At 64.2% G+C, this 49,443-nt stretch carries 47 protein-coding genes (1 of these 47 running past the window's edge); 32 read left to right on the forward strand and 15 right to left on the reverse strand.

Going from position 1 to position 49,443, the window contains the following annotated elements:
- The 4 genes in view from P3H15_RS24535 to P3H15_RS24550 are tightly spaced (at most 27 nt apart) and all read left to right on the forward strand, a layout consistent with a single transcriptional unit that may run on beyond the window.
- Positions 1-373: the 3' end of an ABC transporter permease gene (locus P3H15_RS24535; RefSeq protein ID WP_276139599.1), read on the forward strand. Its footprint begins 749 nt before the window's first position; the window shows 373 of its 1,122 coding nt (coding positions 750-1,122); the start codon falls outside the window, past its left edge; the stop codon is at positions 371-373.
- Positions 360-1,304, forward strand: coding sequence for an ABC transporter permease (locus P3H15_RS24540; RefSeq protein ID WP_276139600.1), 945 nt, complete (start codon positions 360-362; stop codon positions 1,302-1,304). Before P3H15_RS24535 ends, P3H15_RS24540 begins: the two co-directional genes overlap by 14 nt.
- Before the next feature lie 27 nt (positions 1,305-1,331).
- On the forward strand, positions 1,332-2,339 hold the full coding sequence (locus P3H15_RS24545) for an ABC transporter ATP-binding protein (RefSeq protein WP_276139601.1): 1,008 nt from the start codon (positions 1,332-1,334) through the stop codon (positions 2,337-2,339).
- Entirely contained in the window at positions 2,336-3,313 is a 978-nt protein-coding gene (locus P3H15_RS24550) for an ABC transporter ATP-binding protein (RefSeq protein ID WP_276139602.1), read from the forward strand. Before P3H15_RS24545 ends, P3H15_RS24550 begins: the two co-directional genes overlap by 4 nt.
- Before the next feature lie 26 nt (positions 3,314-3,339).
- On the opposite strand, the gene P3H15_RS24555 is transcribed toward P3H15_RS24550, so the two are convergent.
- The 6 genes from P3H15_RS24555 to P3H15_RS24580 all read right to left on the reverse strand — a co-directional run bounded on the left by P3H15_RS24555 (position 3,340) and on the right by P3H15_RS24580 (position 8,838).
- Positions 3,340-4,230 (reverse strand): LLM class F420-dependent oxidoreductase, encoded by an 891-nt coding sequence (locus tag P3H15_RS24555; protein ID WP_276139603.1) that lies wholly within the window; start codon positions 4,228-4,230, stop codon positions 3,340-3,342.
- Positions 4,215-4,742 carry a nuclear transport factor 2 family protein gene (locus tag P3H15_RS24560; protein WP_276139604.1) on the reverse strand — a complete coding sequence of 176 codons (528 nt, stop codon included), beginning with the start codon at positions 4,740-4,742 and terminating at the stop codon, positions 4,215-4,217. Before P3H15_RS24560 ends, P3H15_RS24555 begins: the two co-directional genes overlap by 16 nt.
- Positions 4,739-6,364: an AMP-binding protein gene (locus P3H15_RS24565; RefSeq protein ID WP_346348801.1), complete on the reverse strand. Its 1,626-nt coding sequence runs from the start codon at positions 6,362-6,364 to the stop codon at positions 4,739-4,741. Before P3H15_RS24565 ends, P3H15_RS24560 begins: the two co-directional genes overlap by 4 nt.
- 175 nt (positions 6,365-6,539) lie before the next feature.
- Positions 6,540-7,244 carry a TetR/AcrR family transcriptional regulator gene (locus P3H15_RS24570; protein WP_276139605.1) on the reverse strand — a complete coding sequence of 235 codons (705 nt, stop codon included), beginning with the start codon at positions 7,242-7,244 and terminating at the stop codon, positions 6,540-6,542.
- Positions 7,245-7,264: 20 nt separating this feature from the next.
- Positions 7,265-7,690: a Zn-ribbon domain-containing OB-fold protein gene (locus P3H15_RS24575; protein WP_276139606.1), complete on the reverse strand. Its 426-nt coding sequence runs from the start codon at positions 7,688-7,690 to the stop codon at positions 7,265-7,267.
- A complete protein-coding gene (locus P3H15_RS24580; protein WP_276139607.1) occupies positions 7,687-8,838 on the reverse strand; it encodes an acetyl-CoA acetyltransferase in 1,152 nt (383 codons plus the stop codon). Before P3H15_RS24580 ends, P3H15_RS24575 begins: the two co-directional genes overlap by 4 nt.
- Before the next feature lie 198 nt (positions 8,839-9,036).
- Between P3H15_RS24580 and P3H15_RS24585 the strand changes: the two genes are divergently transcribed.
- From P3H15_RS24585 to P3H15_RS24645, 13 genes are all read left to right on the forward strand, one after another.
- Positions 9,037-9,801: a hypothetical protein gene (locus P3H15_RS24585; RefSeq protein ID WP_276139608.1), complete on the forward strand. Its 765-nt coding sequence runs from the start codon at positions 9,037-9,039 to the stop codon at positions 9,799-9,801.
- A 43-nt stretch (positions 9,802-9,844) separates the two neighbouring features.
- Complete coding sequence (locus P3H15_RS24590) at positions 9,845-10,759, forward strand: LLM class F420-dependent oxidoreductase (protein WP_276139609.1); 915 nt, start codon at positions 9,845-9,847, stop codon at positions 10,757-10,759.
- 88 nt (positions 10,760-10,847) lie between these two features.
- Entirely contained in the window at positions 10,848-11,933 is a 1,086-nt protein-coding gene (locus tag P3H15_RS24595; protein WP_276139610.1) for an LLM class flavin-dependent oxidoreductase, read from the forward strand.
- Positions 11,934-12,000: 67 nt separating this feature from the next.
- A complete protein-coding gene (locus P3H15_RS24600) occupies positions 12,001-13,530 on the forward strand; it encodes an AMP-binding protein (RefSeq protein ID WP_276139648.1) in 1,530 nt (509 codons plus the stop codon).
- Between the two features lie 5 nt (positions 13,531-13,535).
- Positions 13,536-15,116, forward strand: a complete 1,581-nt coding sequence (locus P3H15_RS24605) for a class I adenylate-forming enzyme family protein (protein WP_276139611.1) — start codon at positions 13,536-13,538, stop codon at positions 15,114-15,116.
- A gap of 2 nt (positions 15,117-15,118) precedes the next feature.
- Complete coding sequence (locus tag P3H15_RS24610; protein WP_276139612.1) at positions 15,119-15,955, forward strand: SDR family NAD(P)-dependent oxidoreductase; 837 nt, start codon at positions 15,119-15,121, stop codon at positions 15,953-15,955.
- A 43-nt stretch (positions 15,956-15,998) separates the two neighbouring features.
- Positions 15,999-17,474 (forward strand): aldehyde dehydrogenase family protein, encoded by a 1,476-nt coding sequence (locus P3H15_RS24615; protein ID WP_276139613.1) that lies wholly within the window; start codon positions 15,999-16,001, stop codon positions 17,472-17,474.
- Positions 17,475-17,583: 109 nt separating this feature from the next.
- Positions 17,584-18,195: a TetR/AcrR family transcriptional regulator gene (locus tag P3H15_RS24620; protein ID WP_276139614.1), complete on the forward strand. Its 612-nt coding sequence runs from the start codon at positions 17,584-17,586 to the stop codon at positions 18,193-18,195.
- Positions 18,196-18,271: 76 nt separating this feature from the next.
- Complete coding sequence (locus P3H15_RS24625) at positions 18,272-18,913, forward strand: hypothetical protein (RefSeq protein ID WP_276139615.1); 642 nt, start codon at positions 18,272-18,274, stop codon at positions 18,911-18,913.
- Positions 18,914-18,998: 85 nt separating this feature from the next.
- Entirely contained in the window at positions 18,999-20,180 is a 1,182-nt protein-coding gene (locus P3H15_RS24630) for an LLM class flavin-dependent oxidoreductase (protein WP_276139616.1), read from the forward strand.
- Positions 20,177-20,926 (forward strand): SDR family NAD(P)-dependent oxidoreductase, encoded by a 750-nt coding sequence (locus P3H15_RS24635; protein ID WP_276139617.1) that lies wholly within the window; start codon positions 20,177-20,179, stop codon positions 20,924-20,926. Before P3H15_RS24630 ends, P3H15_RS24635 begins: the two co-directional genes overlap by 4 nt.
- A 41-nt stretch (positions 20,927-20,967) precedes the next feature.
- Complete coding sequence (locus P3H15_RS24640) at positions 20,968-21,948, forward strand: alpha/beta hydrolase (RefSeq protein WP_276139618.1); 981 nt, start codon at positions 20,968-20,970, stop codon at positions 21,946-21,948.
- Between the two features lie 6 nt (positions 21,949-21,954).
- On the forward strand, positions 21,955-22,884 hold the full coding sequence (locus tag P3H15_RS24645) for a TIGR03621 family F420-dependent LLM class oxidoreductase (protein WP_276139619.1): 930 nt from the start codon (positions 21,955-21,957) through the stop codon (positions 22,882-22,884).
- A 63-nt stretch (positions 22,885-22,947) separates the two neighbouring features.
- Here the strand turns inward: P3H15_RS24645 and P3H15_RS24650 are convergent, their stop codons facing one another.
- Positions 22,948-23,718 (reverse strand): SDR family NAD(P)-dependent oxidoreductase, encoded by a 771-nt coding sequence (locus tag P3H15_RS24650; RefSeq protein ID WP_276139620.1) that lies wholly within the window; start codon positions 23,716-23,718, stop codon positions 22,948-22,950.
- A gap of 97 nt (positions 23,719-23,815) precedes the next feature.
- Here P3H15_RS24650 and P3H15_RS24655 point away from each other — a divergent pair, with 97 nt between their 5' ends.
- The 3 genes from P3H15_RS24655 to P3H15_RS24665 all read left to right on the forward strand — a co-directional run bounded on the left by P3H15_RS24655 (position 23,816) and on the right by P3H15_RS24665 (position 27,320).
- Positions 23,816-24,628, forward strand: coding sequence for an SDR family NAD(P)-dependent oxidoreductase (locus P3H15_RS24655; RefSeq protein ID WP_276139621.1), 813 nt, complete (start codon positions 23,816-23,818; stop codon positions 24,626-24,628).
- Positions 24,629-24,692: 64 nt separating this feature from the next.
- On the forward strand, positions 24,693-25,682 hold the full coding sequence (locus P3H15_RS24660; protein WP_276139622.1) for a phosphotriesterase: 990 nt from the start codon (positions 24,693-24,695) through the stop codon (positions 25,680-25,682).
- A 138-nt stretch (positions 25,683-25,820) separates the two neighbouring features.
- On the forward strand, positions 25,821-27,320 hold the full coding sequence (locus tag P3H15_RS24665) for an MFS transporter (protein ID WP_276139623.1): 1,500 nt from the start codon (positions 25,821-25,823) through the stop codon (positions 27,318-27,320).
- 196 nt (positions 27,321-27,516) lie between these two features.
- Here P3H15_RS24665 and P3H15_RS24670 read toward each other — a convergent pair whose 3' ends face one another.
- Complete coding sequence (locus tag P3H15_RS24670; protein ID WP_276139624.1) at positions 27,517-29,715, reverse strand: acetate--CoA ligase family protein; 2,199 nt, start codon at positions 29,713-29,715, stop codon at positions 27,517-27,519.
- Positions 29,716-30,050: 335 nt separating this feature from the next.
- On the opposite strand from P3H15_RS24670, the gene P3H15_RS24675 reads away from it, so the two are divergent.
- Entirely contained in the window at positions 30,051-30,761 is a 711-nt protein-coding gene (locus P3H15_RS24675) for a cyclase family protein (protein WP_276139625.1), read from the forward strand.
- Between the two features lie 99 nt (positions 30,762-30,860).
- On the opposite strand, the gene P3H15_RS24680 is transcribed toward P3H15_RS24675, so the two are convergent.
- Positions 30,861-31,604 (reverse strand): SDR family NAD(P)-dependent oxidoreductase, encoded by a 744-nt coding sequence (locus P3H15_RS24680; protein ID WP_276139626.1) that lies wholly within the window; start codon positions 31,602-31,604, stop codon positions 30,861-30,863.
- Between the two features lie 74 nt (positions 31,605-31,678).
- On the opposite strand from P3H15_RS24680, the gene P3H15_RS24685 reads away from it, so the two are divergent.
- From P3H15_RS24685 to P3H15_RS24715, 7 genes are read left to right on the forward strand one after another with little or no spacing between them, the layout of a single operon-like run.
- Positions 31,679-32,131 carry an NUDIX domain-containing protein gene (locus P3H15_RS24685; protein WP_276139627.1) on the forward strand — a complete coding sequence of 151 codons (453 nt, stop codon included), beginning with the start codon at positions 31,679-31,681 and terminating at the stop codon, positions 32,129-32,131.
- A gap of 33 nt (positions 32,132-32,164) precedes the next feature.
- The gene (locus tag P3H15_RS24690) at positions 32,165-34,297 is read left to right on the forward strand and encodes a hydantoinase/oxoprolinase family protein (protein WP_276139628.1); all 2,133 of its coding nucleotides are present in this window, start codon (positions 32,165-32,167) and stop codon (positions 34,295-34,297) included.
- Positions 34,297-36,072, forward strand: coding sequence for a hydantoinase B/oxoprolinase family protein (locus P3H15_RS24695; protein ID WP_276139629.1), 1,776 nt, complete (start codon positions 34,297-34,299; stop codon positions 36,070-36,072). Before P3H15_RS24690 ends, P3H15_RS24695 begins: the two co-directional genes overlap by 1 nt.
- Positions 36,073-36,123: 51 nt before the next feature.
- Entirely contained in the window at positions 36,124-37,317 is a 1,194-nt protein-coding gene (locus P3H15_RS24700; RefSeq protein ID WP_276139630.1) for an LLM class flavin-dependent oxidoreductase, read from the forward strand.
- 46 nt (positions 37,318-37,363) lie between these two features.
- Positions 37,364-37,720 (forward strand): VOC family protein, encoded by a 357-nt coding sequence (locus P3H15_RS24705; protein ID WP_276139631.1) that lies wholly within the window; start codon positions 37,364-37,366, stop codon positions 37,718-37,720.
- 8 nt (positions 37,721-37,728) lie between these two features.
- Complete coding sequence (locus P3H15_RS24710) at positions 37,729-38,508, forward strand: SDR family NAD(P)-dependent oxidoreductase (RefSeq protein ID WP_276139632.1); 780 nt, start codon at positions 37,729-37,731, stop codon at positions 38,506-38,508.
- Positions 38,505-39,419 (forward strand): SDR family NAD(P)-dependent oxidoreductase, encoded by a 915-nt coding sequence (locus P3H15_RS24715; protein WP_276139633.1) that lies wholly within the window; start codon positions 38,505-38,507, stop codon positions 39,417-39,419. Before P3H15_RS24710 ends, P3H15_RS24715 begins: the two co-directional genes overlap by 4 nt.
- A 54-nt stretch (positions 39,420-39,473) precedes the next feature.
- On the opposite strand, the gene ribB is transcribed toward P3H15_RS24715, so the two are convergent.
- The 4 genes from ribB to P3H15_RS24735 all read right to left on the reverse strand — a co-directional run bounded on the left by ribB (position 39,474) and on the right by P3H15_RS24735 (position 43,587).
- Complete coding sequence (ribB, locus tag P3H15_RS24720) at positions 39,474-40,775, reverse strand: 3,4-dihydroxy-2-butanone-4-phosphate synthase (protein ID WP_276139634.1); 1,302 nt, start codon at positions 40,773-40,775, stop codon at positions 39,474-39,476.
- A 123-nt stretch (positions 40,776-40,898) separates the two neighbouring features.
- On the reverse strand, positions 40,899-41,426 hold the full coding sequence (locus P3H15_RS24725; RefSeq protein WP_276139635.1) for a flavin reductase family protein: 528 nt from the start codon (positions 41,424-41,426) through the stop codon (positions 40,899-40,901).
- 23 nt (positions 41,427-41,449) lie between these two features.
- Positions 41,450-42,517, reverse strand: coding sequence for a hypothetical protein (locus tag P3H15_RS24730; protein ID WP_276139636.1), 1,068 nt, complete (start codon positions 42,515-42,517; stop codon positions 41,450-41,452).
- On the reverse strand, positions 42,514-43,587 hold the full coding sequence (locus tag P3H15_RS24735) for an LLM class flavin-dependent oxidoreductase (RefSeq protein ID WP_276139637.1): 1,074 nt from the start codon (positions 43,585-43,587) through the stop codon (positions 42,514-42,516). The genes P3H15_RS24730 and P3H15_RS24735 overlap by 4 nt, the downstream gene beginning before the upstream one ends.
- A gap of 107 nt (positions 43,588-43,694) precedes the next feature.
- Here P3H15_RS24735 and P3H15_RS24740 point away from each other — a divergent pair, with 107 nt between their 5' ends.
- Positions 43,695-44,519, forward strand: coding sequence for a MaoC/PaaZ C-terminal domain-containing protein (locus tag P3H15_RS24740; RefSeq protein ID WP_276139638.1), 825 nt, complete (start codon positions 43,695-43,697; stop codon positions 44,517-44,519).
- A gap of 40 nt (positions 44,520-44,559) precedes the next feature.
- Here the strand turns inward: P3H15_RS24740 and P3H15_RS24745 are convergent, their stop codons facing one another.
- Entirely contained in the window at positions 44,560-45,714 is a 1,155-nt protein-coding gene (locus P3H15_RS24745) for an acetyl-CoA acetyltransferase (RefSeq protein WP_276139639.1), read from the reverse strand.
- 56 nt (positions 45,715-45,770) lie between these two features.
- Here P3H15_RS24745 and P3H15_RS24750 point away from each other — a divergent pair, with 56 nt between their 5' ends.
- The 3 genes from P3H15_RS24750 (at position 45,771) to pgi (ending at position 48,908) form a co-directional block, all read left to right on the forward strand.
- Complete coding sequence (locus P3H15_RS24750; RefSeq protein ID WP_276139640.1) at positions 45,771-46,169, forward strand: Zn-ribbon domain-containing OB-fold protein; 399 nt, start codon at positions 45,771-45,773, stop codon at positions 46,167-46,169.
- A gap of 157 nt (positions 46,170-46,326) precedes the next feature.
- Positions 46,327-47,214: a phosphogluconate dehydrogenase (NAD(+)-dependent, decarboxylating) gene (gene gnd / locus P3H15_RS24755; protein ID WP_276139641.1), complete on the forward strand. Its 888-nt coding sequence runs from the start codon at positions 46,327-46,329 to the stop codon at positions 47,212-47,214.
- A 59-nt stretch (positions 47,215-47,273) separates the two neighbouring features.
- Positions 47,274-48,908 carry a glucose-6-phosphate isomerase gene (gene pgi, locus P3H15_RS24760; protein WP_276139642.1) on the forward strand — a complete coding sequence of 545 codons (1,635 nt, stop codon included), beginning with the start codon at positions 47,274-47,276 and terminating at the stop codon, positions 48,906-48,908.
- 14 nt (positions 48,909-48,922) lie between these two features.
- Here pgi and P3H15_RS24765 read toward each other — a convergent pair whose 3' ends face one another.
- Entirely contained in the window at positions 48,923-49,246 is a 324-nt protein-coding gene (locus P3H15_RS24765; RefSeq protein WP_346348802.1) for a WhiB family transcriptional regulator, read from the reverse strand.
- Positions 49,247-49,443: the final 197 nt, after the last annotated feature.

Below are 49,443 nucleotides of genomic sequence, written 5' to 3' on the forward strand. Positions count from 1 at the left end.
CGCCCAGCTCACACGCGTTCTCCGCAGCGACATGGTGACCACACTGAACGACGATTTCGTACTCGCCGCCCGAGCCCAGGGGATGCCGCGACGCCACATCCTCATCAAGGAAGCCCTACGCCCGTCAACGTTCTCACTGGTGACTGTCGCCGGCATCAGCTTCGGCAGGCTGCTCGGCGGCACAGTGATCGTGGAGACGATCTTCCGGCTTCCGGGTATGGGAACGCTCATCGTCGAGAGTGTGTCGAGAAAGGAATTCATGGTGCTGCAGGCCGCAGTCTTGACGGTCGCGGCGCTGTACGTCCTCGTCAACGCCCTCGTCGATATCTCGTACCTCTACCTGGACCCGAGGACCCGCGATGACCGTCCATGAGCGAATCGAAGAACCCGTTCACGGCGCACCGAGCGCTGACACCGAAACAAGCGCCGACCCCGCGCCGCTACCCGGGCGCCGCACATCACGCCCCGGCACGAGGCGGGGCCGGCGAATCGGACTCTGGCTGAGTGCGGGCTGGCTCGCCATCGAGTTAGTGGCTGCCGCCACCGCCGATCTCCTGCCGCTCGCCGAGGGCCGCGACCCGTCGTCGACCCTCGACGCGCCCATCCTCATGCCGCCGAACCCGCTTTCGGCACATCCACTCGGCACCGATCGCCAAGGCCTCGACATACTCAGCGGCGTGATATTCGGGGCGCGGACCTCGCTGACCGTTGGCTTTGGCGCCGTCCTGATGGGCATCACGATCGGCGGCATCCTGGGGTTGCTCGCCGGGTACTACCGGGGGAAAACCGACACGATTCTGAACTTCCTCAACGATTCGCTGTTGGCCTTTCCGCCGTTGATCCTTCTCCTCGCGTTGTCCTCGGTTGTACAACCCAACGTCCGGAATGTCACCGTCGCACTCGGTGTGCTGGCCGTTCCAACCTTCTTCCGGCTTGCGCGCGCCAACACGATGACCTACTCCCAAAGGAATTTCGTGCTGGCGGCCAAGGCGCTCGGCGCTACGAGCCCTCGGATCCTCGGTCGCGAAATCGTTCCCAATGTGCTGGCCTCGACGATCGCCTACGCATTCGTCGTCGTCGCCGTGCTGATCGTCGCGGAGTCGTCCCTCAGCTTCCTCGGCCTCAGTATCCAACGCCCCGAACCAACCTGGGGAAACATGATCGCGGCCGGTCAAACGGATCTGGCGAAGCACCCACACCTCGTCTTCGTGCCGGGCGTGATCCTGTTTCTGACCGTGCTGTCGTTGAACCAGATCGGTGACTGGGCACAGCGGAAGTGGGATCCGCGCGCACGCAAGATTTAGCTTCCCCTGGACCTGTGGAGGATGACCATGCAGCGAAAACCATTGCTGGAAGTACGCGACCTGACGACGATCTTCGACACGCCGAAGGGCCCCCTGCGCGCGGTGGACGGCGTCTCATTCACTGTCGAGCGCGGCAAATCGCACGGAATCGTCGGCGAGTCGGGATCGGGCAAATCGGTTCTCGTCCGAACCATCATGAACTTGCTCCCCGGTAGCGCGTCGGTGACGCCCGAGTCGACGGTGTCCTTCGGCGGGCGAGACATCGACACCATGAGCGCTGAAGAGAAGCAACACCTCTGGGGTCCCCAGATCAGCATGATCTTCCAGGATCCGATGACGGCATTGAACCCAGTTCGGAAGATCGGGGCGCAGATCGCAGACCCCCAGCGCTTTCACCTCGGCCGAAGCAAGCGAGAGGCATGGGAGAACGCGGCGGACCTGCTCACCCGGGTCGGCATCTCCGACCCCCGCCGGCGACTCGACCAGTATCCGCACGAGCTCTCGGGAGGGATGCGCCAACGGGTCATGATTGCAATCGCCATCGGATGTGAGCCGGATCTTCTGATCGCGGACGAGCCGACAACTGCCCTCGACGTCACGGTGCAACGGCAGATCCTCGATCTGCTCAGCGTGCTACAACGCGACCGTGACATGGGGATGATCCTCATTACCCACGACCTGGGCGTGGTCGCCAGGCACACCGATGACGTCTCCGTGATGTACGCGGGCCAATTCGTCGAGTCCGCCCCGACGCGGGTCCTGTTCCGCCGCATGCGGCACCGCTATACCTCGGCGCTGTTCCGCTCGACACCTCGCATCGATGCAACACCACACTCACGGCTGTTCACGATTGCCGGACGACCACCGGATCTCCTGCATCCCCCCTCCGGGTGTCGGTTCGCGGCCCGGTGCAACCACGTTCTGGCGGACTGTGCGCGAACGCCGAAATACGAGCTGATCGAAGGCACCCACCGGCTGGCGTGCCACAACCCCAACGCAGGCACCCTCACCATCCAGGACGAAGGAAGACCATGACCGCGACTGTAGGTGCGCACCAACACCGGACCGATATCGTGCTGTCGGTCGAGGACCTCGAAGTGGAATTCCCCAGCGGACGATCCGGCTCGACGAGAGCCGTCGCCGGCATCAGCTTCGATGTCCGGCGCGGAGAGACACTGGGCATCGTCGGCGAATCGGGATGCGGCAAATCGACTACGGCGCGGGCAATACTCCAGCTGACACGTCCGTCGAAGGGCGTCATCCGGTTCGAAGGCCGGGACTTGACGATGCTGTCGCACCGTGAGATGAGGACCGTCCGGCGGAAACTGCAGGTCGTGCTCCAGGATCCGATCTCATCGTTGAACCCACGGCGGAAAGTTCGCGACATCGTGCGCGAGGGCCTGTCGATCTGGGACGTTCCGGACGCCGAAATGCGCGTTCGTCGGGCGATGGAGGCGGTCGGCCTCGATGTGGACTCGGTGGGGGATCGGCTGCCGAGCGAGTTTTCCGGTGGTCAGTGTCAGCGCATCAGCATCGCACGTGCCTTGGCGCTGGAACCGGAGATGGTGATCTGCGATGAGCCGGTGTCGGCGCTCGACGTCTCGGTCCAGGCGCAGATCGTCAATCTGCTCGAGGATCTGAAGGCGCAGTACGGCCTGACGCTGCTCTTCGTGTCGCACGACTTGAGCGTCATACGGGTGATCAGCGACCGGGTGATGGTCATGTATCTGGGAAAGATCTGCGAGATCGGGCCGGTCACGGAGCTGTTCGACAATCCAGGCCACCCATACACGAGGACGTTGCTCGACGCGCTCCCCGTCCCGGATCCCGACGTGGAGTGGCAGTCCGCGCCTCCGGTGGGGGAGGTTCCGTCTGTCCTCGCACCGCCGTCGGGGTGCCGATTCCGAACCCGGTGCCCTCGCGCGAGGGCGGTGTGCGAGGCGGAGGAGCCGAGGCTGACCGAGACGGCCGCGGGCCACTTGGTGTCTTGTCATTTCCCGCTGGAATGAACTCGCACCGGCGCCGCCGGCGTCTGCTACTGCACGAGTCGGGCGAGCGCTTCCATCGCTTCGAGTGTCGGCCCGTATTCGGCTGTTCGAAGCCAGAATACGACCCGGTCGATACCGATGTCGCGGTATCGGTCGAGTGCCGCCCGGTGGGGGCAGCCGTTGAACAAGGTCACCGGAAGTGGGCCACGTCCGGCCTCTGCGGCGAGGTTACGCAGCTCGCGGATTCTCTGCGCGAGGGCACCTTCGAAGTCTTCTACCCGGCCGGAGAGGTTGTCGCCCACCTGGTCGGTCCCGTCCCGGAACGGCATCCAGCCGTCTCCGAAGGTGACGACCCGACGTAGGACCGTCGGGCCACCGCCCCCGACAAGCACGGGCGGCCGGGGGCGTTGCACGGGCTTCGGCCACGACCACATCGGATCGAAGTCGACGAGCTTGCCGTGATAGGACGCCTCCTCCTGCATCCAGATGGCGGTCATCGCTTCGACTCGCTCACGGAGTAGGCGGAACCTGCCGGTGGGGTCTGCGCCGTGATTGCGCATCTCCTCGTCGTTCCACCCTGCACCCACTCCGAGTAGCACCCGGCCGGACGACAGGTGATCAATTGTGGCGACCTGTTTCGCCAAGATGATCGGATCGCGCTGCGTCACCAGACAGACCGCGGTGCCGACCTTGATGGTGCTCGTGGCTTGGGCGGCGCACGACATCGCCACGACAGGATCGAACACCGTCCGGTAATACGTCGGTACGTCGTGCCCGGAGTAGCCGGACCTCCCGTCCCCCAGGGGAACGTGGGTGTGGTCCGGGAAGAAAAGCGATTCGAAACCGTGCTGTTCCGCGACCGCCGCCAGGTCCGCCGGCGAGATGGAGTCGGCAGATGTGAACATCTGCAGCCCGGCGAGCATCAGGTGGCGTCCCATCTTTGCGGCCGGGCGTCGGGGTCGACTGCCATGCGCTCGAGTAGATGGTGGGACATGTCCCCGAAGAGGTCGTTCCCGACGTGGCGTTCACTGAAGTGCCAGGTATCGCCGTCCTTGACGAAACGGTCCAGGTAGTCGCCGGCGGTAATCGGCGCGAGCGGCACATCGGGTGGATTCTGTACGACGAGGATGTACGAATGCGTACGGATCGCACCGGGACCATCCGCTTCAATCGTCAGATTCGTCGCGATGTGATGCGTCCGCGGTGTGCCGTTCGGATAGATGCGCACATACTTCGACCAGAGTTCGGACACTGCCCGGGCGTCACTACGTACGACCAGGTCGCCCGCGATGTAAATGTCGGCTCGCGCGAAGAGTTGACCCATCTCGTCGAATTGTCCGGCGTCGAGCAGATACGGGTACCGGAAGATCAGGTTCTGGATCTGAAGATAGTCGGCGAGGGTCACTTCCTCTGGACGGTGAGTGGGCCTGGCGACGGGCACAGGAGTCATCCGACAGAGGCTCCCAGCTCGTCGGCTCGCTGCCGCAGTAGCGCCTTGGCGACCTTACCGTTCGCGGTGACCGGAAGCGCATCGAGGATGAAAACGCGACGCGGCGCCTTGTAATTGGACATGTTTTGCCTTGCCCACGTGATGATCTCGCTCTCGGTCGGTTCTTCGCCCGTCTGAGGAACCACGAAAGCCCAGACGACTTCGCCGAGCACTTCGTCGTGAACGCCGACCACGGCCACTTGAGAAAGTGAATGATTGTGCAGCAAAAGACTTTCGATCTCCGCTGGATATGCGTTGAAACCGCCGACGATCAACATCTCTTTCGTTCGCCCGACGATGCGAAGATTGCCGCGATCGTCGAACGCGCCGACGTCACCGGTGCGCAGCCATCCCCCCGGCGCGAAAGCATCCTCGGTGAGTTGGGGAGCCTCCCAGTACCCTGTCATCACGCCGTACCCGCGAATTTGGATCTCACCGCGCTCGCCGACGGGAACGGGAACTTCGTCGCTGTCGACCAACCGAACTTCCATGCCGGGCACGACACGTCCTGCGGAGCCGGCCACGACGGCCGGCGGGTCACCGGCACGAGTCATTGTCACGACCGATCCTTCGATCAACCCGTACGCGTTGGTGACTCGTTCGAAACCGAGTCGGTTTTGCATGGCAACGACGAGTTCGTCCGGCACGCTCGCGGCGCCGACGATCGCCCATCGCAAGGACGAGGTATCGCGCTGATCGAGTGTTGGGTCGGTGAGAATCCTGCCGAAGAGGTTGGGTGGCCCGGCGAGGGTGGTGAGGCGAAGTTCTTCGACCATGTCGAGTGCCCTGTCCGGGTCGAAGACCGCGATCGGAACGATGGTGGCGAGCCGTTCGACACAGGCGATGATGCCGGCATTGATACCGAAACCATGCGCGAACGGGCTGACCACGGGAAGCCGATCGCCTGCCCCGAGACCGCAGATCTCGGCCCAGTCCCAGTATGCGCGAAGAATCTGGCCACCGCACAGTGTCACGCCCTTGGGTTGTCCCGTAGTACCGGACGTCATGAGGATCTCGAAGACGTCTTCGGGTTTGACCTCCAGCGCACGTATTTCTGCCGTTTCGAGGTCGATGGAGGTGTGCATGTCGAGGAACGCGTCCCAGGTGAAAGTGCTGGGGAGTGTGGTGTCGCCCTGCAGCACGACGACGGTACCGAGGTCGGGAAGACCGCCGAATGGTACGTCCTGTCGCGCTGCGCCGGCAGCGGAGGCCAGTTGCTCGAGATAGTGGGTTCCCAGGAATGTATCGACCGTGATGAGTGCACGACATCCGGTGCGGTGGAGCACTTCTGCTGTTTCGATCCCCTTGCCGCGCGTGCTGAGTGGCACGATGACTGCTCCGCAGTCCCAGATACCGAACGCGGTGACCACCCACTGCCAGCAATTCGGCGCCCAGACGCCGACCCGGTCACCCTGCCCGATGCCGCGGGCGATCAGTGAGCGGGCGATCTTCGATGCGTGAGTGCGAAGGTCGGCGAGAGTGAGGGTTTGGTCGCCGTCGATGACGGCGACGGACTCTGGATGGTGATGCGCGCGTTGGCGAAGCATCTGCGGGATGGTTCCCCACTCGGGGATTTCGTTCATGTGACGGCATTCCCTTCATAAACAAGCAATCGCTTGGTTATGAAGCTAGTCGGTCACACCGCGAACCTCAAGGGTTGTGCAAGTGGATACGTGCCGATGGTGTGCGGCCACATACAGAACCGCCGCGCAGTCCGGTGTGGACTGCGCGGCGTCGATGTTCCGGTATCGGAAACCGTCAGCCGGAAAACAGGGGCCGATCGGGGTTGGCGGCCCACGGGCTAGGCTTTTCCAGTCCGCTCATGACCAGTTTCAGGTACTGGTCGGCCAACTCGTCAGCCGACAGGCGCCCGGAAGGGGTGAACCAGCGCACGGCAACCCAGAGTGAGTCGCGCAGAAAGCGATAGGTGATCGTCGTGTCCATGTCGTCCCGAAATGCGCCCGACGCGATGCCGTCGTCGAGCACCCTGGTCCAGATCCTCCGGACCTGGGCCTCGGCGTCGGCGACATACGCGAACCGGGGAAACTGGTTCAGGTATCCACGTTCGTTCTGGATGACGGTGATGGCGGCCCGGTGCTCGTCCAAGGAGTTGAACGCCGCTTTGACGAGATTGCGCAACGTGGCCGCCGGTTCGTCCGCTTTCTCGACGATGTTCTCGTAGGTTGCCATCAGGCTGGTGAAGTACTCGGAAAGTATTTCGTCGACGATCGCTTCTTTGGAATCGAAGTGATGATAGAGACTTCCCGACAGTACGCCGGCCGCGTCTCCGATTTGCCGCACGGTCGTCGAGCGGAAGCCTTGCTCGGCGAACAGGTCAGCGGCGATGTCCAGTAAGGCCTGGCGCCGCTGTGAGCTGGTCTCTCCCGGTTCCGACCGCCGGCGAGTGCCACGTCGCGGGCGCGTCGCGGGTGCGGACATGGTCGAGCGAGATTTCGGTGCCATGGGTACAGTATGCACGGTTTTCACCCAAGCGCTAGGTTGCTTGGTTGCTCGTTCCAGGTGATCAGAGTGGTCGGAGTGGCCTCGGCGGGGTCGGTCGGTGTGAAGTCGGCGCGCACGTGCTGACCGATGTGCAGGTCGGAGCCGTCGACACGGCCCGCCCACCGCCCCGGGACGAGGATGTTCGGCGCCTGGTCGAGTCGGACGAGAACCACCGTGAACGGCACGGCAGGGGTGGGCGCGAACTGTCGTCGGGTGACCGTCCATGAGACCACCGATCCGCTACCGTCCGTGCGCAGCCAGTCCCAGTCGAACGAACCGCACACGTTGCAGATCGCCCTTGGTGCCCAGCGCAGCGTGCCGCATGTGCATTGCTGCACGAGTAGTTCTCGTCGCTCGAGTGCCTGCCACCATTCGGTCGAATCGCGATCGCCGTACGAGTTCTTCATCGATCACCTCGGAGGATCAGTGCTGACGTGACACCCGAGACGTAGCCGGGCTGACCGGTGCACAGCGCTGTCTGTGCGTTGTCGACCTGTCGAGGCCCTGCTGCGCCGCGGAGCTGGAGGACGGCCTCGACCACATGATTCAACCCGTGGGCGTACCCCTCGGACAGGTGCCCCCCGTGGGTGTTCACGGGTGTGCTTCCCCCGAAGGTTGTCTCTCCCGCGGAGACGTAGGCGGCGCCCTCGTTCCGTGGTGCCAGGGCATAGTCTTCGAGCTGCATGAGAACCAGCGGCGTGAACGCGTCGTACAGCTCGGCGACGTCGATCTCGGTCGGTCCGATCCCGGCCTTCGCGTACAGCCGGGGAGCCATCTCACGTGCCGCGCTCGTCGTATAGTCCGTCCGACTCCCCGAGAAGAAACTGTGACCGCCGCCGGTCGATGCTCCGCTCACGAGTACGGGTGTCTGCCGAAGGTCGCGAGCTCGCTCCGCAGATGTCACCACGACGGCGACGCCGGTATCGGTTTCGAGGCAGCAGTCGTACAGGCGCAGAGGGTCGCTGATGAATGCTGAATCGAGGTATTGCTCCATGGTCAGGGGGGTCGTCATCATCGCGCGCGGATTGAGGAGTGCGTGCTCGCGCTGCGTGACCGCGACGCGGCCGAGGTCTTCGCTCGAGGCCCCGGAGCGGGCCATATATGATCGCGCGACCAGCGCATACTGCTGAACCGGGGCAAGAAGTCCGTACGGCACCTGGTACTGGAATTCGACCAACGTCGGAGCTGACCGTCCGGTGCCGCCCATGCGGAACTCGGATCGCGCGTTCAAGGCTCGCCAGACCACGACGGTCTCGGCCTGACCGGCCGCGACCGCCATCGCCGCTGCACCGACCGCCGCGGTCGACATGCTGCCACCCCCGACGAGGTCGAGGAGAACCTGTGGATCGTCAACTCCGAGGCTGTGCGCCACCGCCGGGGCGGGAACCGCATCACCGACGCTGTGGGTGATCAGCCCGTCGACATCGCCCGGCTGTAGCCCCGCGTCGTCGAGCGCATTCTTGATGGCGCGAAGAGCGAGCTCGAGTGTGCTGACTCGCGAGTTCTTGAAGTAGGGCGTCATGCCGATGCCGGCGATCGCCGTCAGATCGCGCACCGTGACCGCCCTGCCGCGACTTCGCTCCGTGCAGAAAAAGTCACATTGCCTCCCACTTGAGCTAGCGCTTGGTTTCAAATTCAGGCTATGGTCGGTGAGGCACGGTGTCAAAGCCCTGTTTCGGCATTGACCCACCTCACGGTTCCTCGTACAGTCAATTTGAGCAAGCGGTTGCTTGTTTTTGCGGAAGGACAAAGCGTGGCACGCGGCATCTACCTCTTGGAAGAGGTCTACTTTCACCCGATGAACTCGACGAACCCGCGGGAGTATCTCCAGTGGCTCGTCGACTACAAAAAGGAAGACGAACAGCGAGCGGATTCGGACGCGGAGCTGACCAAGGGGCTCTCCGTGCGATCGCGTGCGATCGACCTCGTCGGCGCCTTCTACGCGATCGGCATCACCGGCCACGAGCAGTTCAAAGCGGTCACACTCTGGGACTGCCACGGCGGCTGGGACGGCGGATGGCGTCAGCAGCTCGAGATCTATAACGGGGTCAAGCCCGAACTTTTCCTCTCGAACATCGACAATCTCCGCCACAAGGCCTTTTCCCGGCCGATGGGAGCGGTCCGGGGAACACCGGATCTCCAGGAGCTGCGGGCCGAGGAGTACACGGCCCCGTTCTTCCTGCACGAGATTGCGCAGGTTCGTCCCGGCGCGGCGCAGGACTACCTCGCGGCGGTCCGCGAAGAACGTGCACCCATCCTCGCCGACCACGGCCACCGGCTGGTCGGGCTCTACGAGGTCATGCTGTCGGACACGGAAGTGGTCACGTTCTGGGGAACCGACATCGACAGTCATCTCCAAACCCAGCGGGCGTACGACGCCGCTGTCGGGCTCGACGCGGAAGCGAGCGCGGATCCACGGCTGGTCGAGTGGCGCAAGACGGCGCGGCAGTATCTGGACGGCCCGTGGCGCGAGACGCTGCTGGCGCCCTTCCCTGGTTCGGTTCTCGCTCCCAAGTAGTCCGCTGGCCGTTCGGCGCAGTCGAAAGGAAAGGAAGAATCTGATGCGGTACGTACTCGGTCTGCCCACCGATCAGGTCGACAGACCCGCGGAGTTCCTCACTGCCGATGCAGTCGCTGACGTAGCGCAAGCAGCCGAGAAGGCCGGGTTCGACGCCGTGTCCGTCACCGACCATCCTTTCCCTCAGGACAAGTGGCTCAGCCGCGGTGGCCACCAGGCGCTCGACCCGATGGTGGCGTTGTCCTTCGCGGCCGCGCGTACCACCCGGGTGAAACTCTTGACGAACGTTCTCGTACTGCCCTATCGCAACCCGCTTCTCACGGCCAGGGCCGTGGCAAGCCTCGATGTGCTCTCGGGTGGCCGGGTCATCTTCGGCACGGCTGTCGGTTACCTTAGATCAGAGTTCGCTGCACTCGGGCTCGGCTACGACGATCGGGGAGAACGCACCGATCAAGCGCTCCGGCTGATGAAGATGGCGTGGACAGGCCGGTCCGTCACCGTCGACGATCCGCCGTACTCGGTCTCTGAGCACACGATGCGACCCGCCCCTCTGCAACAGCCTCATCCGCCGATTTGGTTCGGTGGCAACAGTAGGCGAGCGATGCGTCGCGTGATCGAGTTCGGTCAGGGTTGGATGCCGATGCCGCAGCCGGCCGAGGCGGCGAAATTGACGAGAACCCCGGCGCTGGAGACGATCGACGACCTCGCCGGGCGCGTCGAATACCTGCGGTCGGGCGCACAGGCGGCCGGGAGGGACCGCCCGGACGTCTGCTTCGTGCCGTTCGGGATGCGCATGACCGACAGCCCGGATCTCGAATCCTTCGACCAACTCGCTCAGCAGGTCGACGCCTACACAGACGCGGGTGTCGACTGGCTGTCCGTCCCTTTTTCGGGGACCGACCGCGATTCACTCCTGAAGTCGATCGAAGAGTTCGGCACCCGCGTCATCGATAGATAGTCGCCCTGCATGTCCACGACCATTCCCGCAATGCGTCCACCTGGCGGAAGTCACGCCGCCGTGGCCACACCGTCGAAAGGCTGTACACATGACTGTTCCCGTCGAGAACCGGCCGATGAAGTTTTCGGCCTTCCTGCTGTTCCACCGGCCGGACCGCAACAACAGCATCAAGGAGGTGTACGACTACAACCTCCGGGTCGCCGACCTGCTCGAAGAGCTCGGCTTCGACGGCGTCTGGGTATCAGAACATCACTTCCGCGACTACGGCACGGTACCGAGTATCTTCACGATGCTCGGCTACCTGGCCGGCCGAACAGAGAACCTCCGTCTCGGTACAGGTGTTGTTGTTCTCCCGCTCCACAATCCGATCCATGTCGCCGAACAGGCGGCGCAGCTCGACCTTCTCTCGAACGGTCGTCTCGACCTCGGTCTCGGCCGCGGGTATCAGAGCATCGAATTCGATGGGTTCGGGATGAGTCTCAGTGAGGCCCGGGACCGCTTCGATGAGGGACTCGAAGCAATCACCGGTCTGTGGACCAGTGATCCCTACCAGCATCGAGGCCAGTTCTATCAGAGCGGCGAGGTGTCGCTCACGCCCAAGCCCCTGCAGTCGCCGCACCCGCCTGTCTATGTGGCGGCGGTGAGCCCGGAAACCGTCGAACGATACGCCCGCCGTGGCCTGCCGATCCTTGCCGACCCGGCAGCACCGTTCAAGAAAATTCACCAGGCTGCCCAGACGTGGCACCGCATTGCCGCCGAGGCTGGTCACGACACCGCCGACACCGACCTCGTGGTCTCGCGTTCGGTGTGGCTGGCACCGACAGTCGAGCAGGCGAAGCAGGATCAGGCACACTTCGAGTCCAGCTTCGACCGATCGCGCATCTTCAACGACAAGAGTGCGCCTATCGATTCGAAGACCGGCGAAGTGGCCAAGGGATTCGAGTTCTGGGAAGGCCGCTACCTCAAGGGCGGAGAGGTCGGCAACGACTTCCGTTGGGAGCAGCTCGAGGTGATCGGCGACCCGAAGCGTGTCATCGGCCAGGTAGCGATGTTGCAAGAGTTCGGGTTCAACCACCTGATGTGCGACTTTGGTAGCACCCGCCACATTCCGTTCGACGAGATGGCGAAAGCCATCACCTTCTTTGCCAAGGAAGTCATCCCGGCATTCCGCTGAGGCTGCCGATACCATCTGCCATCTCGCGAAAGGGTGCTTCGTGTACACCGAGTTGTCTCTGGCCGACGTGGTACGTGAGAACCGACGTGGGCGTGGCGAGACGATTGCCGTCGTCGATGGCGATCAGCGCTTCACCTACACCCAGTTCGACGACAGAACCGACCGGCTGGCCCATGCGCTTCAGAGTGAGGGGGTACGTCCCGGGGATCGAGTCCTGTGGTTGGGTGCGAACTCTCATCGCATTCTGGAGCTGCTTGTCGCGGCGGGGAAAGTCGGAGCCGTGTTGTGTCCGGCGAACTGGAGGCAGAGCGTTGCTGAACTCCGCTTCGTGATCGACGACCTGGCACCGAAAGTGATCGTGTCGGAGCCGGCCACGATGGGCGCGGTGCACGAGCCTTTGAATGACGGCACCGCAGTCTGGATTTCAAGCGCACAGGGCCCCGAGGACGAGTACGAGCGATGGCTGACGTCGTACTCGCCCGAGTACGCCCCCGTGGACGTATCCGATCGCGATGCGGTACTGCTGCTGTACACCGCGGCGTTCGACGGACACCCGAACGGCGCACTGCTCTCACACCGTGGGCTCATCGCCCATGCCCTCGTGCTCGCCACGCAACGGCAGATCGAGGAGGGCTTCGTGTTCCTCGACAGCGGCCCGCTGTTTCATGTCGGCACCATGATGTTCGCGGTGGCAACCGTTCTCTGTGGCGGGACGAACGTGATTCTTCCCCAGTTCGACCCTCGAGTGGCGTGTGAGCTGATCGAGCGCGAACGATGCACCGGCGCAATGCTGTTCCCCGCGATGATCGATCAGCTCGTCGCCGCGAACGGCGACGACCGATTCGACCTCACGAGTCTGCACTTCGCTCCCGGCAACTCCACCTGGAACCACATGATCAGCATCGACTACAGCCCCTGGGGGAGATCGAACGCGGGATACGGGCAGACCGAAGTAGGCGGGATGCTGACGTTTCACGCGTTCGGCATCGGTGGAACGGGTACCCATGGGCGATCGAGCCCGCTCATGCAGCTCCGGATCATCGATCCCGAAGGACAGGAGGTACCTGCCGGTGAAGTCGGGGAGATCACGACGCGCGGCATGCACCTGTTCAACGGGTACTTCAATCGTCCCGAGCTCAATGCTGCACGATTCCGCGACGGCTGGTACTTCACCGGTGACCTGGGTCGCCGCGAAACGGATGGCACCGTGTCGTTCGTGGGTCCGAAGCTGCGAATGATCAAGTCCGGTGGGGAGAATATCTATCCTGCCGAGGTGGAGCGTGCGCTGCTCGCCCACCCCGATGTCTCCGATGCCGCGGTCATCGGGCGGCCCGACAAAGTATGGGGGCAGTCGGTAGTGGCGATCGTCGTGCGTAGCGCCGCGACGGCGGTATCCGAAGAGGAACTCATCGCCCACGTACGGACACACATCGCGTCGTACAAGAAGCCCAAATTCGTCGTCTTCGTTGACGCCATTCCCCGGCGCGGATTCCTGGCGGACTACGACGTGCTGGACGAGCTACACGGGGGCGGGGGATACCCCGGCGGCGGCGAGACCGACCTCGCTACCCGAGAACCGATCGAGACACATAGGTGAAACCCATGACAAGCTACCGCTATTCGAATTTCGGCTACACGGTTTTGTCGGCGCAGCGCGATCGCGCGCCCCACCATCCCGCATTGTCCTACGGCTCGACCCGACAGCTCACCTACGCGGAACTCGATGGCCGCGTCAATCGGACGGCCAACGCACTCCTCGCCGCGGGGGTTCGACCGGGAGAACGCGTCGCGACGCTCCTCGATTCCACCCTGTCGGTCGCCGAGAACTACTTGGCGCAGACGAAGCTCGGGTCGGTGCTGTGCGCACTGAATCCTTATTGGGACACCGCGACATTCGAGAAGATCGTGACCTCGATCGAGGCCACTGCCTTCGTGTACGACGCGAAGTTCGACGAGCTCGCCGACCGCTTGCGTCCGCGCCTCCCGCAGGTGACACGGTGGATTCGAACAGGTGACCGGCGGGACGGGTCCGAAGCGCTCGATCTCGACGAGCTCACAGCAGAGGCGACGGATGCCGAACCTCCGCTCGGCGCCGGCGGCGATGATCCCCTCGCGCTGTTCTTCACCTCGGGAACTACCGGATTGCCGAAAGCCGTGCAGTACACCCACGCGTCGGGCATCGCGATCGCGCAGGGATTGTGGGCCGATGTGCCGGCCCTGCAGGACGCATCATTGGGCACGGGACCGATCATCTGGGGCGTCGGGTTCATCGCGGTTGCCGCACCCGCGCTGGCAGCCGGAATTCGGCTGGTTCTCGAGGACGACTTCGGCCCCGCTCAGTTCCTCGAGACAGTGCCTCGCGAGGGCATCACCCACATCAGCGTGACGCCCAGCTTCTTTGCCGAATTACTGGCCGATTCCGATCACTCGGCCGCAGACCTCAGTTCCCTCCGCGTGGCATTGCTCGGTGGTGAGCCACTGCTGTCGTCGTTGCAGGAACGGATCGCGCGCCGACTGCCGAACCTGGCGCTATACGGCTACTACGGTCAGACGGAGGCGCCGTACAGCGTGATCGGCAGACGCGACGACGGCAGCGTCCCGGACGGTGCAGTGGGACGAGCGCGTTTCGGTGGCGCAGTGCGAGTGGTCGACTCCACCGGTGTGCCCGTCCTGGACACCGTTGGTGAAATCCAGATCAGCGGGCCCCACGTGACGGCGGGGTACTTCCGGCAACCGGAGGCCACCGCCGAGGCCCTCCGAGAGGGATGGTTCGTGGGTGGTGACGTCGGATCGATTGACGCCCAGGGCCGGCTTACCGTCCTCGGGCGTCGGGCGGACTCGATCGAACGAGGGGGCGTGCTGACCCTACCCGCGCAGATCGAAGACGCCGCCTCCCGCGTCGAGGGGGTCGCCGAGGCCGGCGCCATCGGACTTCCCGTTCCCAACGCGGAACCGCAGATTCTGTTGGTATTGTCGCCCGAGCGTGGGTGCGAACTCGACAGCGGGGTCGTTGCCGACCAACTCGCGGTCGCGCTTCCGGCACCGTCGCGACCGGATCACATCGTCGTCGTCGACAGCCTTCCGCACGCCAACGACGGCTCCGGTGGAAAAGGGAAACTGCTACGCCGGGAGTTGGTCGAGCAGTTCGGACACCTCGCCGGTTCGTCGACGGAACGAGGCTGACAATGGGATTTCTGGAGGGGCAGGTCGTCGTTGTCACCGGGGGCGCCCGCGGTCAGGGACGTTCCCACGCGGTCGCTGCGGCGCGCGAGGGTGCGGACGTCGTACTGCTGGACCGCTGTGCCGATGTGCCGTCGATCAGGTACCCGCAAGCGGTCGAATCCGATCTGCGTGAGACCGAAGCCGTGGTCCGTGAACATGGTGTCCAAGCGCTCGGCATCATCTGTGACGTCGGGGACCGCGACCAGACGACCGCTGCCTTCGACGACGTTCACGACCGCTTCGGGCGCATCGATGTGCTGATCGCGAATGCGGGGGTGTACGGAGGCGGATCGATCCAGGACGCGGATGCTGATGTGTGGGACGAAGTGATCGGCAGCAACCTCACCGGTGTCTTCCACTGCATGCGCGCGGCGAGTCCGCGGATGATTGCACAAGGCTACGGGCGGATCGTGGTGACCGCGTCGAACCAGGGGCGCACCGCGGTGCCCGGGTCGGTTCCCTATGTCGCCTCGAAATGGGGGGCGATCGGCCTGGTGAAGGCGGCAGCGCACGATCTCGCGCCGTTCGGCGTCACCGTCAACGGTGTGGCACCCGGCAATACGTCCACAAAGATGGTGCACAACGAGACCTTGTACCGCGCAATGCGGCCGGACCTTCCGAACCCCTGCTGGGACGATGTCGAACCCGCCCTGAGAGTGCATCACGTCCAGCCGATCGCACTTCTCGAGCCGAGCGAGATCACCGCGGCAGTCATGTTCCTCATCGGGCCCGGCACCCCGCATGTCACCGGCAGCATCATCGACGTCAACGCCGGCACGGCCGCCCGGACCACCGCCTAGCGACAGCCTTCTGGCACTCGCACGAAAAACCGAAGGACACGTGATGACGACCCGCGACCAGGCGATCGATTACCTGCAGCTTATCGACGGTGAACTGCTTCCCGCCCGCAACGGCGAGTGGATCGACAGTGTCAATCCGGCATCGGGACAGGTGTGGGCACGGATTCCGGCGGGCACCGCCGACGACATCGACGACGCAGTTCGCGCGGCACAGGGTGCGCTCGGCCCATGGCGGTCGTTGCCGGCAGCGGCCCGCGCAGATGCGCTCCGCGCCTGGGCGGCGACTGTCCGCGACAACCTCGACACGCTGTGGCGGCTCGACGCAACAGACAACGGTCGGGCGCGCCGAGAGGCGGAACCGGCGATTGCCGGTGCCGCGGCCCAGATCGACTTCCATGCCGGACTTGCCGAAACGATCACTGGCGACACGGTCCTCGTCTCCGAGACGGCCACGACATACTCGATCCGTGAGCCATACGGGGTGGTCGGCCTGATCATCCCGTGGAATGCGCCTCTCGCGATGTTTCTGGCCAAGGTCTCGGCCGCGATCGCCGGGGGCAACACGATCGTCGTCAAACCACCCGAGCGCGCCTCGGTGTCGGTCCTCGCCGCCGCGCAGCTGCTCGATAAAGCCGGCATACCGCACGGAGTGGTGAATGTGGTCACCGGCGACGGTGCCACCGCCGGCGAGGCGCTGGTAAAACACCCGGATGTTCGGAAGATCAGCTTCACCGGGTCGACGGCGACGGGCCGCCGTATCACCGAGAACTCGGTGTGCAACGTCAAGGCCCTCGCACTCGAGCTCGGCGGGAAGTCGCCGAACATCGTCTTCGCCGATGCGGATCTCGATCTGGCGGCCGACACCGTCGCGGCGGGAATCTATACCGCCAGCGCTGGACAAGCCTGCATCGCGGGGTCGCGAATATTGATTCAACGGGAGGTCTTCGACGAATTCGTCGAACGGCTTCGCGCGCGGGCATCTGCAATGATCTTGGGGGACCCCCTCGAGTCTGGGACCGATATGGGACCGTTGGCATTTCACGGCCAGTACCAGAAAGTCCGTGAGTACCTCCAGAGCGGGCGCGAGGACGGTGCCACGGTTGCGTTCGGCGGGCGCTGCGGCAGTGCGCTGTTTCCCGCCGAGAGTCCCTTCGCGGCGGGATATTTCGTCGAGCCGACGCTGTTCGTGACCGACGATCCGCATCTGCGGGTATGCCGTGAGGAGATCTTCGGCCCCGTCGCGGTGGCGTTACCGTTCGAGGACGAGGACGAGGCGGTCAGGCTGGCCAACGACAGTGGCTATGGCCTGGCTGCTGGTGTGTGGACGCAGAACCTTACCCGGGGCCACCGTCTGACGCGCCGGCTCGAGGCCGGCACCGTGTGGGTCAACACCTATCGTCGGCTCCACTGGGCACTGCCGTTCGGCGGGCAGAAGGAGAGCGGGAACGGCATCTCGAACGGGCCGGGCACCTTGGACGAGTGGCTCGAGCACAAGAGCGTGTGGATCGAACACGGGTAGCAGTCCCACTTGGCTGCACGGCCCGGTCGCCGGGACAGGTGGGTGAACGACGGCCTGCCTGTGAACTAGAGTTGCAGTTCGAACGGGATCCGGGAGGCAGGGCAACGACATGACCGACGTTGTGCGCACGAACATGCGCGACCTCCAGAAGGAGATGACCAGAAACCGGCTGAAAGAAGCTGCGGTCGCCTGCTTCGTGGAAAACGGGTACCTGGCGACCGCGGTCACCGACATCACCAAGACCGCCGGTGCCACACGCGCCACCTTCTATCTGCACTACAAGACGAAGGCCGACGTCGTCAATGCACTCCTCGACGAACTCGACGTCGCCTACGCTCAGCCCTTCGCCGAGTTCGCCACTGTGCTGGCGCAACCGACTCTGGACGGTTTCCGCACCTGGCTCACCGAGATCATCGGCATGTGGGAACAGACCCGCGATATCTCGATTGCCGTGAGTGACGCGGCCAGCGTGGAACGGGAGATCGGGGATCGCCGCGCTCGCAGCTTCGAGTTCGAAACGGACAGAATTGCCAAAGCACTGTCGACGTCGGGAGAGTGGTCCGCGAAGCAGGCGCGGATCCGCGCGGTATTGATCTTTTCCCAGCTCGGAAGCTTGTTCATGCAGTGGTCGGCGCGTGATTCGGACCTCGACGCCGAAGAGGCTATCGACGTCTTGGCGGCGATGTGGATGGCCGCGCTGGACCCCGAGAATTTTCACTAGACTCACTGCCTCTTGACTAGACGCTGTGATCGCGGTTACATAGGCGATACCCCACCTTGTTCGGAGGAATCGCCCCATGTTGGTCAGCTCAGATCTCGCGCCCCGTTTCTCCCGCCTCGCCGCCGCTCGTGTGGAGGAACCAGCATTCACTCCTGCAGGCAAGGCTCCGCGACTGCGCCGTCACGGGGGATCTCGCGCGGTGGCCGGCCGGGCGCGGTTGGCGGCTCACGCCTACCGTGATGCCGACAGTTGGGGCGATTACGACTCTGCTCACATGATGGACGCCGCGCTCGGTGCGATCTTCGACGCCGAGGGTGTGCAACCCGATGAACGCGAGGTCGGGCCGGGGCTGGACGGACTCGTCGTGATCGTCGAATCGGGACATCGGTCGGCTGGGCTCGACGAGCTGCGGCGTCTGATCATGCTCGAACATGCTCATGCGAGCATGCGGTACGCGGCAGTGGGCGTCGTCGTCATCGGGGCGTCTGCCGCCACCGCCGCGATCGATGTCGACTTTCTCGCGCGTTCGGTGCGCAACCTCGGCGGGTACGTCGTCGGCGGTGCCGGCACGGTTGTCACCAAGCGGGACGCAGGAACCGAGACGTCGTGGGACGGAACCCCGCAGTTTTCCGATGTGACGCTGGCGTCGAATATCAGCCTGCTCGGACGCCGGGTCGCGACCCTGGCCCGTTCCGGGCACGCCCTCCGCGCTGCCTGAGCAGCGCGCACCATCCGGTATCTCCGTCGTCCCGATCGCAATGGGCGCGGTGAAAAGCAATCGCTTGCTCAATGAAGGGACAAGAATGAAGTTTTCCATGATTTTCGAGGCGCAGATCGCCGACCCGACCCCGGAGAAGGAACGCCAGACGTACCACGACTCGATCGAGCAGGCGTTGTACGCCGAGGAAATGGGTTTCGACGGCATCTGGGCGGTCGAACACCATGGGCTCGAACACTACTCGCACATGTCGGCGCCGGAGCTGTTCCTCGCGACCGTGGCGGCAAAGACCTCGCGCATCCGAATCGGACACGGCGCCGTCTGTATGCCGTTCAACTTCAACTACCCGACGAGAGTGGCCGAACGAGCGGCCATGCTCGATGTGCTTTCAAACGGCCGCCTCGACCTGGGAGCCGCGCGCGGCGGCACTCTGCAGGAGGCGGCGATGTGCAACGTCGATCCCGCAGAAACCGCAGCACAGGTAGAGGAGGCCCTGCGCATCGTATCCGCGGCATGGCGTTCGCCCGACTTCGAGTACCACGGTGAGCTTCTCGACATCCAGGCTCCGGAGGGAAACTCGCCGTTGCGCGTGCTGCCCCGGCCCGTGCAGACACCGCACCCGCCGCTCTTCCTGGCCAGCACGAAGCCCGACACTGTCGTCCATTCGGCCGAACTCGGCGTCGGTGCCCTCGTGTTCGGATTCGGCGGCCTCGACAGCGTCAAGATGCAGCACCAACTGTATTGGGATCGGGTGCGGAGCCGCACCGGTGAGAAATTCGTCTCCGATGTCGTCAACGATCACTTCGTCGCGCTCTGCCCGACGATCGTCCTCGACGACGAGCAGGCCGCCAAGGAGATCGGTGCACGCGGGCAACGGTTCTTCGGCGAATCGATCGGGTACTGGCACCTCGGTGGAGCGAAGCCGCCCACGGGTGACACCGTGAACGACGACAACATCGCATACATGCATGCGAAGGCGGAGGCGGAAAAGGCGGCGTTCGACCGCGGTGACCGCCCTCAGTACTCCGAACGATCTCTTGCCGCAGCCAACTTCAACGTCGACCACGCGTACGGCAGCGTCGACACCGCGATCAAGTATGTCGAAGAGTTGGAGAGGGTCGGTGTGGACGAGGTACTTTGCCTCATCCAAATGGGCACCGTTCCCCAAGATGTGTGCATGGCAACCATCAAGGCGTGGGGCGAACACATCATTCCGCACTTCCGCCTTCCGGTGACCGACCGCGAGCGCGCCACGGCCGCAGTATGAGCCGGCTTGCCGGAAAGGTGGCACTCGTCACCGGAGGCGCGCGGGGACAGGGTGCAGCAGAGGCGCGGGCCTTCGCACGCGAGGGAGCCCGAGTGCTCATCGCCGATGTCGACGATGATCTCGGCGCTGCAACCGCAGCAGACATCGATGGGGACGTCCGCTTCGCTCATCTGGATGTATCCGACGCGGACTCGTGGAAAGCGGTCGTCGCCGCGGTCGAGACCGACTTCGGCCGACTCGACGTGCTCGTCAACAACGCTGCGCGATACTGGACACGTCCGATTCTCGACGAGCACGACGACGCGCTCGACGCGATGATTGCCGTCAACCTCAAAGGCTCGTTCCTCGGCATCCGCGCCGCTGCGCCGCTGATGATCGACTCCGGCGGCGGTTCGATCATCAACGTGTCGTCCACCGCAGGGTTGGGCGGACACGTCGGGCACGCGGCCTACGGGATGACGAAGTGGGGCCTGCGGGGACTGACCCGCGTTGCCGCAGCGGAGTTGTCGCCGTCGAATGTCCGCGTAAACTGCCTCGTACCCGGCGCGATCACAGGACCGATGCTGGGCGTCAACATCCCCGAGCAGCAGCAGCGGGACCCCGATCTCTGGAGTGGGCTTCCGCTCCGCCGCCCCGGCGAGCCCGAGGAAATAGCCGAAGGTGCCGTATTTCTGGCCTCCGACGAATCCTCGTACATCACGGGAACAGATCTCGTCCTCGACGGTGGTGCGACGGGAACGGGGTGACCCGTGGACGTGTTCGTTCACAACCCGACACAGGAGAACTAGTGGATGCCGAATTCGAAGCTGTAGTAGCCAATTTTCCACCGTTGCAGTTCGACGACCCCGCTGCCCAGCGGGCGAGTTTCGCGGAACTGCGCGCGTCGATCGAGCCACCACGGCTCCCCCCGAACCTGGAGGTACTCGTCGACCGCAGCGTTCGTAGCGCCGACGGGCACCAGGTAGAGGCGCGCGTCTACCTGCCGGCAGACCTGTCGGCCCATTCCCCGACACTCGTGTGGATCCACGGCGGCGGCTACGTTGTCGGCACCGCGGACGAGGACGACAGTCTCTGTGCGCGTATCGCATCCGAACTCGGGATAGGGGTTGTGTCGGTCGATTACCGGCTCGCGCCGGAGCACCCCTATCCCGCCGGATTCGAGGATTGCTACGCCGTGGTGACGGCGCTGGCATCGGCCGGTGAGTCAGCGCAATTCGACAGGCTGGGCGACGGAAATATCGTGATCGGCGGTGGAAGCGCCGGCGCCGGACTTGCCGCCGCCGTTGCTCTGAGGCTGCGCGACGAGGGTCTCGTCTTCGTGACGGGTCAGATCCTCCTCTACCCGTTCATCGATTCCACGCTCGGCTTCGACTCGATGCGCAGGTACGCCGACGGCGCGATCTTCAACGCTCACGACGCTGAGGTATGCTGGCGGCACTATCTGGGCGCCCAGCGGTCCGCGCCGGCTGCTTATGCATCTCCTTCCGCAACGACGAACCTGGTCGGACTTCCGCCCGCGTACGTCGCGGCGGCGGGCGCGGACTGTCTGCACGACGAGGCCATCGACTATGCCCTTCGGATGATCCGGGCGGGCGTATCGGTCGAGCTGCACTCCTTTCCCGATGTGCCACATGGCTTCACGGGAGTCGCGCCCCGGACCTCGGCGAGCAAGCGGGCGCTCTCCGACCTGCTGGAAGCGGTTCGCCGATTCGGCGGACTGCGGGAGGCAGCACCGAAGCCCGTTCTGGTAGCAGTGAGCGAGGAATGAAGGCAGATGACAACTGACAATGTGACTAAGCAATTCAAGTTCGGCGTGGTCGTTCGGAAGGCCGAGTCGGGCCGGGCCTGGGCGGATCGCGCACGGCTCGTGGAGCAATCCGGCTTCTCGACGATGCTGATGCCTGACCATTTCGTGGGTCCTCGGTTTGCGCCGATCGCGGCGTTGTCCGCTGCGGCAGCAGCAACATCGACGCTCCGTATCGGAACACTGGTGTTCTCCAACGACTATCGGCACCCGGTCGTGCTGGGAAAGGAACTGGCGACCCTGGACGTGTTGTCCGACGGCCGGCTCGATGTCGGGCTCGGCACGGGCTGGATGCGCGAGGACTACGACCGCGCCGGCCTGAGTTTCGATCCGCCGAAGGTGCGATTTGATCGCTTCGTCGAATCACTCGACGTCCTGCGTGGCGTGTGGGGCGAGGGACCATTCTCGTACCAGGGTGAGTACTACCAGATCGATGAACTGGTGCAGGAGCCGAAGCCGGTACAGAAGCCGTTTCCGAAGTTTCTCTTCCCCGGCGGTGGCCCGAAGATGTTGCGTCTGGCAGGCAAGTACGCCGACTACATCAATTTGACGTTGCGGGTGCGCGCCGACGGCACGGCGCCCGACGAGAAGGACGGCGGTCTGGAATCATTCCTCGGCAAGATCGACACGATCCGCGAGTCGGCGGGCGCGCGATTTGACGACATCGCGATCGGCACCAGCATTCAGGAAGTGGGGATTCCGCAAAGCACGGAAAGCTGGAGTGCGGTCAATCTGTCTCGTCAGGAGGACACTCCGCAGATCCTGCGCGGTGATGTCAGCGAGATGGTCGACAAGTTGCGGTTCTGGCGGGACACGCACGGCCTGAACTTCTTCGTCCTGCACAACGACAAGGATCTGGAAACATTCATCCCGGTCGTCGAAAAGCTGGCCGGAGAATAGCGGCCCGTGTGAACGAGGGGGCGGCTCGGTCCGAGCCGCTCCCCTCGTTCACACGCGGAAGTTCTAGACGCCGTATCCGCCGTCGACGTCGAGAGTCTGCCCGGAGATGAAGTCAGCCCGGTCGGACGCCAGGAAGGCGACGGCTTCGGCAATGTCGTCAGCGTCGCCGAACCGGCGCAGCGGAATGTTGCCACGGGTGATCTCCAACGCTCGGTCGTCGAGATCGCCGGATCCGATGAGTCGTGCGGCCATACCGTCGGTGAGCATTCCCGGTCCTACACAGTTCGCACGCAGTCCGAATCGCCCCTCCTCGGCAGCCAACGCCCGAACGACGGATTCGACGGCGCCCTTAGGGGCCGACGACAGGCCGTCACGGACGGGGAACCGCCGGGTCGCGGCGGTGGTGACGGCGACGATGTTGCCGCGTGTTTCGCGCAGGAGCGGGAGAGTGGGGTGGACCAGGTTGAAGAAGGCGGCAGCGTCGCTGTCGAGTTGGTGTCGAAATTGTTCAGGCGTGACCTTGCTGAGGTGGGTCATCGGGACATGGGGACCGGCGGCGTAGACCACGGTATGGATTGCGCCGCACGACGCCCGTACCTGGGTGACGAGCTCGGCGACGTCGTCGCTGTTCGCGAGGTCGACTCGCGCGAACTCCGCTTTGGCGCCCAGCGCGCTGAGTTCGGATGCCAGGCCGGCGGCGCCCTCTTGATTTCCGCGGTAGGTGAAGAACACGTCGCTGCCGCGCTCGGCGAACAGACGGCTGATCGCGCGACCGATGCCGCCCGTTCCGCCCGCGATGAGGGCCGCACCGGGCCGTTTCTCGAAGTCGAGCATTCGCCCGCTCCTTTCCTCGAATAATGGTGTCACGACTATACCAAGCAATCGCTTGCTCTAGTAGCGTGAAGGAAAGCCAACAGGAAGGAACGGGTCAATGGTCGACTGGGATGGAAAGGTCGCGATCGTCACGGGTGCAGCGCAGGGGGTGGGACGGACGGTCTCATTGCGACTGGCGGAGTTGGGTGCATCCGTGGTGATCAACGACATTCAGGAGGAGAAGCTGCTAGCGGTGGCGGACGAAATCTCCGCAGCGGGAGGATCGGTGCACACCGTGGTCGCCGATGTGGGAGTGCAATCGGACGTCGAGAAGCTTGTCGCTCAGGCCGACACGACGTTCGGCCGAATCGACAGCCTGATCAACAACGCCGTCGCCTACGGCGGCGTGGAGAAGGCTGACGTGAACGTCGAGATCACGCCCGACGATGCGTGGGAACGGACCTTCGCCGTCAACTTCTACGGTGCGGTCTGGGCGACGCGGTACGCCATTCCGATCATGCAGCGCAGCGGCGGAGGAGTGATTGTCAACGTCGGTTCGACATCAGGCTTCAGCGGGGACACCGTGCATGTCGCCTACGCGGCGTCGATGGCCGCGAAATACTCGCTCACCCGCTCGGTCGCCACCTCGCACGGCAAACGGGGAATCCGTGTCAATGCCGTTGCCAGCGGCCTGATTCTGAGCCCGACCGCGAAGCAGAACCTGTCTCCGGACAAGCTCGCGGCGTACAACGCCAACCTGCTGGTCGACGACTTCGGCGAGACCGCGGACCTGGCGTCGGTCATCACGTTTCTCGCCGGAGAAGAATCGAGATACGTCACGGGTCAGACGATCATCGTGGACGGCGGGTTCCAGGCGCACCAGCCCTGGCACGCGCAGAACCACATCGTGCACCCGCAGGCGCCGATCTGAGCACCTGCCCGCACAAGCTTCCCACCCGTCCTACCTCGCGGTGCCATCTCCAGGAGAAGAATAGATGACCATAGAAGCCACTATCCCGACCGCGACCGGCGAGGTGCCGGTGTCGGCGCTCGGCCGCACTCTGATGCACGAGCACATCTTCGTCACCAGCCCCGAAGTGCAACAGAATTGGCCCGACTACCCCGAACAGTGGGACGAGGATGCGCAGATTGCGGAGGCCGTCCAACGGCTGACGGCACTCAAGGCCGAGGGTTTCGACACATTGGTCGATCTCACCGTTATCGGTCTCGGCCGCTACGTCCCTCGGGTTGTGCGTGTTGCCGAGCAGTCCGACGTCAACATTGTGGTCGCGACCGGCGCATATGTGCTCAGTGAACTTCCCGTGTACTTCCACTACCGCGGCCCCGGTACACCGGCGGGTGGGCCGGACCGCCTCGCCGAGTTCTTCGTCCGCGACATCACCGAAGGCATCACCGGCACCGGAGTCCGGGCGGCGCTGTTGAAATGTGTCACAGACGAAGCAGGACTGACCAAAGATGTCGACCGCGTGCTGCGCTCGGTCGCGCACGCACATCGGGAGACCGGTGCTCCGATCACCACGCATACGCACTCGGGACTGCGCCGTGGATTGGACCAGCAGAAGGTCTTCAAGGAAGAGGGTGTCGACCTCACTCGCGTGGTGATCGGTCACTCGGGTGACACCGATGACTACGGATATCTCGCCGGACTGGCCGACGAGGGTTCGTATCTGGGGATGGATCGATTCGGGCTCAACACCGTCCCCTTCGAGAAGCGGGTCGAGATCGTTGCCGAGATGTGTCGACGCGGGTACGCAGAGCGCATGGTCCTGTCGCACGACACCTCGTGCTTCTCCGACATGTCGGATCCGGTCCGGCGTCGGGAGTTGAATCCCCAGTGGCGATGGACCCACATCCCTCAGGATGTGGTGCCTGCCTTGTTGTCGAGGGGAGTGAGTCAGCAGGACATCGACACGATGCTCGTCGACAACCCGCGCCGGATCTTTACCGTGCAGGGTGGCTACTGATCCTTGTTGCTCTCGGCACACCGGGCCGATGGCGACTATTGCCAAGCATGCGCTTGGTCAATTAATGTGACCCCGAGCACGCAGTGTCGTGCGTCACATCAACCTCCGTCATAGTTCCGGATCGGACAGGAGCCGTGTATGACAACAAATCCCCCCTCCCTCGACCCCCTCGACGAAACCCGCTCGACACCAGTAGTCGACGAGAAGGCTAACTACTGGACACCACGCTGGATCGGCGCGCTCGTCGTCGTTGTCATGCTCGGTGAACTTGCGACGTTCTCGTACAGTCTCGTCGGCACCGCACTTCCCGGGATCGGCTTGCACTTCCAGACAGCCGACCTCGGCTGGACGATCACCGTCGCAAACCTTGTCACCGCTGTCGGTGTCGCCCTGATCGGGAAGCTGGCCGACCTGCGGGGCAAGCGCAACCTCCTGATCATCGTGACCGGCCTGTCGGCCGTCGGCGGGGTCGTGTCCGCGATGGCGCCGAACTACGAAATCTTCCTCGTCGGCCGAGGCCTACAGGGACTGCTCTACGTGACTCCGGCGCTCGGGTATTCTCTCATCCGGGATGTCTTCCCGAAACCGTTGATCGCCTTCGCGATTACGGTGACATTCACAGGCGCCGGCGCCCTGTTGGTAGTTGCGCCGTTCATCGCCGGGTGGCTGATCGACTCATTCGGCCCACTTTCTGTGTTCTGGTGCATCGCCGCCTTCCAAGCGGTGTGCATCGTCGGTGTGCTGGCCTTGTTGCCGGAGTCGCCGTTGAGGGTGAAGTCCCGCCTCGACTGGCTCGGCGCGCTTCTGCTCGGCGTCGGCGGCGCACTGCTCGTATACGGTCTCGGAAATGCGGGAACATGGGGATGGACCTCGCTCGCGTTCCTCGGATTCATCGCGGCGGGCGTGGCCTGCTTCGTGGCTTGGGTCTGGTGGGACAGCTCGTTCCCCGAACCGATCATCGAGATCTCGTTGTTGCGGACACGGCCGATGTGGACAACCCTCGTACTCAACTTCGCTGTGTACGGACCCGCTGCAATCGTGGTGTCGCTCGTCCCGTTGATCGTTCAGATGCCGCGGGATCCGAGTGGGGAGATCGGATTTGCCTCGGATGCGTTCGGCGTCGCCGCCTATATGGCTCCCCATGGTGCCGCCATGGTGATCGGTGGCCTGGTCTGCGGTGCGAAGGCGATGCGGTGGGGTATCCGATATCCGATGATGGTCGGGTGCAGTGCCTTCGCGGTCGGCAGTGTCGGTCTCGCCTTCCTGCACTCGCAGTCGTGGCAGGTGCTGCTGTGGCTGCTCTTCTGCGGCATCGGAATGGGTGCGACCTACGGCGGCCTGCCCAACCTCGTCGTCCAGTCGGCGCCTCCGGAGAAGCAGGGCATCACGTCGTCGATCATGCTGTCGGCGCAGAACTTGTCCAGCGCGCTCGCAGTCCAGCTTGTCTTCGCCATGCTTGCGATGCACGCGTTCACCACCGAACTGGGAACGTTCTTCGGACCGGAAGGGTATCGCATCGCGTTCCTCATCGCTGCCGCATTCGCGCTGGTCGGCTTGTTCGTGTTGAAGATCATGCCGCACGGCCGCGCTGTTGATGTTCGTACCGTGCAAACGGCGTCGGATGTCGTGGCGCACTGATACATAAGCCGGCTTGTCAAGGCCGCGGGCCGCAGGGAGAGGTGGCGTCCACGACTGTCGTCGTGGGCGCCGCTTCTGACGTTCGGCCGTTCGCAAGTCCGGGCCAGGACCGGCCCTGCCCTCGTATCGGCATACTGAACCAACGAAAGCCAAAGCGCCGGGCGCAAGCCCGGCGCTTGGCGCTGTTCGGCAGCGGTCAGGCCTCAGGTATCCGGCGGGCGTCGAAACACTGAGCTGCGGCGACGGCGCTCGCGGCCTCGTCGAAGCCGCGGTACACCGCGACACCGGATTCCCTCGAGAAGTTGTTCACGAGCTCGATGTCCGACGGTGGGCACACATCTGCGTTCCGGATGACCACTGCGACGCGAACCGGAAATTCGGCCTCGATGACGGTGTGCAGCGAATCGATCATGGGTTGGATGCCTGCGGTCCCGTAGTTGTAGTAGGCGGCCGCGTTGAAATGGATGAGGAGGTCCTGAAAGCTCTGTCCCTCGGGAGCGAATACTGGTGTGAGGGCATCGACGAGAATTGACGGGGGCGATGCGGGCCCGACCGGCACCTCCAGGGGATTGGCCACGCTGGTTCCCGCTCCGTATCCACGCTCGCGCAGTTCTCGTCGCAGATCGCCGCGCAGGGGAGTGAGCCGAAGGCCGGCCCGATCGCAGGCATCGGTTGCGAGTACGGATGCGCCGCCGCCCAGTCCGATGACGAGGACCCCGTCGGCGTCGGCGGCACGCTGGTGGTCGATGTACTGCTGAAAATAGCTCAGGCAGGACAGAAAATCTTCGAGGGAACCGACCTGGACCGCGCCGGTGGATTCGGCGATAGCGGACCATACCTTCGTACTGCTGGCCATCGATCCTGTGTGAGAACTCACCGCCACCGAGCCTTGGGCGCTCGAACCTCCACGCAACACCACAACCGGTTTGGTGCCCTTCGCGCGACGCAATGCATGCAATAGAGACGAACCGTCCCGGGTGCCCTCGAGGTAGATGCCGATGACTCGCGTCTCGGGGTCGTCAACGAGCCAGTCAACGAGTTCGCCATGGGTCACGTCAATTGCATTGCCGATGCTGACCAGCTTGGAGAACCGGATACCCCTGCGAGAACCGACGGTGATCATGTCACCGGAGAGACCACCGCTCTGCGACACCACGGAAACGAATCCGGACTCGATCGGTGAACCGAGGGTGAATGTCTGTCGTCCTCCGGGCGCGAAGACTCCGAGGCAGTTCGGCCCGAGGATCCGTGTCTTCGTGCCGTCGGCGCCGCGCGCCAGTTCGTTCTGCAGGGCGGCACCGGCTTCGCCCATTTCGGCGAAGCCACCGGTTACGACGTGGACGAAGCCGACTCCGGCGGAAGCCGCATCTGCCACCACCTTCGGTGCCGCATTCGCGGGTACGGCCACCACGACGTAGTCGACGGCGGACGGCATCGCCTCGATCGACGGGAAGGCAGGCACGCCGTCGACCTCTGTGGCCTGCGGATGAAGCGCGTAGAGATGTTCGTTCCACTCGGCTGCACGATAGGCAGCGAGGAAGCGGTTGCCGAAGGTGGAACGACTGGTGGATGCGCCGGCGACGGCGATCGCGCGGGGCGCGAACAGGCGTGAGAAGTCGGTAGCGGGTGCGGGGTCAGCTTCGGCGTGCGTGGTCGAGTTCAGGATGAGACGTGCATCGAGCGCCTGCACGCCACTCGACGTCACGACGATCGGGTTGCACTCGAATTCCTCCAACCGGTCGCCGAGATCGTGGATCATGCCTTGTTCGCCGGCGATTGCCAGCAGGAAGTCGACGAGTGCGCCACGATCGGCCGGCATGCGACCCCGTGCGCCTTCCAATAGTGGGGCGCCCGGAAACCCGTCCACCAGTGCCTCGGCATCCTCACGGGTGAGTGGTGCGACGCGCAGCGCTGAGAGGTCGAGCATTTCGGTGGCGATACCACCGAGCCCGAGGAGAACGACGTGACCGAAGGTGGAATCGCGGACGACACCGACGATCAGCTCGAGCCCGCCCCGGTGCTGCTGCTCGACCAGGTACCCGGTCGGGACGAGATCTTTGCCGGCCAGTGATATTTCCATCTTCGCGGCCGCTGCCGGAACGTCGTCGGCGGCGAGGCCGAGGACGACGGCGCCGACGTCACTTTTGTGAAGTAGTCCGGGGCCGAAAGCCTTCAATACAAGTGGGCCGTGCAATCCGCTCACGGCCTCGGCTGCTTCGCCGGCGCAACTGAAGGTCGCGCCGGCGGGCACGTCGATTCCGTACCGGGTAAGCATCGCCTTGACTCGATGCTCCGGAACTTGCTCGTGAGCCGGCACCGCCGAGCTGTGCGACTCCGGCGCTGCGCCGGCGGCGGGCTCGGACGGATGGAGGACGGGGCTCGAATTCTGGGGCATCGGCGCATCCTTCTTCATAGGAAAGTGTTTAAGCAAGCGATTGCTTGGTATCATACGCTGAAGGTCAGATGCTGCGGCAGTGCCGAAAGGATGAACGAATGGCGGAACCGGCTGAACGCGACAGGGACGTGCGCTTCGGGAACTGGGGCCGGTGGGGAGCAGATGACGAACGCGGCGCCGCCAACCTCTTGACCGCGGAAGTTGTGCGAAACGCGATCGGCTCCGTCCGAGACGGCACGGTCATCTCACTGGCCCTGCCCATCCGAGGATCGACGTCCGGGCCGGCCGCATCCCGCGTCCCCCATCTTGCCGGGCGGCCACTGCCACAGCATTTCATGTCGATGGACGGCGGGGACTACGCCGCCGGCACAGGACGGATCAAGGGCGAGATGTCGGTGGCGGACGATGCATTGATGGTCTCGCCGCACGGCACGACTACTCACATCGATGCGCTGTCGCATATGTGGCGCGGTGATTCGTTGTTCAATGGTCATTCGGCAAATCGGGTGCGCAGCTACGGCGCGACGCGGTGTGGGATCGACAAACTCGGCCCGCTCATCACCCGCGGCGTGATGCTCGACGTTGCCGGGCATCTCGGGGTGCCGCACTTGCCGGCTTCGATGCGAATCGACGATCAGTTGCTCGCGGACACGGCGCAGTCTGCCGGTGTCGACGTCCGGACTGGCGATGTGGTGCTCGTCCGAACCGGATGGGCCACGGTATTCGCCGACGACCCGGGAAAATACAACGACGAGCAGCCAGGTCTGTGCCACAGCGGGGGCCGGTGGCTGGTCGAACGTGACGTCGTGGCTATCGGCAGCGACAACATCGCGGTGGGTGCACTCGATCCCGGTGGCGTGTTCCACGGGTCCGTCGACGAGGACATTCACATGCTGACGCTGTGGGAACATGGTGTATCGCTTATCGAAATGCTGTGGCTGGAAGAGCTTTCGCGAACAGAGCAGGGGGAGTTCCTGTTCGTCGCCGCGCCACTGCCCATCGTGGGAGGCACTGCGAGTCCGATCAATCCAGTTGTGGTTCTCTAGGAGGGAGTTACCCGAAGTTCCTCCAGGCACGACAGTGACGAGCACTGTCGTGCCTGGAGAGATCGATCCTCATCGAGCCATGCGGTCCGCGCGACCACATCACATCATGGTGATACCGCCGTTGACGCTGAAGGTTTGTCCGGTGACATACCCGGAGTCGGCGGAGCAGAGGAACTCGATTGCCGCCGCAACCTCGTTTGCGGATCCCATGCGGCGCATGGGAATGGCACCGACGAGTTTGTCCATCAGTGCGGGGTTGTTCTCCGCAACCGACTGCAGCATGGCAGTGTCGATCAGGCCCGGGCAGACGACATTGCTCGTGATGCCGTCCCGAGCTGTCTCCCGCGCCAGGGTTTTCGAGAACCCGAGCAGGCCGGCTTTCGTCGCGGAGTAGATGCCCTCCCCGCCTCCGCCCGCTCGCGCGCTGTCGGTGGCGACGAACACGACCCGGCCCCATCCGCGTTTCGTCATCTCCGGGATGATTGCGTGGCAGAGCTGCATGGGCGCGCGAAGGTTCACCTGCCACAGTGTGTCCCATGCCGAGGGGTCACTGTCGACGAACCGCTCGACTCGGGTCAGGCCTGCGTTGTTCACGAGGATGTCGACCTCGCGCAGCGCTGCGTTATCTGCGAGAGCGAGCGCGATCGATGTGGAGTCCGCGAGATCCATCTGGACGGCGGTTCCCCGCTCGATCGAGTTCGCTACGGATTTGGCCGCGCTGAGGTCACGATCGAGCACGAGAACCGTCGCGCCGCGGTGGGAGAGTCGACGGGATAGTTCAGCGCCGATGCCGGCGCCGCCGCCGGTCACCAGCGCTATTTTGCCTGCGAGATCGGTCTGCATGGTTCCCGAAGATACACTACTGAGCAAGCGCTTGGGTAAGTGTATAGTGATCCACGACACCGAAAGGGGTGGAGATGGCTTGCACGGGCCAGCGACTCGGGCGTAATGATCGCAGTGTCGTCGCGTTGCTCCTGCAGAACGACGGTGCCCTGTGTTTGCTCCGGAGGAGTTCGTTTGTTGCCAGCGACCCGGGCAGGTGGCACTGCGTCACGGGCTATCTCGACTCCGGCGCCGATCCCGCGGAACACGTGTTGGTCGAATTGGTCGAGGAGACGGGACTGTCCCGCCTCGACCTGGACGATCTGGTCGAGGGTCCGGTGTTGTGCCTGCCCGGCGATGACGGGAATTGGACGGTGCACGTCTTCGTGGCGACCACGCGTCATCAACGGATCCGGCTCAACTGGGAACATGAGGACGTCTGCTGGATCCCGTGGAGCCGGGCGGGGGAGGACGGCCGGGAGTTGGTGCCCTGGCTGTCCGTTCTCGTCGCCGAATCGCGGTCTCAACTGCACACCACCATCTCATAGACAAGCGCTTGCTCAAGTAGTTAGGGTGACTCCATGTCAGCAGATCCGAACCATTCGCCGAACGGGTACGCCCTCGGCATCGACGTCGGCGGCACCTTCACCGACGTCGTCCTCGCCGGCCCGGCCGGCCAGGCATCGGTTGCCAAGACGCTCAGCACTCACGGCGATCCCACCGAAGGAATCGTCAAGGGCGTGCAGGCGGCCCTCGCCACCGCGGGAGTGGAACCGACCGCGGTGAATCGGGTGGTCCATGCGACCACACTCGCCACCAACGCGATTCTGGAGCAGAAGGGTGTCCGGGTCGCGCACATCGGTACGCGAGGATTTCGTAACCTTCTTCCCCTCGGCCGTTACGCGCGGGTAGAGGAGGACCGTTTCGACACATTCTTCGATCCGCCGTTGTCGCCCATCCCAGCGGCCGACTGTTTCGACGTACACGAGCGCCTCGACAGCGCGGGTGAGGTCATCATTCCCCTGGACGAGTCGTCCGTGCGCACAGTCGCCGAGCAGATCCGGGACCGCGGTATCCGATCGGTGTCGATCGCGCTGCTGCACTCGTACGTGAACCCCGCCCACGAGTTGCGCGCCGCAGAGATCGTGCGCGACGTGCTCCCCGCAGGGGCGACGGTCGTGACATCGGCCGAGGTATGGCCAGAGCTGCGTGAATACGAACGCACCACCACTACCCTGATGTCCGCCTACGTCGGCCCGGTGATGGTCTCGTATCTACGGAAGCTCGAGCAGCGGCTTCGCGACGCCGGAATCGATGCGCGCGTTCAGGTCATGGAGTCCGGCGGGGGAGTCATGTCCGCAGATCTCGCCGGTCGCCGTGCTGTCGCGACCATCGAGTCAGGTCCCGCGGCCGGAGTACTCGCCGCCCGTGCCGCAGGTCTGTCGGCGGGTAAACCGGATGTGATCTCGTTCGACATGGGCGGAACGACGGCGAAGGCCTCGGTGGTCCGCAATGGCGCCCCGGCCATCACCACCGAGTTCCACGTCGGCGGCAAGGGGAGTTTCGGAGGACGTCGCGCCGGCACCGGAGTGCCGATCAAGACGCCGGCGATCGACCTTGCCGAGGTCGGAGCCGGCGGCGGCAGCGTCGCCTGGGTCGACCAGGGCCGGTCGTTGCGTGTCGGACCTCATTCGGCCGGTTCCGAGCCCGGCCCGGCGTGCTACGCTCGCGGCGGGCAGGACCCGACCGTCACCGACGCGAACCTCGTCCTGGGCTATCTGGATCCGATCGGTTTCGCGGGTGGAACGATGGGACTCGAGCCCGCGAATTCGGCCCGCGCGATCCGCGAGCGTGTGGCAGAACCGCTCGGTGTCGGTCTCGAAGCCGCGGCAAACGCCATTCACGAGATCGCCAACGCGACAATGGCTGCAGCGGTGCGGGTGGTTACTGTCCAACGTGGCCTGGATCCTCGGAACTTCTCGGTCGTCGCTTTCGGTGGCGCAGGCCCGATGCATGCGGCGCGAGTGGCCGAGGAGTTCGACATCGGCACCGTCATCATTCCCCCGTCATGCGGTGTCGGCTCCGCAGTCGGACTCTTGGGCACCGACTTGAGCACCGATCGTGTCCTCACCCGGCTGTGCCACGAGAACGCAATCGACGGTACGTCGGTCGACGACACCTTCGCTCAGCTCTCCGAGGCCGCGGCTGCGGATCTGGGTGTGGAACTTGCCGCGCCGACCACCCGAGTCGAGAGGTCCGTCGATGTGCGCTTGGCCGGCCAGGCACACGAATTGACCATCCGGATCAGCGACGGCAGCGGCAGGCACTGGGATGACGCCTCGCTCCCGGAACTGCGTGCGCGCTTCGCCGAGAAGTACCAGGAGGCGTACGGAATCGACGGCTCCGGCCCGATTGAATTGGTGAGCTACCGAGTCCGGGTCACCCACGTGGTCCCCAAAGTGCCTCTCGGACGCCGCGCGACATCCGATGCACAGGGGCAGGGGCCGTCACGGAAGCGCCGCGTGTGGTTCCGAGAGTTCGGTGAATACCGGGAAACTCCCGTCTACGAACGCGAAGGAATCGGCGCCAAGCCGGTGCCGGGGCCTCTCGTCATCGCCGACGGTGAATCGACCATTGTGGTCCCACCGGCATGGAATGCCCTGGTTGACGCAGAGTTCAACGTAGTTCTGACGCGCGCTTCGGAGGAGAAGTAATGACGCACGTACTGGCCGACGGATCGGCCGTAACTCTCGACGCCAGCGAACAGGGCGCAGCGCAACTGACTTCCGAGGTGCTCCGCAATGCACTCGTCGTCGCCGCCGAGGAGGCGAGTATCGTCGTCGTGCGGTCCGCCTTCTCGACCTTCGTCGTGGAGGGTTCCGACGCGTCGGCCGCCATCCTGGACAAGGACGGCCGCCTCATTGCTCATTCGATGGCCACGACTTTGATGAACAGTATGGCGCTGTCGGTGGCGGTGCCCTTCCTGCTCGCCGACATCCCGATCGACACAATGCGTCCCGGAGATGTGTTCGCCACCAACGACGCTTACAAGGGCGGGGTCCACACCAACGACATCCTCATCTTCAAACCGATCTTCGTCGCAGGTGCGGTGGAGTACTTCACCGCGACCTTGATCCATGTGTCGGACATCGGCGGAGCCTCAGCCGGTGGAATGGCTTCCTTGGCCACCGAGATCTTCGCCGAGGGACTGCAATTGCCGCCCGTCCGCATCGCCGGCGCGGACGGGTTGGAGGATCCGATCATGCGGATCCTCGCCCTGAACAGCCGGACACCTGACAAGGTGCAAGGCGATGTTCGCGCGCTCATCGCAGGCGCGTCGACCGCTGCCAAACGTGTCGAGGAACTCATCGAAGAATACGGAGTGCAGGGATTCGCGGCCGGCGTCCACGACTACCTGGACTACACCGAGGTGCTCACCCGAGCCGCGATTGCGGAGTTGCCTGCCGGAACCTACCGCTCCGACTACACAATCGACGACGACGGAGTAACTGACCTGCGGAACCATCGCGTGCAGGTGGCAGTGACAATTGGCGACCGCGAGATATCGTTGGACTTCGAGGGAACCGGCGAACAAGTCGCCGCTGCCGTCAACTCGAGTATCTCCCAGTCGCTCGCCGCAGCAGTGTTCGCGTTCCGGTGCTTCGTCGACCCGACGATCCCGATGAACGACGGGTGCCTGCGCGTCCTGCAGGTGAATCTGCCCAAGGGCACTCTGCTGAACGCCCAGTCACCCTACCCCTGTGGTGGACGTTTCCTCCCGGCGTACGCTGCCATGGAAGCCGTCCTCCAGGCACTGTCCGATGCAGTCCCCGAACGCGCCATCGCGGCATCAGGGATCCTGCAACCCTTCTCGATCGCGGCGACGACGGCACCGTATTGGGTCCATCTCGCCTACGAATTCGGCGGAGTGGGAGCCCGATTCGGAAAGGACGGACCAGATGCGACCGGCGTTCACTTCGGCCTCGGGCGAAACTCGGTTCCTCAGGTCGAGCCGGTAGAAGCGCGCTGCCCCCTCATCGTCGAGGAGGTGGAGTACATCGCGGACTCCGGCGGACCAGGACGCTGGCGCGGCGGCCTCGGAACCCGCACGGTTTTCCGGCTTCTCGCCGACGCCTACGTCACCACTCGTGGCGATCGGCTCGAAATCGGCCCACGAGGGCGTGACGGAGGGAGTTCCGGGGTCACCGGCGCCTTCAAGAAGCACACACTTGCGGGAGACACCGTCGTTCTCAATTCGAAAGTCAACAACGAACCCTTTCTCGCGGGCGAGAAGTTCATCGTCGAGACGAGCGGCGGCGGCGGAATCGGAAATCCATTCGAACGCCCCGTGGAAAGCGTCGTCGACGACGTCGCCGCCGCACGGATCACAGTCGAGGGCGCACGCCGCGCCTACGGCGTGATCTTTACCGCGAAGGGCGAGATCGACCACGCAGCGACCGATGCACGAAGGACTGCCACTCATGACTAGATCACCAGCCGTCGAATGGACTACCCGCGTAACCAAAGGAAGTGATCGATCGTGACCAGCCCTGACCGCACGCGGATGAAGTTCGGTGTCTTCCTCGGGCCCGAGCACAAGCCGTCGAACAATCCCACCTGGGACCTCGAGCGCGACCTCCAGTTCATCGAACACCTCGACAAGCTCGGGTTCGAGGAAGCCTTCGTCGGCGAGCACCACTCGAGTGGCTGGGAAATCATCTCCAGTCCGGAACTCTTCATCGCAGCAGCCGCCCAACGCACCCGAAACATCAAACTGGGTACCGGAGTGGTCTCGCTTCCCTACCACCATCCGTTGATGGTGGCCGAACGTATGACACTGCTGGACCACCTCACCCGCGGTCGGCTCATCATGGGCGTCGGGCCGGGTGCCCTGCCGTCCGACGCGGCGATGATGGGACTCGAGTATTCATCGCTCCGTGAGCGCATGGAAGAGTCTCTCGAAGCGATTCTCGCACTGTTCACATCCGACGAATGTATCGACCGCAAAACCGAGTGGTTCGAACTGCGACAGGCCCAGCTGCAGATGCTGCCCTATACCCGCCCCCACCCGGAGGTGGCTGTCACAGCCGTCATCTCACCCGCGGGCGCGATGTTGGCCGGGCGATTCGGATTGCCGATGCTCGCCCTCGCCGCCGCCACCGACGCTGGCAGTCGCGTGCTCGCCGAACACTGGGACATCTACTCGGAGCAGCGCGCGCTGCACGGACACGGACCGGGCGACCGCCGAGACTGGCGGCTCGTGAGTGTCATTCACGTTGCCCCCACGCGGGAAGAAGCTGAGCGTCAGGTCGCGTACGCCATAGAAGACGCCGGCCGCTACCTGTTCCGGGATGCGAGCTTTCTGAAGGCTATCTACGATTCGTCGGGTCTCGATGAGGGGGCGTCGGTCCTCGATGTGTTCCGTGCGTCCAATCTCGGTGTGGTCGGAACGCCGCAAGATGCGATCGAGCACATCGAGCGCATGCAAGAAGTCTCCGGCGGCTACGGCACCCACCTGATCCGAGTGCTCGACTGGGCGTCACCGCAGGACACGCTGAATTCGTACGAGTTGTTTGCGCGGGAGGTCGTGCCGCACTTTCAGGATTCGAATCGTCGTCGAATCGAGAACTGGAACACCTTCCACAACTCCGAGGGTGACTTTCAGGTAGCGCTCGGAGCGGCGAATGCCCGCGCCCGCAAGCGCTACGAAGACACGAAGTCGAATCGGCTGTGAGCGCCGCCGTCCACACGTTCACTTGAAAGAATTGGAGAATCCGATCATGACCCAGCAGGTTTCCGTCGGTAACGTGTTGTATCCCGTCGACGACGTCGACTCCGCGGTGAAGTTCTACGAATCGGTGTTGACCCTTCCGAAGAAATTTCAGGACGGCACACGATTTGCCGCGCTGGACGGGGGCAAGGTCACCGTCGCCATCGCGGGCCCCGAAGAGGACGTCACCGGCGGACGCGTCGCAGCGTCCTTCAAGGTGTCCGATGTCGCGGCGGCGGTGGATGCCGCAGTCGCCGCCGGAGCCACGGTCGTTCGCGATCCGGAGGACGGGCCGCACGAGACACGTGCGGTCGTGCTGGACCCCTGGGGCAACGCAGTAGTGCTGTACGCGCCGTTGAAAGCGTGAGGGGCCGATTGGACGGTCGCACTGCACTGGTCACCGGCGCCGGAAACGGTATCGGCCGTGCGACGGCGATCGAACTCGCCGCCGCGGGGGCCGTGGTGGGCTGTGCGGATCTCGACGACCAGTCGTGCCGAAGCTGCGCAGACGAGATCACGGCACAGGGTGGCGCCGCATTCGCCTACACGTTGGACGTGTGCTCGGCACCCGACTTCGAGTCGGTAGCGTCGAACCTGGTCCTCCGGACGGGCCGGATCGATGTCCTGGCGAACGTCGCCGGTGCGATCACTGCCCGGGGGCCCCTGCTGTCCATGCGCGACGACGAGTTCGACAACGGGCTCACTCTCAACCTGAAGAGTCTCGTATACGGATGTCGTGCCGTCGGCAACGCGATGATCAGCGGGGGCGGTGGAAGCATTGTCAACATCTCGTCCGGAACAGTCGACGGCCGCGCGCCCGACCTCGGGGCGTACAGCATCCCGAAGGCGGGTGTTCTGCAGCTCACCCGGACGCTTGCCATGGAACTCGGCAGAGACCGCGTCCGGGTGAACACCGTGTCGCCCGGATACATCTCGACCTCGATGACCGCTGCCCACTATCGGAACCCGGACGGCACACTGAACGACGAGCAACAGAACGCAATCGACGGTGAACACAGTGCCGAGATTCCTCTCGGTCGACCCGGTCAGGCCAGCGAGGTTGCCGCTGCTGTCAGGTTCCTGGCCTCGGACGCCGCGTCGTACATCACCGGGCAGATCTTGCGAGTCAACGGCGGATTGGCGATGCCGCTGTGACCTTCCGGCTTCCACCAGTTCCCGACTTCGCATTTCCGGGGTTCACGGACAGCTGCGCGGTCGTCGTCGGTGGGGCGAGTGGCGGGGTCGGTTCGGCAATGGTCCGGCTGCTCCTTCGCGCCGGCTCGGCTGTGATCGTGGTCGACCGCGACGAGCAACGTTCAAAACAACTCGCCGCGGCCCTCGGGCACAACGAATCGCTGAGGACAGTGCTGACAGACATCACCACCGAGGGCGGGATCCGAGACCTCGAAGCTGCCCTCGCCCGGCCCGGCCGCCCGGTCCGGCACCTCGTCAATGTCGTCGGCGGCGTGACCGGTGACGACATCGGACACTTTCTCCACCTGGATTCAGACCAGTGGGGTCGTGCTCTCGCGACGAACGTGACCTACGCACTGCGAACCAGCCAGACGGTCGCGCGCCACATGGTGGCCGAGCGCAGGGGTTCGATCGTCAACCTCTCGGTCGCGGACGCCGATCGAGCAATGCCCTGGTTTGCGTTTTACGGCGCGACACGATCGGCACTCGATTCCCTGACTCGCACCATGGCTGTCGAGCTTGGACCCTTCGGAGTTCGGGCGAACACCGTGTCGTGGGGCCTGATCAGTTCACCGAGAATGCACCCCGCGCGCACGTCCGAGGGGAACCGGGAACGTGACGTCATTCCGCTGGGCAGACGTGGGCTGGTCGCGGACGTCGCCGGTGCGGCGATGTTCATGCTGTCAGATCTGGCCCAGTACGTCACGGGTCAGGATCTCGCGGTCGACGGAGGCTTGTCCCTGTGTGGACCGCAGTACGAGCACACCGAGAACATTCCGGTGTTCCTGGAGTCAGAACCCGCGCGCAATGTGCTTCGCGGACAATTCGACAGCATCATGCGCGACGACGAGGGGCGGCTTCGCCGCCCGTGAGTGGTTGAGGAGTCCAGAGACTCGTCAACCACTCACGAGGCGCGGAGCGGCTGGTCAGACCGCAGACTCGGCGACGTCCGAGACCTGCAGGATCGAATGTCCCAGTCTGCTGTCCTTCGTGCGGAGATAGTCGATGTTGTGCGGATTGACGTGTGGTGGCCTCGCCACGCGTTCGGTCACCGCGACTCCGTACTCTGACAAGGCCTGCACCTTCTCGGGGTTGTTCGTGATCAGTCGGGCCCGAGTGATCCCGAGATCCCTCAGAACGGCTGCGGCGACCGCGTAATTCCGTGAGTCGACGGGCAGGCCAAGCTCGATGTTGGCGTCGACGGTGTCATACCCGACATCCTGCAGCCCGTATGCGGCAAGCTTCGCGCCGAGGCCGATTCCTCTCCCTTCATGGCCGCGCACATAGACGAGGACTCCGGAGCCCTCCGCTGCGATGGCCTCGAGCGAATCCCTCAGCTGTGGACCGCAGTCGCACCTGAGGGAGCCCAGAATGTCGCCCGTCAGACATTCACTGTGCACGCGAACGAGGGGAGCAGTGGTGGTGGCGGCGGAATCGGCAAGATGGGGTGCCCCGGCCACGAGTGCGAGGTGTTCGATGCCGTCGTGGGCGCGGAACGCATAGGCGGCGAACTCCCCGAAGTCTGTCGGAATACGGGCGTTGGAAACGCGGCTGACCATGCGCTCGTTCCGCCTCCGGTACTCGACGAGGTCCCGCACGCTGATGATCGTCAGGTGGTGCCGCCGCGCGAATCGGAACAGCGAGGTCCCGCGCGACATCTCACCGTCGTCGTCGACCAGTTCGCACAGCACTCCGACAGACTCGACTCCTGCGATGCGGCACACGTCGACTGTCGCCTCGGTGTGCCCAGCCCGCTCGAGTACTCCGCCCGCCCGAGCCAGAAGTGGCATGACGTGTCCCGGCCGGGTGAGATCGTCCGCACGGGTGCGCGAGCTGGCGAGCTTGCGTGCGGTCACTGCACGATCGGCCGCGGAAATACCTGTCGTGACATCGTTTCTGGAATCGACCGATACTCCGAACGCGGTTCCGAGACCTTCATCGTTGGCGGTCGCCGGCACCATCAGTGGCAACCCGAGTGTCGCAGCTCGTTCTTCCGGCATGGCAACGCAAACGAAGCCGGAGGTGTGGCGAACGATGAACGCCATCTTTTCGGTGGTGACGTGCTCGGCAGCCATTACGAGGTCTCCCTCGTTCTCACGCGTCTCGTCATCGACGACGACGATGATCTCGCCGCGCGCGATGGCATCGAGAGCTTCGGTGACAGTGTCGAACCCGTCGTGACGAACGGGGTCGACCTGTCCCACAGATGGAAAACGGTGAGTTCTCATGATGCCTCCCACGGGCAGGAAATCGGATGACTCTCGATCGTGAACCTGAGCCCACTCGGAGTGGACACAGGTTCAATCGGGTGGTGGGCGCGCGAGGTTGTCGCGCACCTGAACGGGGGATGATCAGTCTGCTGCGAGGTGCAGACGACCGTACTTTCCCTTGTGGAAGAGAAGCGGCGTCCGATCGTCGGCGTAGAGGTGCAGCACTCGCGATACGACGATGACGTGGTCGCCGGCGGTGTGTTCGGCCTCGACGCGAGCTTCGATCCAGGCAACTGCGTCTTCGACGATCGGTGCTCCGGACGGGGACGGATTCCACGCCAGTCCCGCGAACTTGTCGCCACCCTTGACCGCCAGCTTCCGGCCGACATGTTCCTGATCCTCGGCGAGAATGTTGATGACGAAGGTTTCTGCGCGTTTGATCGCAGGCCACGAGCTGCTGGTGTGGGCGACACAAAACGCGACCAGTGGCGGATCGAGTGACACCGAGGTGAAGGAGTTCGCCGCCAGCCCTGCTCCCTGCCCGGTGCTCGGATCGAAGGCGGTGATTGCGATGACTCCGGTTGCGAAATGTCCCAGGACCGATCGCATCGTTGAGGCATCGACCTCGGGGAGATTCGCGAGGTGTTCCGGTGTTGACGTCGTGCTCATTTCGGCCTCCGAAGGGTTGTCGGTTACAGGTGGTGCCCGCGGTCGTCGTGAATCGACGGCGGCGCCGAATCCTCGCGGACGTGCGGATCGATCTCCACGTCGATGGAGATTGGTGTGATCGCAGTGATGGCCTGGGCGATGCGGCCGTGCCACATTCCGTTCGCGACCAGACTGTCGCGGTTGAACGACACGAACACCGTCGCGGAGTCGAGGGTGCCCTGGCGTGCAATGCGCAGTTCCCAGTGCGCGATGCCATCGATTCCGCGCAGGGCCCGGGTCAGCGCGGTGAAGGAGACCCATCTCCCGCGAATGAGAATCAGATCGCCGTACGTATGGGTGGGCGCGGTGATCGAGTCGGCGTCGGGGGTGCTGAGGTACCCGGTTCTGATGCTCGCGTCGGCGAGGGTCGAGTGCCATGGGTACCGCACCACGATTTCGGCGAGGTGTCCGTCGGCGACGGGAGTCGCCGACGGTGCGAGTGCGAGTAGGTTGTTGCGCGTCGGGATCAACGCTGTGGCCTTCGGCGCCTTGTGCGCGATCGGGACACCGCTGATCGGGTCGCTGAACAGTTCGACTGTCTGTGCGCCGAATTCGCGTCCCAGGTGCTCGATCTTCTTCGGGTCGGCGATTTCACCGGTGAGCAGGATCAGGCGGAGTTCGAGGTCGAGGGGGTCGACGAGGAATTCGAGGTGCAGGCGAGCGAGGAAGTCAGCGACCCCGGTCGGGGTCCCCACCAACACGTTTGCGCGGATGTTCTCGAGCGTGCGCAGAAGTCGCATACGCCCGCGAGGTCCGACGGTGGCTGCTGCGGAAGCAATTTCGGATGCCGCCTCGGCAACCAGGACCCCGCCGAGGTCTCCGTCATTGTTGAGCGCCACGACGATTCGGTCGGTGGTCTTGATCCCGGCGGCGGTCAGGGTCTCGGCCGTCAGTGCGAGTGCGGCGGACCGATCATCGGCGGTGAAGGGAAAGGCGGTCGACGCGGTCTGGTCGACATGCAGGAGTCCGGTGGCCTTGGCGGCGTCGATGCCGGGGGACTTGGCGCGGCTGAGCGGTTCCGGGCGTGTCTCCACGGATTCGGTATGTGTCATCGGATCTCCACGACATCGGAGGCGAACAGTTTGATCGAGCTGAGGACATGTTCGTTGTCGAGGCCGCCGACCTGGAACTGTCCGATGAGGTCGGTGACGCCGGCTTCCTCGAGTCGCTGCACGGCCTTGCGGGATCCTTCGACATCGTCGATGACGATCATGAGGTTCTCGCGGAGTGTTTCGATCGCCTCTTCCTGAGACTGGCCCGCGGCGAGGGCGCCGAGAACGCGGTGGCTGGCGTGGCGTGCGTCGTAGTAGTCGGGGGGAGCCACCAGGTTGACCTGGCGGCGGATGTACCACATCACGGCGTCGGCGGCGTTGGCGTGTGCCTCGTCGGTGGTCGGGGCGACGTGCCATGGAATCATCAGGGCGATCTTGCGAGTCTCCGGATCGAATCCGTGGCGGGCGAGTTCTTCCTTGTACTTCGCGATGTCTTCGGCGACGTCGTCGATGCCCTTGAGCATCGTCATGCCGAGGAGGTTGTATCCGCGACGGGCGGCCTGCAGGTAGCCGTCGAGGCTGGTCGATGCCACCCAGACGGGGGGATGTGGTTCCTGCACTGGACGGGGGTAGACGCCGACGTCGGGGACGCTCCAGTATTCGTGCTCGGCACTGTAGGGTTCGCCGTCGGATTCCCAGATGCCGAGGACGGTATCCAGGTTGTCCTCCCACAGGGCGCGGGACTGTTCGAAGGGGCGTTGGAATGCCTGGTATTCGAGTGGGGAGGCGCCGCGGCCTGTCCCGAACTCGATGCGGCCGCCCGAGATGATGTCCATGGTGGCCACGCGCTCCGCGGTGCGGATGGGGTGGGAGAACGGCAGCAGGACGACGCCGAGTCCGAGTCGGATCTGCTTGGTCACCCGTGCCAGTGCGCTCAGAACGATGTCCGGTGCCGACGAGTGGGAGAAGCCGCGTGTGAAGTGGTGCTCGACCATCCAGGCGGTGGTGTAGCCGAGCCCGTCGGCCAAGGTGACCTGTTCGATGAGGTTCTCGAACGCCTGCTGCTCAACCTCTTTGGTGCGTCCGCGTACCTCGAGTTCATATCCGAGGCCTGCCCGCAGCTTTGCCATGCTCAAACTCCTGTCGGTTGTACCAAGCGATTGCTTGAGGTTGCCTCTGTGTGGGGCTTTGACAGAGAGTAACCCAAGCGCTTGCTCAAATGCTATACGCTGACGCCATGAAGATGACGGATTGGGTCGGATGCGAGCTGGGAACGCGGTTGGTTCGGTACCGAGAAGAAGACGCGATCTTGTACGCCCTCGCGGTCGGTGCGCGCGCCGATGAGCTACAGCTCGTCTTCGAACGTGACCTGAAAGTCCTGCCGACATATGCGCTGACACTGGGTTTGTGGGTCGCCGACGCGGCATCCGAGGCCGGAGCATTCGTGCCGGCGCAGGCCCTCCACGGCGCGCAATCGCTGACCATGTACAGTCCACTGCCACGGGCGACCGCATTCGAGGTGACCGGGCACATCGAGGCCGTTCGGGACACGGGCAAGTCCGCCATTCTCGACATCGTTGCCGAGAGCGACTACTTTTCCGCCACCTACTCGATCATCCTTCCCGGTCGCGGCGGGTTCTCGACGCCGTCGGCCGGGACGTCGAAAACGGTCGGCCGGCAGGGTGCCGCGGAGTTGGAGGGCATGCTCTGTGTCGAACTACCGCCGGAACGTGCTGTCCTGTACAGGCTCACCGGCGATCGCCATCTCATTCACGTCGATCCGGCGGCCGCTCAGGCGGCGGGATTCGCCAGGCCGATCCTCCATGGACTCTGCACTCTCGGGACGGTCGCGAAGGCGTTGGCAGGACCGTTGGGCAGGCAACCATGGGAGCTCTCGGCGATCGAAGCGCGATTTGCCGCACCCGTGTACCCGGGCAGCAAGCTCGATGTCGCGATGGAGGTGTCCTCCGCGGAGGGTGAGGCGGGCACCGCGTACGCTGCCTCGGTCGACGGGATCGGCGTTCTCACCGGTGGGCAAGTGAGGTACCTCGATTGCGACTGAGGGCGGAAGTCGCGCCGGCCGATACGCGGTCGGCGAGATCTCAGGGCCTCTCGAGAATTGCCGCGCTGCCGTAACTTCCACCGAATCCGGTGCACAGGGCGACGTGTGGCGATGCGACTTGATGGGACGTTGCGGTGCCGCGTAGCTGCCGGACGGCCTCGAGGATGTTGTTGAGCCCGTGCACGTAACCCTCGGACAGCAATCCACCGTGCGGATTGACCGGAAGCGTCCCGGTGGGGAGGGTGCTGCCCGAACGTACGAAGTGTCCGCTTTCGCCGCGGTTGCAGAAGCCGAAATCCTCGAGCTGCTGGAGGACGACGGGGGAGTATGCGTCGTAGAGCAATGCGAGGTCGACATCACCCGGTGTCAGGCCTGACGTGTCCCACAGTTTCCCTGCCAGATAGCGCGAGAACAGAGTGGCAACGTCCTCGGCCTTGTCCATACTCGACGCTCCCGGCCCGCCACCGCGAACCACTGTGGTGATTCGGGGACTGCCCGGCCTGATTGCGTCTGCGATGTCTGTTCTGCTCACGATCAGCGCGGCGCCCGCATCGGTTTCCTGGCAGCAGTCCGCTCGGCGCAAAGGCGTCGAGATCCAGGGACTCGCGAAATAGTCGTCGGTGGTCATCCCTCGGTTGAGTAGCGCGCGGGGGTTCGACGCGGCGAGGTGGCGGGACTGGCAGACCACGGCGGCGAGGTCGTCCTCGGTGGCCGCCGTGTCGTGCATCCAGCGTGCCGAGGACAGAGCGAACAAGTTGACCGGTCCGGCCATGCCGTACGGGCGGGTGAACTGTGCTTCGCCGCCGGCCAGTCGTAGTGGGGCTTGACTCATCCGTTTGCCCGAGCGCCCGTTGAGGGCGCGGTAGATCAGGACGTTCGACGCGGTGCCCGAATGGATGAGCATGGAGGCATCGCCAAGGATCGAGGCGGATTGCGTTCCTCCGCCGTATATTTCGTTTGTCCATATTGCGGGGGGCAGGTGGAGACGCTCAGCGACTTCCGTGACGGGTGCGGAGTCGTTCATGTGGTAGCACAGGACGCCGTCGATATCGGAGGCGGTGAGACTCGCGTCGGCGATTGCGGCGCGGCTTGCTGTCAATGCGAGGTGGAGTGGGCTCACTCCGGAGTCCCGCGAGATGTCGGTGAGGCCGATGCCGGTGACGGCTGCTGCTCCGGTGAATGCTTGCGTTGCCATATGCTCCCCTTGTAAACCAAGCGCTTGCTTGAAACAATACTGCCATGCGAATTCGTGTGGCACCCGAACCGAGCGAGATCGCTCGTCCGTTCTGGGAGGGGTGCAACGACGGGAAGCTCTTGATTCAGCGGTGCCTCCAGTGCGGAACCTTCATCCATCATCCGGAGCCCGAGTGCGTCCAGTGCGGGAGTGCGGATCTTATCTTCGATCCAGTTGATGGAACGGGACGAATCGAAACGTTTACGGTGGTGCACCGGAGTTTCGTGCCGAACTACCAGGACGCCACACCGTACGCGGTCGGTTGGATCGCGCTGCCGGAACAGAGAAACCTCAGAATCTTCAGCGCCATCTACGGGAAGAACGTGCTCGACGCGGTAACGATCGACGCACCGGTGGAGGTTCGGTTCGAACAGGTGGACGGCTTCGGAGCGGTCCCCGTCTTCGTGCTGCGGTGACACGGGCGCGGACCGATTGCGAACGGCACTCGTTCAGGTCGGCTATTCCCCCTTCGGACCCATCGAGCGACGTTGGCACCCGCCGCGTCGCACCGCGGGCCTCACGCGCGTTCGCGACATCTCTTGGCTTCACCGACTTTGGAAAGGACGTCGAACTGTGAAAATGGGATTGATAGGTCTCGGGAAGATGGGACACAACATGCGGGAGCGGCTGCGCGCTCACGGCCACGACGTCGTCGGGTTCGATCCGCACGTGGCCTCCACCGACGTCGACACCCTGGCGCAGCTGGTGTCCGGACTCGACGGACCCCGGACCGTCTGGGTCATGGTTCCGCACGGACATCCCACCCGGCAGACAGTCGAGGAGCTCGCGGAGCTCCTCGACCCCGGCGACCTCGTCATCGAGGGTGGAAACTCGCGCTTCACCGACGACCAACTGCACGCGCAGCAATTGGCGGCGCGCGGCATCGACTACCTCGACTGCGGCGTCTCCGGTGGTGTCTGGGGCCGGGAAAGCGGATACGCGCTGATGGTCGGCGGTGACACCACCGTCGTGCAGCGAGCGATGCCGCTGTTCAAGGCGTTGCTGCCCGAAGGTGATCGTGCAAAGTGCTTTGTCCACGCAGGACCGGTCGGAGCGGGTCACTTCGCGAAAATGGTGCACAACGGTGTGGAGTACGGCCTCATGCAGGCATACGCGGAGGGGTACGAACTGCTGAATGCGCAGCACCTCGTCACGGACGTGCGCGGTGTCCTGGAAGCGTGGACGGCAGGTACGGTCGTGCGCTCGTGGTTGCTGGATCTGCTCGTCGAGGCGCTCAGAGACGATCCCGGTCTGAAAGACATCTCCGGCTATGTCGCCGATTCGGGTGAGGGCCGATGGACAGTCGAGGAGGCAATCGCGCACTCGGTGCCGATCCCGGTGATCTCGGCAGCCCTGTTTGCTCGCTTCACCTCGCAACAGCTGGACTCGCCGGCGATGAAGGCGGTTTCCGCCCTACGGAATCAGTTCGGTGGTCACGCAATGCAGAAGGTCTCCCTGTGACCGCCGCGCAGTCGCGGATCCCGGGGCCGACGGGCCCCGAGCATAGTTCCGGCAGGGAGATGTTTGCGGCAGCCTGGAACGATCTCGAGGCCGAGAGCGTGACGGTTCGCGCCCGTCACCTCCGCGCCCTGTTCGCCGACGATCCGGCGCGCGGTCGCGAACTGACCATCACAGCCGGCGACCTGTACATCGACTACAGCAAGAACTTGCTGACCCGAGAGACTCTCGCCAAGCTCATCGCTCTCGCCCGTGCGGCCGCCGTCGAAGAACACCGAGACCTCATGTTCAAGGGTGGGCGGATCAACACCAGCGAGGACCGAGCAGTGCTGCACACTGCCCTGAGGTTGCCACCCGGGGCATCGTTCTCGTTCGGCGGTCGCGATATCGCATCCGATGTCCGCGGCGTGCTCGACCGGATGGGGGAGTTCGCCGACCGCCTGCGTTCGGGGGACTGGCGAGGAGCGTCCGGTGAGCGCATTTCCACGGTGGTCAACATCGGCATCGGCGGCTCCGATCTCGGGCCGGCGATGGTGTACCGGGCGCTTCGCCCCTACGTCGGTACCGGTATCGAGGTGCGGTTCGTCTCGAACGTCGACCCGGCCGACATGTCCGCTGCGCTACAAGATCTCGATCCGGCACGGACGCTCTTCATCGTCGCCTCGAAGACGTTCACCACCCTGGAAACCTTGTCCAACGCCGGGCTCGCGCGCTCATGGTTGGTGGATTCTCTCGGTGAGAGTGCGGTCCCACGGCATTTCGTTGCGGTCTCCACGAACACGAAGGCGGTTGCCGCATTCGGCATAGACCCGGCAAACATGTTCGGATTCTGGGAGTGGGTCGGCGGTCGCTATTCGGTCGGCTCATCCATCGGCCTGACCGTCATGGCCGCTATCGGAAGGGAACGCTTCGCAGAGTTCCTGGCGGGCTTCCACACGATCGACGAGCACTTCCGGACCGCGCCCCTCGCGCAGAACGCGCCAATGATTCTCGGACTGCTCAACGTCTGGTACGCGAGTTTCCTGGACGCGCACTCCCGGGCAATCTTGCCTTATGCGCACGATTTGGCGAGGTTTCCTGCGTATCTTCAGCAGCTGGCGATGGAATCGAACGGAAAGTCCGTCCGTCGGGACGGTACACCGGTGGTCTCCCAGACCGGCGCGGTCCTGTGGGGCGAGCCGGGAACGAACGGGCAGCACGCCTTTCATCAACTGCTGCACCAAGGTACACGTCTCGTGCCTGCCGATTTCATCGGGTTCGCGACCTCGGCAATGGACCTCTCCGCAGCATCGGAGACCATGCACGAGATCCTTCTCAGCAATCTGCTCGCGCAGGCCCAGGTCCTGGCATTCGGGCGGGAGAGCGGGGAGATCGAATCCGAGGGCACCGTTCCAGAGCTCCTGGAACACAAGGTGATGCCGGGAAACCGTCCGAGCACGACGATCCTCGCTCCACGGCTGACACCGGCGGTACTGGGGCAACTCATCGCCCTCTACGAACATCAGGTGTTCGTAGAGGGGGCGGTCTGGGACATCAACTCGTTCGATCAGTGGGGTGTCGAGCTGGGGAAGGCGCAGGCGCTGGCCCTGCAGCCGGCGGTGGCACTGTCGGAGGAGGTCGCGGACTGTGGTGATCCGTCGACCGACACGCTCGCGAATTGGATCCGCGCTGCGCGTCGCGCAGCACCATTCGACTGAGGGCGGGAATGGTGTCAGCCCGCGACTCGCGGCCTGACACCGTTTTCCATCGCCCATTGGGAACGACGCCGGTACGCTTTCCGATCGTCTTCCGACAGTCCACCCCAAGTTCCGTAGCGTTCGCCGGCTTTTTCTGCGTACGAACGGCATTGGTCGCGGACAGGACACAGGTCGCAGATCTGCTTTGCCGCCCGTGCCCGGGCGGTGCGCTCACGACCGCGTTCATTGTCGGGGTGAAAGAACAGCGCGGCGTCGTCGGTTCGGCACCGCGCGCGCAGTTGCCAGTCCCAGGCGTCGGCGAGGGGCGGGGGGAGTTCCATCGGAATTGGGGCGGGCATGGGTCGTCCTGTTCATCTCGTGCGCGTGCACACTCCCTGAATCCGGCGGTGTCGCCGCAACCGCGCCTCATCAGTTAACCAAGCGATTGCTTGGTATTGTACAGCCTGATGCGCCCGTGGAGGAATACGCCGATTTCGTCACACGACGAGGGCCCGCACAGAGACTGTGCGGGCCCTCGTCGGTGTTCGGGTCAGAA

It is taken from the genome of Rhodococcus sp. T2V (assembly GCF_029269925.1).
In the GTDB taxonomy this organism is placed as follows: domain Bacteria; phylum Actinomycetota; class Actinomycetes; order Mycobacteriales; family Mycobacteriaceae; genus Rhodococcus_F; species Rhodococcus_F koreensis.

Bases quoted from the DNA above. Each gene is read 5' to 3' on its own strand.
- P3H15_RS24540 (WP_276139600.1), top strand. From the start codon at position 360: ATGACCGTCCATGAGCGAATCGAAGAACCCGTTCACGGCGCACCGAGC.
- P3H15_RS24545 (WP_276139601.1), top strand. From the start codon at position 1,332: ATGCAGCGAAAACCATTGCTGGAAGTACGCGACCTGACGACGATCTTC.
- P3H15_RS24550 (WP_276139602.1), top strand. From the start codon at position 2,336: ATGACCGCGACTGTAGGTGCGCACCAACACCGGACCGATATCGTGCTG.
- P3H15_RS24555 (WP_276139603.1), bottom strand. From the start codon at position 4,230: ATGGGACGCCACCTGATGCTCGCCGGGCTGCAGATGTTCACATCTGCC.
- P3H15_RS24560 (WP_276139604.1), bottom strand. From the start codon at position 4,742: ATGACTCCTGTGCCCGTCGCCAGGCCCACTCACCGTCCAGAGGAAGTG.
- P3H15_RS24565 (WP_346348801.1), bottom strand. From the start codon at position 6,364: ATGAACGAAATCCCCGAGTGGGGAACCATCCCGCAGATGCTTCGCCAA.
- P3H15_RS24570 (WP_276139605.1), bottom strand. From the start codon at position 7,244: ATGGCACCGAAATCTCGCTCGACCATGTCCGCACCCGCGACGCGCCCG.
- P3H15_RS24575 (WP_276139606.1), bottom strand. From the start codon at position 7,690: ATGAAGAACTCGTACGGCGATCGCGATTCGACCGAATGGTGGCAGGCA.
- P3H15_RS24590 (WP_276139609.1), top strand. From the start codon at position 9,845: ATGCGGTACGTACTCGGTCTGCCCACCGATCAGGTCGACAGACCCGCG.
- P3H15_RS24595 (WP_276139610.1), top strand. From the start codon at position 10,848: ATGACTGTTCCCGTCGAGAACCGGCCGATGAAGTTTTCGGCCTTCCTG.
- P3H15_RS24605 (WP_276139611.1), top strand. From the start codon at position 13,536: ATGACAAGCTACCGCTATTCGAATTTCGGCTACACGGTTTTGTCGGCG.
- P3H15_RS24610 (WP_276139612.1), top strand. From the start codon at position 15,119: ATGGGATTTCTGGAGGGGCAGGTCGTCGTTGTCACCGGGGGCGCCCGC.
- P3H15_RS24615 (WP_276139613.1), top strand. From the start codon at position 15,999: ATGACGACCCGCGACCAGGCGATCGATTACCTGCAGCTTATCGACGGT.
- P3H15_RS24620 (WP_276139614.1), top strand. From the start codon at position 17,584: ATGACCGACGTTGTGCGCACGAACATGCGCGACCTCCAGAAGGAGATG.
- P3H15_RS24625 (WP_276139615.1), top strand. From the start codon at position 18,272: ATGTTGGTCAGCTCAGATCTCGCGCCCCGTTTCTCCCGCCTCGCCGCC.
- P3H15_RS24630 (WP_276139616.1), top strand. From the start codon at position 18,999: ATGAAGTTTTCCATGATTTTCGAGGCGCAGATCGCCGACCCGACCCCG.
- P3H15_RS24635 (WP_276139617.1), top strand. From the start codon at position 20,177: ATGAGCCGGCTTGCCGGAAAGGTGGCACTCGTCACCGGAGGCGCGCGG.
- P3H15_RS24645 (WP_276139619.1), top strand. From the start codon at position 21,955: ATGACAACTGACAATGTGACTAAGCAATTCAAGTTCGGCGTGGTCGTT.
- P3H15_RS24650 (WP_276139620.1), bottom strand. From the start codon at position 23,718: ATGCTCGACTTCGAGAAACGGCCCGGTGCGGCCCTCATCGCGGGCGGA.
- P3H15_RS24655 (WP_276139621.1), top strand. From the start codon at position 23,816: ATGGTCGACTGGGATGGAAAGGTCGCGATCGTCACGGGTGCAGCGCAG.
- P3H15_RS24660 (WP_276139622.1), top strand. From the start codon at position 24,693: ATGACCATAGAAGCCACTATCCCGACCGCGACCGGCGAGGTGCCGGTG.
- P3H15_RS24665 (WP_276139623.1), top strand. From the start codon at position 25,821: ATGACAACAAATCCCCCCTCCCTCGACCCCCTCGACGAAACCCGCTCG.
- P3H15_RS24670 (WP_276139624.1), bottom strand. From the start codon at position 29,715: ATGCCCCAGAATTCGAGCCCCGTCCTCCATCCGTCCGAGCCCGCCGCC.
- P3H15_RS24675 (WP_276139625.1), top strand. From the start codon at position 30,051: ATGTCGATGGACGGCGGGGACTACGCCGCCGGCACAGGACGGATCAAG.
- P3H15_RS24680 (WP_276139626.1), bottom strand. From the start codon at position 31,604: ATGCAGACCGATCTCGCAGGCAAAATAGCGCTGGTGACCGGCGGCGGC.
- P3H15_RS24685 (WP_276139627.1), top strand. From the start codon at position 31,679: ATGGCTTGCACGGGCCAGCGACTCGGGCGTAATGATCGCAGTGTCGTC.
- P3H15_RS24690 (WP_276139628.1), top strand. From the start codon at position 32,165: ATGTCAGCAGATCCGAACCATTCGCCGAACGGGTACGCCCTCGGCATC.
- P3H15_RS24695 (WP_276139629.1), top strand. From the start codon at position 34,297: ATGACGCACGTACTGGCCGACGGATCGGCCGTAACTCTCGACGCCAGC.
- P3H15_RS24705 (WP_276139631.1), top strand. From the start codon at position 37,364: ATGACCCAGCAGGTTTCCGTCGGTAACGTGTTGTATCCCGTCGACGAC.
- ribB (WP_276139634.1), bottom strand. From the start codon at position 40,775: ATGAGAACTCACCGTTTTCCATCTGTGGGACAGGTCGACCCCGTTCGT.
- P3H15_RS24725 (WP_276139635.1), bottom strand. From the start codon at position 41,426: ATGAGCACGACGTCAACACCGGAACACCTCGCGAATCTCCCCGAGGTC.
- P3H15_RS24730 (WP_276139636.1), bottom strand. From the start codon at position 42,517: ATGACACATACCGAATCCGTGGAGACACGCCCGGAACCGCTCAGCCGC.
- P3H15_RS24735 (WP_276139637.1), bottom strand. From the start codon at position 43,587: ATGGCAAAGCTGCGGGCAGGCCTCGGATATGAACTCGAGGTACGCGGA.
- P3H15_RS24740 (WP_276139638.1), top strand. From the start codon at position 43,695: ATGAAGATGACGGATTGGGTCGGATGCGAGCTGGGAACGCGGTTGGTT.
- P3H15_RS24745 (WP_276139639.1), bottom strand. From the start codon at position 45,714: ATGGCAACGCAAGCATTCACCGGAGCAGCAGCCGTCACCGGCATCGGC.
- pgi (WP_276139642.1), top strand. From the start codon at position 47,274: ATGTTTGCGGCAGCCTGGAACGATCTCGAGGCCGAGAGCGTGACGGTT.
- P3H15_RS24765 (WP_346348802.1), bottom strand. From the start codon at position 49,246: ATGCCCGCCCCAATTCCGATGGAACTCCCCCCGCCCCTCGCCGACGCC.